Source organism: Pseudomonas sp. TR47 (assembly GCF_044143025.1).
Classification (GTDB): domain Bacteria; phylum Pseudomonadota; class Gammaproteobacteria; order Pseudomonadales; family Pseudomonadaceae; genus Aquipseudomonas; species Aquipseudomonas putida_E.
The window spans coordinates 1-56,102 of sequence record NZ_JBHFCS010000028.1; the positions used below are offsets into that span (position 1 = coordinate 1).

The 56,102-nt window shown below is 61.2% G+C and carries 44 protein-coding genes, 6 tRNA genes and 1 pseudogene (1 of these 51 running past the window's edge); 25 read left to right on the forward strand and 26 right to left on the reverse strand.

What is annotated here, in order from left to right:
- The first annotated feature begins 116 nt into the window (after window positions 1-116).
- Window positions 117-353: a hypothetical protein gene (locus ACEWE8_RS22695; RefSeq protein ID WP_115272887.1), complete on the forward strand. Its 237-nt coding sequence runs from the start codon at window positions 117-119 to the stop codon at window positions 351-353.
- 175 nt (window positions 354-528) lie between these two features.
- The gene (locus ACEWE8_RS22700) at window positions 529-861 is read left to right on the forward strand and encodes a ribonuclease E inhibitor RraB (RefSeq protein ID WP_115272886.1); all 333 of its coding nucleotides are present in this window, start codon (window positions 529-531) and stop codon (window positions 859-861) included.
- Window positions 862-919: 58 nt separating this feature from the next.
- Here the strand turns inward: ACEWE8_RS22700 and ACEWE8_RS22705 are convergent, their stop codons facing one another.
- Window positions 920-1,720 carry a cytochrome c gene (locus ACEWE8_RS22705; RefSeq protein WP_046786702.1) on the reverse strand — a complete coding sequence of 267 codons (801 nt, stop codon included), beginning with the start codon at window positions 1,718-1,720 and terminating at the stop codon, window positions 920-922.
- Window positions 1,721-2,246: 526 nt separating this feature from the next.
- Between ACEWE8_RS22705 and ACEWE8_RS22710 the strand changes: the two genes are divergently transcribed.
- Complete coding sequence (locus ACEWE8_RS22710; RefSeq protein WP_012313363.1) at window positions 2,247-2,981, forward strand: amidotransferase; 735 nt, start codon at window positions 2,247-2,249, stop codon at window positions 2,979-2,981.
- A 32-nt stretch (window positions 2,982-3,013) separates the two neighbouring features.
- On the opposite strand, the gene ACEWE8_RS22715 is transcribed toward ACEWE8_RS22710, so the two are convergent.
- The 3 genes from ACEWE8_RS22715 to ACEWE8_RS22725 form a co-directional block, all read right to left on the reverse strand.
- On the reverse strand, window positions 3,014-3,985 hold the full coding sequence (locus tag ACEWE8_RS22715; RefSeq protein WP_046786610.1) for a magnesium and cobalt transport protein CorA: 972 nt from the start codon (window positions 3,983-3,985) through the stop codon (window positions 3,014-3,016).
- A gap of 63 nt (window positions 3,986-4,048) precedes the next feature.
- Window positions 4,049-4,768, reverse strand: a complete 720-nt coding sequence (locus ACEWE8_RS22720; RefSeq protein WP_046786609.1) for a 1-acyl-sn-glycerol-3-phosphate acyltransferase — start codon at window positions 4,766-4,768, stop codon at window positions 4,049-4,051.
- 117 nt (window positions 4,769-4,885) lie between these two features.
- The gene (locus tag ACEWE8_RS22725) at window positions 4,886-5,575 is read right to left on the reverse strand and encodes a crotonase/enoyl-CoA hydratase family protein (protein WP_395589370.1); all 690 of its coding nucleotides are present in this window, start codon (window positions 5,573-5,575) and stop codon (window positions 4,886-4,888) included.
- A 290-nt stretch (window positions 5,576-5,865) separates the two neighbouring features.
- Between ACEWE8_RS22725 and ACEWE8_RS22730 the strand changes: the two genes are divergently transcribed.
- A tRNA-Ser gene (locus tag ACEWE8_RS22730) sits at window positions 5,866-5,955 on the forward strand.
- 128 nt (window positions 5,956-6,083) lie between these two features.
- On the opposite strand, the gene ACEWE8_RS22735 is transcribed toward ACEWE8_RS22730, so the two are convergent.
- The 4 genes from ACEWE8_RS22735 to ACEWE8_RS22750 all read right to left on the reverse strand — a co-directional run bounded on the left by ACEWE8_RS22735 (window position 6,084) and on the right by ACEWE8_RS22750 (window position 10,845).
- Entirely contained in the window at window positions 6,084-8,222 is a 2,139-nt protein-coding gene (locus tag ACEWE8_RS22735; protein ID WP_046786607.1) for a TonB-dependent siderophore receptor, read from the reverse strand.
- Between the two features lie 123 nt (window positions 8,223-8,345).
- On the reverse strand, window positions 8,346-8,726 hold the full coding sequence (locus ACEWE8_RS22740; RefSeq protein ID WP_046786606.1) for a hypothetical protein: 381 nt from the start codon (window positions 8,724-8,726) through the stop codon (window positions 8,346-8,348).
- Between the two features lie 95 nt (window positions 8,727-8,821).
- Window positions 8,822-10,015: an MFS transporter gene (locus ACEWE8_RS22745; protein ID WP_046786605.1), complete on the reverse strand. Its 1,194-nt coding sequence runs from the start codon at window positions 10,013-10,015 to the stop codon at window positions 8,822-8,824.
- Window positions 10,016-10,095: 80 nt separating this feature from the next.
- A complete protein-coding gene (locus tag ACEWE8_RS22750) occupies window positions 10,096-10,845 on the reverse strand; it encodes a 3-oxoacyl-ACP reductase family protein (protein ID WP_046786604.1) in 750 nt (249 codons plus the stop codon).
- Between the two features lie 117 nt (window positions 10,846-10,962).
- Here ACEWE8_RS22750 and ACEWE8_RS22755 point away from each other — a divergent pair, with 117 nt between their 5' ends.
- Window positions 10,963-11,898: a LysR family transcriptional regulator gene (locus tag ACEWE8_RS22755; RefSeq protein WP_046786603.1), complete on the forward strand. Its 936-nt coding sequence runs from the start codon at window positions 10,963-10,965 to the stop codon at window positions 11,896-11,898.
- A 112-nt stretch (window positions 11,899-12,010) separates the two neighbouring features.
- Here ACEWE8_RS22755 and ACEWE8_RS22760 read toward each other — a convergent pair whose 3' ends face one another.
- Both ACEWE8_RS22760 and ACEWE8_RS22765 read right to left on the reverse strand, forming a co-directional pair.
- Window positions 12,011-12,481, reverse strand: coding sequence for a GreA/GreB family elongation factor (locus ACEWE8_RS22760; RefSeq protein WP_046786602.1), 471 nt, complete (start codon window positions 12,479-12,481; stop codon window positions 12,011-12,013).
- A 2-nt stretch (window positions 12,482-12,483) separates the two neighbouring features.
- On the reverse strand, window positions 12,484-12,876 hold the full coding sequence (locus ACEWE8_RS22765) for a hypothetical protein (protein WP_046786601.1): 393 nt from the start codon (window positions 12,874-12,876) through the stop codon (window positions 12,484-12,486).
- Window positions 12,877-13,006: 130 nt separating this feature from the next.
- Between ACEWE8_RS22765 and earP the strand changes: the two genes are divergently transcribed.
- Complete coding sequence (gene earP, locus ACEWE8_RS22770; RefSeq protein WP_046786600.1) at window positions 13,007-14,140, forward strand: elongation factor P maturation arginine rhamnosyltransferase EarP; 1,134 nt, start codon at window positions 13,007-13,009, stop codon at window positions 14,138-14,140.
- Between the two features lie 48 nt (window positions 14,141-14,188).
- Window positions 14,189-14,758, forward strand: coding sequence for an elongation factor P (gene efp, locus ACEWE8_RS22775; protein ID WP_012271109.1), 570 nt, complete (start codon window positions 14,189-14,191; stop codon window positions 14,756-14,758).
- Between the two features lie 58 nt (window positions 14,759-14,816).
- On the opposite strand, the gene ACEWE8_RS22780 is transcribed toward efp, so the two are convergent.
- The 3 genes from ACEWE8_RS22780 to ACEWE8_RS22790 form a co-directional block, all read right to left on the reverse strand.
- Window positions 14,817-15,245, reverse strand: coding sequence for an organic hydroperoxide resistance protein (locus ACEWE8_RS22780; RefSeq protein WP_039605055.1), 429 nt, complete (start codon window positions 15,243-15,245; stop codon window positions 14,817-14,819).
- Window positions 15,246-15,388: 143 nt separating this feature from the next.
- Window positions 15,389-15,844: a MarR family winged helix-turn-helix transcriptional regulator gene (locus ACEWE8_RS22785; RefSeq protein ID WP_046786599.1), complete on the reverse strand. Its 456-nt coding sequence runs from the start codon at window positions 15,842-15,844 to the stop codon at window positions 15,389-15,391.
- A 55-nt stretch (window positions 15,845-15,899) separates the two neighbouring features.
- On the reverse strand, window positions 15,900-16,856 hold the full coding sequence (locus ACEWE8_RS22790; RefSeq protein WP_046786598.1) for a LysR family transcriptional regulator: 957 nt from the start codon (window positions 16,854-16,856) through the stop codon (window positions 15,900-15,902).
- 113 nt (window positions 16,857-16,969) lie between these two features.
- Between ACEWE8_RS22790 and ACEWE8_RS22795 the strand changes: the two genes are divergently transcribed.
- Window positions 16,970-17,719, forward strand: coding sequence for a sulfite exporter TauE/SafE family protein (locus ACEWE8_RS22795; protein WP_046786597.1), 750 nt, complete (start codon window positions 16,970-16,972; stop codon window positions 17,717-17,719).
- Window positions 17,720-17,741: 22 nt separating this feature from the next.
- Here the strand turns inward: ACEWE8_RS22795 and ACEWE8_RS22800 are convergent, their stop codons facing one another.
- Window positions 17,742-18,593 (reverse strand): LysR substrate-binding domain-containing protein, encoded by an 852-nt coding sequence (locus tag ACEWE8_RS22800; protein WP_046786596.1) that lies wholly within the window; start codon window positions 18,591-18,593, stop codon window positions 17,742-17,744.
- Window positions 18,594-18,689: 96 nt separating this feature from the next.
- Here ACEWE8_RS22800 and ACEWE8_RS22805 point away from each other — a divergent pair, with 96 nt between their 5' ends.
- Window positions 18,690-18,908 carry a DUF1127 domain-containing protein gene (locus tag ACEWE8_RS22805; RefSeq protein ID WP_012313385.1) on the forward strand — a complete coding sequence of 73 codons (219 nt, stop codon included), beginning with the start codon at window positions 18,690-18,692 and terminating at the stop codon, window positions 18,906-18,908.
- A 73-nt stretch (window positions 18,909-18,981) separates the two neighbouring features.
- Here ACEWE8_RS22805 and ACEWE8_RS22810 read toward each other — a convergent pair whose 3' ends face one another.
- Window positions 18,982-20,328 (reverse strand): class II 3-deoxy-7-phosphoheptulonate synthase, encoded by a 1,347-nt coding sequence (locus ACEWE8_RS22810; protein WP_039603334.1) that lies wholly within the window; start codon window positions 20,326-20,328, stop codon window positions 18,982-18,984.
- A 118-nt stretch (window positions 20,329-20,446) separates the two neighbouring features.
- Here ACEWE8_RS22810 and ACEWE8_RS22815 point away from each other — a divergent pair, with 118 nt between their 5' ends.
- Window positions 20,447-21,202 (forward strand): spermidine synthase, encoded by a 756-nt coding sequence (locus ACEWE8_RS22815; protein WP_046786595.1) that lies wholly within the window; start codon window positions 20,447-20,449, stop codon window positions 21,200-21,202.
- Between the two features lie 434 nt (window positions 21,203-21,636).
- Window positions 21,637-23,350: pseudogene (locus ACEWE8_RS22820) on the forward strand (DEAD/DEAH box helicase).
- Window positions 23,351-23,460: 110 nt separating this feature from the next.
- Here ACEWE8_RS22820 and ACEWE8_RS22825 read toward each other — a convergent pair.
- Window positions 23,461-24,228, reverse strand: a complete 768-nt coding sequence (locus ACEWE8_RS22825; RefSeq protein ID WP_046786594.1) for a class III extradiol ring-cleavage dioxygenase — start codon at window positions 24,226-24,228, stop codon at window positions 23,461-23,463.
- A 101-nt stretch (window positions 24,229-24,329) separates the two neighbouring features.
- Between ACEWE8_RS22825 and ACEWE8_RS22830 the strand changes: the two genes are divergently transcribed.
- Window positions 24,330-24,977, forward strand: coding sequence for a thiopurine S-methyltransferase (locus ACEWE8_RS22830; RefSeq protein WP_046786593.1), 648 nt, complete (start codon window positions 24,330-24,332; stop codon window positions 24,975-24,977).
- A gap of 140 nt (window positions 24,978-25,117) precedes the next feature.
- Here the strand turns inward: ACEWE8_RS22830 and htpX are convergent, their stop codons facing one another.
- On the reverse strand, window positions 25,118-26,005 hold the full coding sequence (gene htpX, locus ACEWE8_RS22835) for a protease HtpX (RefSeq protein WP_115275592.1): 888 nt from the start codon (window positions 26,003-26,005) through the stop codon (window positions 25,118-25,120).
- A 291-nt stretch (window positions 26,006-26,296) separates the two neighbouring features.
- Window positions 26,297-27,508, reverse strand: a complete 1,212-nt coding sequence (locus ACEWE8_RS22840; protein ID WP_046786591.1) for a pyridoxal phosphate-dependent aminotransferase — start codon at window positions 27,506-27,508, stop codon at window positions 26,297-26,299.
- Between the two features lie 168 nt (window positions 27,509-27,676).
- Between ACEWE8_RS22840 and msrB the strand changes: the two genes are divergently transcribed.
- Both msrB and ACEWE8_RS22850 read left to right on the forward strand, forming a co-directional pair.
- On the forward strand, window positions 27,677-28,078 hold the full coding sequence (gene msrB, locus ACEWE8_RS22845) for a peptide-methionine (R)-S-oxide reductase MsrB (protein WP_046786590.1): 402 nt from the start codon (window positions 27,677-27,679) through the stop codon (window positions 28,076-28,078).
- Window positions 28,079-28,080: 2 nt separating this feature from the next.
- Window positions 28,081-28,569, forward strand: a complete 489-nt coding sequence (locus tag ACEWE8_RS22850; RefSeq protein ID WP_046786589.1) for a glutathione peroxidase — start codon at window positions 28,081-28,083, stop codon at window positions 28,567-28,569.
- Here ACEWE8_RS22850 and ACEWE8_RS22855 read toward each other — a convergent pair.
- Complete coding sequence (locus tag ACEWE8_RS22855; protein ID WP_046786588.1) at window positions 28,559-30,916, reverse strand: response regulator; 2,358 nt, start codon at window positions 30,914-30,916, stop codon at window positions 28,559-28,561. The two genes, ACEWE8_RS22850 and ACEWE8_RS22855, sit on opposite strands and share 11 nt — an antisense overlap.
- Before the next feature lie 76 nt (window positions 30,917-30,992).
- On the opposite strand from ACEWE8_RS22855, the gene ACEWE8_RS22860 reads away from it, so the two are divergent.
- Window positions 30,993-31,880 (forward strand): ATP-binding protein, encoded by an 888-nt coding sequence (locus tag ACEWE8_RS22860; protein ID WP_046786587.1) that lies wholly within the window; start codon window positions 30,993-30,995, stop codon window positions 31,878-31,880.
- Window positions 31,881-32,363: a GAF domain-containing protein gene (locus ACEWE8_RS22865; RefSeq protein ID WP_046786586.1), complete on the forward strand. Its 483-nt coding sequence runs from the start codon at window positions 31,881-31,883 to the stop codon at window positions 32,361-32,363. It abuts the gene before it with no gap.
- A gap of 93 nt (window positions 32,364-32,456) precedes the next feature.
- Here the strand turns inward: ACEWE8_RS22865 and ACEWE8_RS22870 are convergent, their stop codons facing one another.
- Window positions 32,457-33,224 (reverse strand): hypothetical protein, encoded by a 768-nt coding sequence (locus tag ACEWE8_RS22870; RefSeq protein WP_046786585.1) that lies wholly within the window; start codon window positions 33,222-33,224, stop codon window positions 32,457-32,459.
- A gap of 318 nt (window positions 33,225-33,542) precedes the next feature.
- On the opposite strand from ACEWE8_RS22870, the gene ACEWE8_RS22875 reads away from it, so the two are divergent.
- The 5 genes from ACEWE8_RS22875 to ACEWE8_RS22895 all read left to right on the forward strand — a co-directional run bounded on the left by ACEWE8_RS22875 (window position 33,543) and on the right by ACEWE8_RS22895 (window position 34,073).
- Window positions 33,543-33,618: transfer RNA gene (locus ACEWE8_RS22875), tRNA-Glu, on the forward strand.
- Between the two features lie 3 nt (window positions 33,619-33,621).
- A tRNA-Gly gene (locus ACEWE8_RS22880) sits at window positions 33,622-33,697 on the forward strand.
- 91 nt (window positions 33,698-33,788) lie between these two features.
- Window positions 33,789-33,864, forward strand: a tRNA-Glu gene (locus tag ACEWE8_RS22885).
- A gap of 3 nt (window positions 33,865-33,867) precedes the next feature.
- A tRNA-Gly gene (locus ACEWE8_RS22890) sits at window positions 33,868-33,943 on the forward strand.
- A 54-nt stretch (window positions 33,944-33,997) separates the two neighbouring features.
- A tRNA-Gly gene (locus ACEWE8_RS22895) sits at window positions 33,998-34,073 on the forward strand.
- 95 nt (window positions 34,074-34,168) lie between these two features.
- Here ACEWE8_RS22895 and ACEWE8_RS22900 read toward each other — a convergent pair.
- The 4 genes from ACEWE8_RS22900 to ACEWE8_RS22915 form a co-directional block, all read right to left on the reverse strand.
- The gene (locus ACEWE8_RS22900; protein WP_046786584.1) at window positions 34,169-35,248 is read right to left on the reverse strand and encodes a fimbrial protein; all 1,080 of its coding nucleotides are present in this window, start codon (window positions 35,246-35,248) and stop codon (window positions 34,169-34,171) included.
- A 45-nt stretch (window positions 35,249-35,293) separates the two neighbouring features.
- Window positions 35,294-37,810: a fimbria/pilus outer membrane usher protein gene (locus tag ACEWE8_RS22905; RefSeq protein ID WP_046786583.1), complete on the reverse strand. Its 2,517-nt coding sequence runs from the start codon at window positions 37,808-37,810 to the stop codon at window positions 35,294-35,296.
- A gap of 207 nt (window positions 37,811-38,017) precedes the next feature.
- The gene (locus ACEWE8_RS22910; protein WP_046786582.1) at window positions 38,018-43,102 is read right to left on the reverse strand and encodes an RHS repeat domain-containing protein; all 5,085 of its coding nucleotides are present in this window, start codon (window positions 43,100-43,102) and stop codon (window positions 38,018-38,020) included.
- 2 nt (window positions 43,103-43,104) lie between these two features.
- On the reverse strand, window positions 43,105-43,668 hold the full coding sequence (locus tag ACEWE8_RS22915) for a hypothetical protein (protein WP_144415475.1): 564 nt from the start codon (window positions 43,666-43,668) through the stop codon (window positions 43,105-43,107).
- Window positions 43,669-43,912: 244 nt separating this feature from the next.
- Here ACEWE8_RS22915 and ACEWE8_RS22920 point away from each other — a divergent pair, with 244 nt between their 5' ends.
- From ACEWE8_RS22920 to ACEWE8_RS22935, 4 genes are all read left to right on the forward strand, one after another.
- On the forward strand, window positions 43,913-45,739 hold the full coding sequence (locus tag ACEWE8_RS22920; RefSeq protein ID WP_046786580.1) for a hypothetical protein: 1,827 nt from the start codon (window positions 43,913-43,915) through the stop codon (window positions 45,737-45,739).
- An 87-nt stretch (window positions 45,740-45,826) separates the two neighbouring features.
- Window positions 45,827-48,292 carry a hypothetical protein gene (locus tag ACEWE8_RS22925; RefSeq protein ID WP_046786579.1) on the forward strand — a complete coding sequence of 822 codons (2,466 nt, stop codon included), beginning with the start codon at window positions 45,827-45,829 and terminating at the stop codon, window positions 48,290-48,292.
- A gap of 1 nt (window position 48,293) precedes the next feature.
- Complete coding sequence (locus ACEWE8_RS22930; protein ID WP_395589371.1) at window positions 48,294-51,182, forward strand: hypothetical protein; 2,889 nt, start codon at window positions 48,294-48,296, stop codon at window positions 51,180-51,182.
- Window positions 51,183-51,253: 71 nt separating this feature from the next.
- The gene (locus ACEWE8_RS22935; RefSeq protein ID WP_395589372.1) at window positions 51,254-55,120 is read left to right on the forward strand and encodes a sugar-binding protein; all 3,867 of its coding nucleotides are present in this window, start codon (window positions 51,254-51,256) and stop codon (window positions 55,118-55,120) included.
- A gap of 48 nt (window positions 55,121-55,168) precedes the next feature.
- On the opposite strand, the gene ACEWE8_RS22940 is transcribed toward ACEWE8_RS22935, so the two are convergent.
- Together ACEWE8_RS22940 and ACEWE8_RS22945 are read right to left on the reverse strand one after the other, a co-directional pair.
- The gene (locus tag ACEWE8_RS22940) at window positions 55,169-55,708 is read right to left on the reverse strand and encodes a fimbrial protein (protein WP_046786576.1); all 540 of its coding nucleotides are present in this window, start codon (window positions 55,706-55,708) and stop codon (window positions 55,169-55,171) included.
- A 77-nt stretch (window positions 55,709-55,785) separates the two neighbouring features.
- Window positions 55,786-56,102, reverse strand: the end of a protein-coding gene (locus ACEWE8_RS22945; protein WP_046786575.1) for a molecular chaperone. The gene runs 409 nt beyond the window's last position; 317 of the gene's 726 nt are visible here — the last part of the coding sequence; the start codon falls outside the window, past its right edge; it ends in the stop codon at window positions 55,786-55,788.

Sequence of the window (56,102 nt, forward strand, 5' to 3'; positions counted from 1 at the left end):
AGATGGCGCCGGCCTGCGGTCACCAGTGGCTGCAACTGACTGAACAAATCGCCCCGCCCACGGTCAAGCATTAACAGGCATCACCCCCGGTGTTCTCTGCTTGAGAGGGCTATTCAATGAAAGAGTGGGAAGTCATCTTTGCCGACCAGAAAGGCGAGCCAACCACGCTGCTGATGCACGGTGAACTGTGCCCCAGCGAGGAAGAGGCGGCCAAGGCCATTCGTTCGCATCTTTTCCCGGTCATGGATGAGCTGGACCTCAACGACTTCCAGGACCGTGCCCTATCCCCCACGGCACGTTGGCTCAAGGAGCAGAACGGCGTAGTCATCACCCGTATCCAGGAATCTTCCTGACCCGCACGGTTGGCGTGGTGCCGCGCAAGGCACTACGCTAGTGGGAGGTGTTGGCCTGTTCTGCGGGGCTGCACCTGTCAATTCGCGTCTTGCATCAGCTCGAACTGCACGGCAATGCCGGCAGGTGCGTAGTGCACGGAAAGTCTATCCATTGCTTTATTCAGGAGGACGATTCATGAGCAGCCAGAACGACGATATCAGCAGCAATGTCCTGCGTCAGATGAAAGCTGGCGGTTTCGACTTCACCCGTATCCACCCCATCGAGTTCTACGCGGTATTTCCAGATGAAGCCGGCGCGCGACGCGCGGCCGGGCAGTTTCGCGGTGAGTCTCTCAATGCTCAGGTGCGAGAACGGGATGATGGTGTGTGGCACCTGGAACTGAGCAAGATCATGTATGCCACCTATGGTGGTATCGGGGACTTCGAAGAGGCCTTCGAGCAGGTCGTGTCACCCTATGGCGGCGAGGTAGAGGGGTGGGGCGTCAAGCAGGAACGGCCGACAGCCTGAAACCCGCTGGGGCTGCCTTGCGGCCCGATCCAATCGCCGGCCAGCCGGCGATTGGCCTTCAAGGCCTACGCTTGGCCATATGCCCTAGGTAAGCCAGCAAGGCATCCAGTTCCTCTTCATTCAAAACACTTTCGGCAAACCCCGGCATCCGCGCCTGTGGCCACTGCCTCAGGCTTTGCGGGTCACGAATGTACTGGCGCAAGAACCCCGGCTGGAAATACTCGGTGGGGTTATGCGGCACATTCAGGTCCGGGCCTAACTGGGCATCCCCCGCACCGTTGAGCCGGTGACAGGCCAGGCAGTTTTGCTGGAACAGGGCAAAGCCCTGGCGCACCGGGCCTTCGGCCGGCAGCTTCGGGTCAGGGAGCAGCGCCGGGAAGCGTTGCTCCACCGTCGCCAGGCGGCGGATGGTGGCAATCTGGAACGGCCATTGCTCGGGGCGGATGCCGCTTGCCTGCGGGGCGGTCCACACCAGGTAGAACGGCCCGGCGCTAGGCTTGCCGTTGCCCAGTGCCGGCCACGGTGCGGCGGGGTCCTCGATGGCCAGCCAGGCGCGCGCCGGGCCCTCCTGCAGCAACGGCGCAGCCGGCATTTCGGCAGCGAAACCGTCCAGCGCCACGGCCTGCAGGTGGTCATCTGCCTTTATGCCTTGCAACAGCGTGGCCAGCGGCACCGCGCGGTAACGCATGGGCCGTTTATAGGACACGTCCTGCTCGATGTTTATTTCGCGTGCTTGCGGCATGCGCAGCAAATCGGCGCTGTCCAGAGTGCGCGACGAGCCGTCGAGTTCCAGGTGCAGTTGGGCCGCCGAAAGGGGCAGGCTCAGAAGAAGGGCTAGCAGGGCAAAACCTAGGCGCATGAGCATTCTCCGACCGTCATGGCCGGCAGGTTACCTGTGCGTTGCCCCTTGAGGCCACTGCCATCGTCATCCGAACAAACGCGTCAGGTTCGGCAAGATCAACAGCAACGTCGTGGCGAATAAAATGAGCCCAGCTTGGCGAAGTTTCGATTGTCTGAACATGGCGGACCGCCTTCTTGTTGTTATTCCTGAATACCCGTTGGCTTCCCTGTCGCACTTCGGGTCGATCACCGCAGCGTGCCTGCACGCCCTACCACTTACCTCTTTGTATCGATATACAACCAACAGTAGGGTGAACGTCATCCATGTTTAAGAACCCTTTGTTCTATTAAAGCTGAGAATCGGTGGCTTGATGATATGAGGCAAAAAGCCAGCCATCTGGCACGCTCTGGCTAGACAGTGGCGCAACACCCAGCGCCTACCCGACAAAATGTGACCGTTCGTCAGTGCAGCCTACTTGCTTGTACGTGCCTTTCACGGCAGTCTCTACAGCTGATTCCCACCCACGTCGTTCAGGACTATCCCTATGTCGTTACGCATCTGCATCCTTGAGACCGATGTCCTGCGACCGGAGTTGACCGCGCAGTACCAGGGCTACGGCAGGATGTTCGAGCAGCTCTTCTCGCGGCAGCCGATCGCCGCCGAATTTCGTGTGTACAACGTGATGAATGGCGATTACCCCGCCGACGACGAACGTTTCGATGCCTACCTTGTGACAGGCAGCAAGGCGGACTCGTTCGGTACCGATCCATGGATCCAGACCCTCAAGGCGTATCTGCTCAAGCTTTACCAGCGCGGCGAAAAGCTGCTGGGTGTGTGCTTCGGCCACCAGTTGCTGGCGTTGACCCTGGGTGGCAAGGCCGAGCGGGCCGACAAGGGGTGGGGCGTGGGCATCCATCGCTACTCGCTGGCGGCGCATGCGCCGTGGATGGACCCTGAGGTTTCCGAACTGACCCTGCTGATCAGCCACCAGGACCAGGTGACCGAGCTGCCTGAAGGTGCCACGGTGATCGCCTCGAGCGATTTCTGCCCGAATGCGGCGTATCACATTCGCGATCAGGTGCTGTGCTTCCAGGGGCATCCGGAGTTTGTCCACGACTACTCGCGGGCCTTGCTCGATGCACGCCAGGAATACCTGGGGGATGAGGTTTACCACAAGGCGGTGGCGAGCCTGGCCACTGAACACCAGGGCGACCTGGTCGGTGAGTGGATGATGCGCTTCATCCAGCAGCCAGCCAAGGCCAGCGACAGCGCTGCCTGAGCCATAGGGGCTGCAACAGCAGCCCCGACACGCTAAAGCCAGCCAGAGCGCTTGAAGCTGGCGAACAGCCCGGTGCATCCCAGCCCGATCACCCCCAGCACCCCGAAATACCCGTAGTGCCAGCCAAGCTCCGGCATGTTCTGGAAGTTCATCCCGTAGATCCCGGCAATCGCCGTGGGGAAGGCCAGAATCGCCGCCCACGCTGCGAACTTGCGCTGCACGATGCTTTGCCGCCGTGACTCCAGCAGCATGCCGATCTCGATGGTCTGGCTGGCGATGTCGCGGATCCCGACCAAGTCTTCCATCTGCCGCGTCACGTGGATCTGCACGTCGCGAAAGTAGGGGCGCATGTTCTTGTCGATGAACGGGAAACTCAGGCGCTGCAGTTCCTCGCTTATCTCCACCATCGGTGCCACATAGCGGCGCAGGCGCAGTATGTCGCGGCGCAGGCTGTGCAGGCGGCGAATGTCGTCTTCGAGCAACGAGCCGGTAAGCACGCTTTGCTCCAGCTCTTCGATCTCGCCATGGATGGCTTCGCTGACCGGTTGGTAGTTTTCGGTGACGAAGTCCAGCAGTGCGTAAAGCACGAAATCTTCGCCGTGCTCCAACAGCAAGGGGCGCGCCTCGCAGCGTTGGCGCACCAGGGCATAGGATTTGGAGTGGCCATTGCGGCAGGTGATGATGTAGCCGTTGCCGGCGAAGATGTGGGTTTCGATGAACTCCAGCTTGCCCTCATGGCGCACCGGTGAATAGGTGACGATGAACAGGGCGTCGCCGAAGGTTTCGAGCTTGGGGCGGCTGTGTTTCTCCAGGGCGTCTTCAATGGCCAGTTCGTGCAGGTTGAACTGGCACTGCAGGTTGGCCAGTTCTTCGGCATTGGGCTCTTCCAGGCCGATCCAGACGAAATGCCCAGGCTTGCGCGCCCACTCGCTGCCCTCGTCGATGCTGATGTTGGTGACTTTTCTGCCGGCGCTGTATACCGCCGATGCCACGACTCGACCCATGGTTATCCACTTGTCCGGTTGCACACGGGTTACAGCTTGGGCTGTATGGGCCTTGAGGGCAACCTAGCGTTTGGCCAGCTCGCCTTCCATGTGGTCGATGCACTGCTGCATCTGCCCGCGGCACTGCTCGATCAAGGCCGGGATGTCCTGCTGGGTCAGCCCTTCAGTAGCGATCGGCGGCAGTGAGCGCACGATCACTGTGCGGCGTCGCCAGCTGTTCAGGCCCAGGCGCCGCGCATAACGGCTGACGCACACCGGCACGATCGGTACGCCCGCCTCGAGGGCCATGTGGAAGGCGCCTTTCTTGAACGCCAGCAACTGGTCTGCGGGGTTGCGCGTGCCTTCCGGGAAAATCCAGATAGAAGTGTCGTCACGCAGGATGCGCGTGGTCACCTGCATGGCCTTGCGCGCCTGGTAAGCGTTCTTGCGGTCCACCAGTACATTGCCGCCCAGCCAGAACAACTGCCCGAACAGCGGGATCCAGCCGAGGCTTTTCTTGCCGATGGCGACCGTGCGCCGGGGCACCACGTGGCCGAGGATGAACAGGTCGAAGTTGGACTGGTGGTTGGCGATGATCACGCAGCCGGGTGGCTGGTCCCACAGCGGGCCGACTTCGGCCTTGACCTTGATGCGCAGCAGCCAGGTGGCCGGCAGGCTGTAAAGGCGGGCGAAGATGCGGCTGTTGTCGCGGTTGAAGGGGCGCAGCAGGCCGATCAGCAGGCCTAAAACCCCGACCAGCAGGAAGTGCAGCGCCAGCAGGAGCATGCGAAGGCAGTAAAGCATGGTACGACTCACACCAGACAGTCGCGGTGCAGTGTACGGCTGTGCACTGGGTTGGGCAAACCTTGGGTTCGCCCTGATGGCCCTCCGGGCGGCGTACCGGCCAGAGGGCCTGCAGGGTCAACCGATCGGGTTCTGGTCCAGCGCGATTGCCTCATCCAGGGCATCGAGCAGGCCCTTGCGCACCTTCAGCTTGGTGTTCTTGTGCGCCAGCATGTTCAGCTTCTTCAATTCACGCGCAGCGGCCAGCGCGGTGTCGAGCAACTGCTCGGTCGGCACCACCTTGTCGAGGAAACCCGCTTGCATCGCGCCATGTGGGTCGAAGATTTCGGCATTGTTCACCGAACGCTGGAATGCTGCGCGGCTCAGGCGGTCGCGGGCCAGTTCGATGCCGGCGTGGTGCATGGTCATGCCGATCTGCACTTCGTTCAGGCAGATCTTGTAAGGCCCCTCGACACCGATGCGGTAGTCGGCGGACAACAACAGGAAGGCGCCCTTGGCCACGGCGTTGCCGGGGCAGGCGACAATCACCGGGAACGGGTGAGAGAGCAGGCGCCGGGCCAGGGTGGAGCCGGCGGTGACCAGGCTGATGGCTTCCTTGGGGCCTGCGGTCATCACTTTAAGGTCATAGCCGCCGGACAGGATGCCCGGCTGGCCGGTGATGATGACCACGGCGCGGTCTTCCTTGGCGCGGTCCAGGGCGGCGTTGAAGGCAGTGATGACATCCGGCGAGATGGCGTTGACCTTGCCGTTGTTCAGGGTCAGGGTGGCGATGCCGTCTTCGGCGTGGTAGGTAATCAGCTCGCTCATGACAGAGTCCTTTAGGTGGCGTGGCGATGACGTTACCCAGCGCCGCGGGCCAGGTAAAGCAGCAAGGTTGACCAGCCAGTCAGCGACTGGCCCTCATGCCTTGCGCAATCAGGGCAGGGCGGCCGGGTGCGGTAAAAGCGCTGGCGAGATTGGCGGCTTTGCCTTGGCAGCCTCGGCTTTTCGGTGGCCTGGCTTAAATGCATGAAAAAACTGAAAAAAATGCTTGCCAAAGAAAAGGTCTTCTACTAAATTAGCGCGCCTCGACAGGCTGAATGGCTTGAAGAGAAAACGGTGAAGTGTCCGAGTGGTCGAAGGAGCACGCCTGGAAAGTGTGTATACGAGAAATCGTATCAAGGGTTCAAATCCCTTCTTCACCGCCACATTCTACGAAGAGCCCCCAAGCTGAAAAGTTTGGGGGTTTTTTGTTTTTGGGGTTTTTAGTCCTGCGTGGGGGGCGTAGGGGCATGTCCGCCCCTACCCACATCTACCCCAGTGATACCAAGCTACCCTAGAAACTCACCGAAGCCGACACCCGTGCCGTCCGCGGCGCGCCCTGGAACAGGTAGTTGTCCCCCAGGTAATCCCCCACATCCCGCCAGTAGCGTTTGTCGAACACGTTATCCACGGTCAGGCGCAGCACCGTGTCATAGCCGCCGATGCGCGTGCGATAGCGGCTACCCACGTCAAACACGGTATAGCCGCCCACCTGCACATTCCCCGCCTGGCTCGCATACTTGCTGGCGCTGTAACGTGCCCCGCCCAGCAGGGCCAGGCCCGGCACCGGCAGGCTGTAGTCGGCTTGCAGGGCTGCGCGCAGGCGCGGCACGTTGATCGCCTGATGGTCTTCGTAGGCATCGGTACCGCTGTTCTTCACGCGCGCGCGAATCGCTGCGGCGCTGGCCTGGATTTGCAGGTTCGAGGTCACCCAGCCGCTGGCGCCCAGTTCCAGGCCGATGTTCTTCTGCTGGCCCTGCTGCACGTAGGTGAAGGTGGCGTCGCCTTCAGGGCGGGCGTATTGATAGGCCTGGCGGATCTGGAACAGCGCGGCGCTGAAACTCATGCCCTGCCAGTCGCGTTTGATGCCCAGCTCAAGCTGATGCGACAGGGTAGGGGCGAGGATTTCTGCCGCGTTGCTGGCGTACCAGGGCGCGGTACCCCCTGCGGACAGGCCCTTGGAGTAGCTGGCATACACGGTGGTGTCCTGGCGCGGCTTGTAGATCAGCGCGGCATTGGGCAGCAACTGGTATTGCCGGGTATGGCGCCCGGCCAGGCCGGTTTCGTCCCAGGTCTTTTCGTCCAGGCGTACTTCGCGGGCGCCGAGCACGGCCTGCCACTGCTCGCTGAAGGTGATGCGGTCGTTGACGAACAGGCCGTACTGGCGGCTGTCCAGGCGCCGCTCGCTGGCACCGACCGGCAGGTCCGAGGGCGCCACGGCGGGTGCGCCGGTGTAGATGTTGCCGCTGCCGACCAGTTGGTTGTAGTAGGGGCGCTGATCCAGCGTGCGGCGTTGTGCGCTGGCACCCACCGTCAGCTCATGGCTCACGCCGAGCGCGTCGAAGTGGCCGTCGAGCATCGCTTGCGCTTCATCGGTGCGGCGGGTGTCGTCAGGGCTGCGGAAGTCGTAGATGTCGTAGTCGCCCTCCGGGCTGAAGTGCGACTGCCAGCCGGCTTCGCTGCCCCAGGCGAACGAGCTGTAGTCATCGATCACCACTTTGCTGCGCGAGGCGCTGAGGGTGCCGCTCCAGGTATCGTTGAAGCGGTACTGGAAACGCCCGCCCAGGTTCAGTGAATCGGTCTGTACCGGCTTGGCCCAGTGCTGGTAGGCCAGGCGGTCATCCGGGTCGATGCCGTGCGGTACTTCGCTGCCGCCAAGCAGTTGATAGCCCGGTACCGAGCGCTGTTCGCGGTGCTGGTACTCGGCATCGAGCTGCAAGGTGGCATCGGGGTTTATCTGCCAGTCGAACGCCAGCGAGGCAAAGTCGCGCTTGCCATCGGCATGGTCGACGTACGAGCGGATATCTTCGTGGGCGAGGTTGGCGCGCAGGCCGAACTGCCGTTCACTGCCAAACCAGCCGCCCAGGTCGGTGGCCAGGTAGCGCTCGCCTTGTTCGTTGGTCGATACCGTTACGCTGCGCACATCCTCGGCGCGCTTGGTCACGTAATTGATCAGCCCGCCAGGCGCCGACACGCCACTGTGCAGGCCCGACAGGCCCTTGAGCAGTTCGACTTGCTGCTTGTTCTCCAGCGCCACGTTCTGCTCGCCGGCGATGGTCTGGCCATTGATGCGGTAGCTGCTGGCGGCATTGAGTTCGAAGCCGCGCACGTTGAAGTTTTCGTAATAGCCGATCGGGGCGTAGCTTTCGCCGACCGAGGCATCGCTTTGCAGCACTTCGCTGAGCTTGCGTACCTGGCGGTCTTCGATCAGTTGCTGGTTGAAAACACTGACTGATGCCGGGGTGTCGAGCAGGGGGGCTGCCTGAAACCCGCCTACCGCAGCTTCGGTTACCTGATAGCCGTCGTTGCCGTAGGTGTCGGAAACCTCTACCGGGGCGAGGGTGACACTGTCTTGAGCCAAACCGTGGGGGCTGTGCAGGGCCAGGCCCAGGCTGAGCAGGCTCAGGGGCAGGCGGGGGTGTGGCAGGGGCATGCTGGGGTCCTTGAGCGGTGAGCACACGCGGGCCCATTCGCGGGTAAGCCCGCGAATGGGCCCGTGCAGTCAAAAAAACGCTCATGTTATCAGGCGCGTATCACCCCGTACGCCTGAAGTTGTTCAATCCCCTGCAGGCGGGTGCCGATGCTGGCGCCAGCTGTCGTCGATCTTGGACCAGGTCTTGCCATCGGTACTGGCCATCAGCTTGCGGCCGTCCTTGAACGTCGCAAGGAAGGTGGCTTCTTCCTCCTTGCCGCCGAGCCATAGCCCGGCCAGCAAGCCCACCGGGCCGGCCACCAGGGCGCCGGCCATGCCCCAGCCGAGCGCGGTACCCAGGCTGCGATTGGATTCCAGGCTGGCCAGGCGCAGGTCGCTGATGCGGGCAAGGGAAATCCGCTCGCCAGGCGAGGGGCTGCGCGGGGTCTTGAGTGTGAGCGATCCATTGCGATACTCGCCTTCACCTTGCAAGAAATCGCCGGATTGCACCGTGAGCCTTGTCATTGAGTCGTCCTGTCAGTAAAGGGGCTTTGATCAATCCCTACTGAAGCGCTGGCGCGACGGGCAAGTCAACGAGCAGGCGACGGAGGGTTGCGGTGTCATGCCGCACAGGCCTTCACGGCGCGCTTGCGCTTGTGCTCGGCCCAACCCCACACCAGCAGCGCCAGCGCCCCGATCAACAGGCCGGCCGTCACGATGCCCATCCAGCCCTGGTACTGGAACAACTGTGTGCCCAGCAAGGAGCCTAGTGCCCCGCCGATGAAATAACAGGTGATGTAACCGGCATTGAGGCGGGTACGGGCTTCGGGCCGCAAGGCGATGACCGCATTCTGGTTGCTCACGTGCACCAGTTGCACGGCCAGGTCCAGCACCAGCACCCCGAGCAGCAAGGCCGGCAGGGAGCTTTCGGCGAAACCTAGCGGTACCCACGACAGCAACAGCGCAACAAGGCCCACTGTGGTGCCCAGCGAGCCTCTGCCGCGGTCAGCCAGGCGGCCGGCCCAGTTGGCCGAAAGTGCACCTGCCGCGCCGGCAAGGCCGAACAGGCCGATAACCGCGTCGGAATAGTGGTAGGGCTCACGCGCCAGCAGAAACGCCAGCGGTGTCCAGAACAGCCCGAACAGGCTGAACGCCAGCAACCCCAGCAGCGAGCGCAGGCGCAGCACTGGCTCCTCGATGAACAGGCGGAATACAGAGCCGATCAGTGCCGGGTATTTCAGCCCGGCATGGCTGTGGTGTTGTGGCAGGCTGCGGTACAGGGCAAAGGCGGTGACAGCCATCAGCACCGCGGCCAACACATAGATGCTGCGCCAGCCACCCAGCTCGGCCATGAAGCCGGCAGCGGTGCGCGCCAGCAGTATGCCCAGCAGCAAGCCGCTCATCAGCGTACCCACCGCGCGCCCGCGCTGATGCGGCTCGCTCAGGGTGGCGGCCATGGGCACGAGGATCTGCGCCACCACCGAGAACAGCCCGGTGAGCGCGGTCCCCAGGATCAGCCAGGGCAAGCTGGGGGCGCAGGCGCTGATCACCAGGCCCAAGGTGGAAATGACCGACATGATCACGATCAGGCGGCGCTGCTCGAACAGGTCGCCCAAAGGCGCCAGCAGCAGAAGGCCCGCGCCATAGCTGAGTTGCGCGGCAATGACGATGCTGCCAGCGCTGGCGGTACTCAGGCCGAACTGTTCGGCGATGCTGTGCAGCAGTGGCTGCGCGTAGTAGTTGCTGGCCACGGCCAGGCCGGTGGCGGTGGCCATCAGCAGGATCAGGGCGCGGCTCAAGGTTGGGGTGTTCATCAATATCTCGGTGCGGGCAAGGTCAGTGGCGTTCAGTATCTGGGCGGCTCAGGCTGGACGCCAGCGTGCAAACATTTCGATCAGGCTGCAAAGCCGCCGTCGGCGGTAAGGCTTGCTCCGGTGATGTAACCCGCCTCCGGCCCCGCCAGGTACGCCACGAAGCTGGCAATTTCATCTACCTGCCCATAGCGCCCGATTGCCATCAAGGGGATCAGGCTTTCGGCAAACTCGCCGCTGGCCGGGTTCATGTCGGTATCCACCGGCCCTGGCTGCACGTTGTTCACGGTGATGCCCTGTGGCCCCAAGTCGCGTGCCATGCCTTTGGTAAGGCCGACCAATGCCGACTTGCTCATGGCATACGGTGCGCCGCCTGCAAACGGCATGCGCTCGGCATTGGTGCTGCCGATGTTGATGATGCGCCCGCCCTGGCCCATGTAGCGGGCGGCGGCCTGGCTGGCGACGAACACGCTGCGCACGTTGATGGCCAAGGTGCGGTCGAAGTCTGCCAGGTCGAATTCGGTTAGCGGCGCTACCGCCAGTACGCCTGCATTGTTGACCAGGATATCGAGGCGGCCGAAGGCTTTTACGGTGTCGTCCACTGCCAGTTGCACCGCGGCGGCGTCGGCACTGTCTGCGCGCAGGGCCAATGCCTGGCCGCCGGCGGCTATGACCTGTGCCACCAGGTCGTTGGCCGGGCCTTCGGAGTTTGCGTAGGTGAAGGCAACCTGGGCGCCATCACGGGCCAGGCGGCGGACGATGGCGGCACCGATGCCGCGTGAACCGCCCTGGACCATGGCCACTTTGCCTTCGAGGGTAAGTTGCTGGGACATGCTGATCTCCTGCTGCAAGCAAGGCCGAATGCCTTGGATGGGCGTAGTATCGACCGATGATTACCTGCTGATAAGATGGCAATCACTATTAGCAGAGTAAACCTTTGGTTGGTAATCATGGCCATGGAGTCGTTCAACGCCCTTGAATGTTTTATCCGCAGCGCCGAAGTGGGCAGCTTCGCCGAAGCGGCCCGCCGTTTGAGCATTACCCCTGCGGCGGTGGGCAAGCATGTCGCCCAGCTTGAAGCGCGCCTGGGCGTGCGGCTGTTCCAGCGTAGTACTCGCAAGCTGACCTTGACCGAAGCCGGGCAGCGTTTTTTAGGCGAAGTCAGTGACAGCTTTCGTACCATCCAGTACGCCGTGGCCAACCTGGCCAGCGCCGAAGGCCAGCCGGCCGGGCTGTTGCGGGTGAGCATGGGGACGGTATTCGGCAGGCTGTACGTATTGCCGCTGCTGGGTGAATTCTTGCGGCGCTACCCGGCGATCACCCCGGACTGGCATTTCGACAACCGTCAGGTAGACCTGATCGGCCAAGGTTTCGATGCGGCGATCGGCGGCGGGTTCGAGCTACCGCTGGGGGTGGTGGCGCGCCAGCTGACCCCAGCGCATCGGGTGTTGGTGGCAGCCCCTGGGTACTTGAGCCAGCATTCGGTCATTGAAGACCCGCAGGTGCTGGGCCGCCATGCCGGCATCTTGATTCGCTCACCGCAGACCGGCCGTGTGCGGTCGTGGCCGTTGACCAGCCGTTGGCAGGCGCAGCAGCCACTGCTATTGCGCCAGGCGATGACCATGAGCGACTCCGATGCAGCGTGCGCCGTAGCCCAGCAGGGGTTGGGCATTGCATTGGTCAGCCTGCCGTTTGCCGTGCCTTACCTGCAGGCGGGCCAACTGCAAAGGGTGTTGCCGGACTGGTATGTGGATGATGGGCACATCAGCCTGTATTACGCCGAGCACAAGCTTCTGCCGGGCAAGACCCGGGCGTTCATCGAGTTCGTGCAGGAGCAGTTCGCTCATGGCGGGTTGGCGCGCAAATTCGATGCGCTTGCCGGTTAGTCGGTCGCTGGCAGGGCCGGCCTCATCGCCGGCAAGCCGGCTCCCACTGGTTTGCGCTGAGCTTGAGAGCAGCGGGGTACCTGTGGGCCGGCTTGCCGGCGATGGGGCCGGTTCAGGCAACCCCGATAATGAAGAACAGCTGAGCCCCAAGGCTAACCTCGTCATCGACCTTTTTACCGATCAGTTGCTGGCCTAGCGGTGAGCGCGGGGTAATGACCGTCACCAGTGCGTCTGCCTCGCCAATCTTCAACCCGGCCGCTTCCGGCCCCAGGAACACCTGCCGCTGAGCCCCCGCTTCATCTTCCAGAATCACCAGGCTGCCGATCTGTATCCCCCGCGCCGGGTCGTAGTCGCGCAGCACCAGTTGCTGGTAGATCAGCAGTGCCTGGCGAATCTCGGCCGTGCGCCGCGCTTGGCCGGTGGCCAGGTACGAGGCCTCCAGGCCAAGGGTGTCGTACTTGTTTTCGGCGATGTTTTCTTCGGCGGTGGCGGTTTCGTAGGCGGTTTGCGCGGCGCGGCGCAATACTTCCATGTCGGTTTCCAGGGCTTCAACGATACGCGTGAGCAGGGCGGCCTTGTTCATGATCAGTAACAGAACTCCAGCACGTTGGCCTGGCTCTTTTCGGTCGGCGCAGTGCGGTTCTGCGACAGCCAGAACTGGCACTTGGGGCTGTTGAGGTTGCGTGGGTTGCCTTGCGCGGCCTCGGCCGCCTGCTGCAGCTCCTGCTTGTGCAGGATGGCCTTGTAGCGCTCGAACATCTCGTTTTGCGCATCCGCCGGTTGCGCCGGCGGGGCCGCGGGCCGGGCAAGGGCGGGGGCGACGGCCTGGGCCACCGGCTGTACCTGCTCGGGCCACAGGTGTACGGCCAGCCACAGGCTCAGCGCGATGGCCACGGCACCGAGCCACAGGCCCAATGCCACACACAGGGTCAGTTGCACAGGCTTGAGGGTTATTTGCAGTTCACGGTGGCGGGGCATGGCGGCCTCCTGGCAGGCGTTATGACGGCCATTGTCGCATGGCATCGGGCGGTTTTTCAGCGTTGGTGCTTTTGTCGGCGACAATTTAACCGCAGAATTCGTGATTTTGCGCAGGGCGAGGGCAGGGCACATGAACGTCACCTGGGACATTTTCTGCAGTGTCGTCGACAACTACGGTGATATCGGCGTGACCTGGCGCCTGGCCCGGCAGTTGGTGGCCGAGCACGGGCTGGCGGTGCGCCTGTGGGTGGACGACCTGGAGGCTTTCGTGCCCCTGTGCCCAGGCGCCGACGCCGGCGCCGCGCGGCAATGGCAGCAGGGCGTCGAAGTGCGCGCCTGGCCTGGCCAGTGGCAGCCGGTCGAGCCTGCCGATGTGGTGATTGGTGCCTTTGCCTGCCAGTTGCCCGCACAGTACGTCGAAGCGATGCGTGCCCGTTCCACGCCGGTCCTCTGGCTTAACCTCGACTACCTCAGTGCCGAAGACTGGGTGGAGGGCTGCCACGGCTTGCCGTCGCCGCAGCCCAATGGCCTGCGCAAGGTGTTTTTCTTCCCGGGCTTTACCGAGAAGACAGGCGGGTTGCTGCGCGAGGCTTCGTTGCTGGCGCAGCGGCAGGCTTTCGAGCAATCTGCACAGGCGCGAGCCGCCTTCCTGCAAGGGCTGGGTGTAGACGTGCAGGCCGAGGCGCAACTGGTCTCGCTGTTCGCCTATGAAAACCCGCAACTGGGCAGCTGGCTCGACGCATTGGCCACCGACACCTGCGCCACCCATCTGTTGGTACCGCAAGGCCGTATTCTCCCGGACCTGGCCAATTGGCTGGGCGAGCCGGGGCTCAAGGTCGGTGACGTGTTCCAGCGGGGGGCGCTGAGGGTGCAGATCTTGCCGTTCGTCAGCCAGGACGACTATGACCGCCTGCTGTGGAGCTGCGATTTCAATGCCGTGCGCGGCGAAGACTCGTTCGTGCGTGCGCAGTGGGCCGGCCGGCCGATGCTCTGGCACATCTACGTGCAAGAGGAAAACGCCCACTGGGAAAAGCTCGACGCGTTCCTGCGCCTTTATCGACAGGGCCTGTCGGACGCTGCCGGCGAGGCGATGGTGGCATTGTGGCGCGCCTGGAACATGAACCACGATATGCACCAGGCCTGGCGAGGGGCCCGTAAACACTGGCCGGAACTGCAGCAGCATGCCCGTGAGTGGGCGGCGCGCCAAGCCGCTCGGCCGGACCTCGCCAAGGCGCTGGTACAGTTTTACCGAAATTGGCTATGATATGCGGCCTCGATTTTTATAAATCCATCCAGATTCGGATACTTCGTAATGAAAACTGGTAAAGAACTGAAACCCGGTACCGTACTGCGGATCGACAACGACCCGTGGCTGGTTCAGAAAGCCGAGTTCACCAAATCGGGTCGCAACAGCGCGATCATGAAGACCAAGCTGAAAAACCTGCTGACCGGCTACAAGACCGAAACCGTTTACGGTGCGGACGACAAGCTGGACGACGTGATCCTGGATCGCAAAGAAGCGACCCTGTCGTTCATCAGCGGTGACTCGTACACCTTCATGGACACCACCGACTACACCATGTACGAACTGAACGCCGAAGACATCGACGCCGTTCTGCCGTACATCGAAGAAGGCATGGAAGACATCTGCGAAGCCGTCTTCTTCGAAGGCCGTCTGGTATCGGTCGAGCTGCCGACCACCATCAGCCGTCAGGTTGTCTACACCGAGAACGCTGCGCGTGGCGACACCTCGGGCAAGGTCATGAAGCCTGCCAAGCTGAAGAACGGTACCGAGATCCAGGTTGCCGACTTCATCCAGATCGACGAGTGGATCGACATCGACACTCGCGACAACAGCTTCAAGGGCCGTTCCAAGAAGTAATTCTTCTTGTGATGTGCACAAAAAACCCGGCCTCGGCCGGGTTTTTTTGTGCCTGTGTTCAGACCGTTACATGCAGCCTTACATCCACATTGCCGCGGGTAGCGTTGGAATAAGGGCACACCTGGTGCGCCTTCTCCACCAGCCCTTCGGCTTCGGCCTGGGCCAGGCCCGGCAGGTTGATGTGCAGGTCGATATCCAGGCCGAAGCCACCGGGGATCTGGCCAATGCCCACCTTGGCGGTGATCGAAGCGTCGCCAGGCAGTTGCTTTTTCTCCTGGCCGGCGACGAATTTCAGTGCGCCGATGAAGCAGGCCGAATAGCCGGCCGCGAACATTTGCTCAGGGTTGGTGCCGTCACCGCCCGCGCCGCCCAGTTCCTTGGGGGTGCTCAGCTTGACTTCCAGCTTGCCGTCGCTGGAGCGGGATTTACCGTCGCGACCGCCAGTGGAGGTGGCTTCTGCGATGTACAGCGGAGTGACCTTGTGCATATTGAGCCTCGCTAGTGTGCTGTGCGCCCCGTGTGTATGCCGGGTGCATCGGGTGGGTACGGGATTTAAATTAGCGCGCAATTAGTTAGTGCGCAAGATAAATCTTCACCGCTCGTCCGAACGGGCATTGCACAGCATAGCCGTCAGAGGTTCTTTTGCAGGCTGTCGCGCAATTCCAGCAGGTCTGCCTGTAGTTGTTGCAGGCGCTCCAGGCTGCGGCCGCTGGCCTTGAGAATGCACGGCGGCACCTCTTTGGCCTGCTGCTGAAGGGCGCGCCCCTTGTCGGTCAGTTGCACCAGCACCACCCGTTCATCCTCGCGGCTACGGGTTCGCTTGAGCAGGCCTTCGCTTTCCAGGCGCTTGAGCAATGGCGTGAGTGAGCCGGGGTCGGTGAGCAGGTGCTGGCTGATCTCGCCCACGGTCAGGCCGTCCTGTTCCCACAGCACGAGCATGGCCAGGTACTGCGGGTAAGTCAGGCCCAGCGCCTGCAGCAGTGGCTTGTAGACTTTGGTCATCAGCAACGAGGTGGAGTGCAGGGCGAAGCAGACCTGGTTGTCCAGCAGCAGCTCGTCGCAAGAAGCTTGGGTGTCGGCGTTCATGCAGGTCCTTGAATGTGATCAATGGGGAAATCTAGCACGCTGAAGGTTTGCGCGCTCATTGCCATCGCAGCTCACTTCGCAGTGCCAGGTCCCACGGGGGGATCGGGCTGAAGCGGCTCTTGAGGAATTCGAGCAGCAAGCGGCTGCGAGAGTTCGTTTCATGTGCCAGGCGCAGCGCATAAATACCGCTGGTCTCTGCCGCGGGCAGGCCGTTGTCGCAAAAAAGCGGCACCAGTTCGCCACGCAGCAGGTACTCGCTGACCAGCCAGGTCGGCAGGTGGGCAATGCCCAGGCCGGCAAGCGCGCCGAACAGCAGCGTTTCAGCATTGTTGGCGGCCATGCGCATCCGCGAGGGCCGGTACAGCCGTGATTGCCCATCGACGTTGAAGCGCCAGGCGAACGGCGGTGCCAGGCCGTCCCAGTCCAGCCCGTCGTGGTCGGGCAATTCGCTGGGGCAGGCGGGTATGCCGCGGCTGGCCAGGTAGGCGGGGCTGGCGCAGGCGACGCGGACCATGTAGGCCAGCGGTGTGGCGACCAGGCGGGTATCGGCCAGAGGGCCTGCACGCAGCACCAGGTCGACTTCGCCCAGGTGGCTGCCGTGCAGGTCGACGAAGCTGTCGATCAGGCGCAGGTGCACATCAAGGCCAGGGTAGGCCACCAGGAAGTCGGCAATGGCCGGCGCCAGGTGGCGGCGGCCGAAGGCGGCAGGGGCGTCGATACGGATCAAGCCCTCCGGTGCACTGCTCAGGGACACGGCCTCGGCGCGGGCCAGGCGCAGTTCCTCGATGATGCGCCGGGCGCGCTCGGCGAAAGCGTTGCCTGCAGGCGTGGCGCGCACCGCATGGGTGCTGCGGGTGAACAGGCGGCTGCCCACGGCGCTCTCGAGGTTGTCGATGCGCCGGGCGACGGCGGAAGGGGTGAGTGGATGGCGCCGGGCGGCAGCGGAAAAACTGCCGGTCTCCAGCACATCGAGGAACAGGCTCAGTTGATCGGTCAGGGTGTCAGGGCTCATGGCTGCCTTGCTTTTGCATGAATCGCACAGCCATTGTGCGTTGCTGTGCGTTTCCCCGCCAGAGGGTAATCGTTAGCATGCTCGCATTGTTAACGCAGGCGGATGAGGCCCTGATGATCGAGTGGTTGTTGTATATCGTGCTGGGCGCAGCCTTGGGCACCATGGGTGGGTTGTTCGGCATTGGCGGCGGGTTGATCGCCATCCCGGCGCTGGGTGTGCTGTTCGGGCTCGATCAGCAATTGGCCCAAGGCACGGCCTTGGTGATGGTGGTGCCGAACGTGTTGCTGGCGCTGTGGCGTTATCACCAGCGCAACCGCATCGAGTTGCGCCATGCCTTGCCGTTGTCGGTGTGCAGCTTGGTGTTCGCCTGGTTGGGCTCGATCTGGGCAGTGGGTATCGATGCGCAGGCCATGCGCCTGGGCTTCGTCGGCTTTCTGGTGGCGCTGGCCCTGTGGAACGTGGCGCGTCTGTTTATCAAGGCTGCTCCGGCAAGCCCGGAGCTGCGCCATCCCTGGCCCTGGCTGGGAGTGCTGGGTTGCTTCAGTGGAACCATGGGCGGTTTGTTCGGGGTGGGCGGCGCGGTGGTGGCCACGCCGATCCTGACCAGCGTGTTCGGCGCCACGCAGGTGGTGGCGCAAGGGCTGTCGCTGGCGCTGGCGGCGCCGAGCACCATGGTGACCTTGCTGACCTATGGCGTGCACCACAGTGTCGACTGGGGTGTGGGGATACCGTTGGCGGTAGGCGGCCTGCTGAGTATCAGCTGGGGAGTGCGGCTGGCCCATGCGCTGCCGGAGAAGGTGTTGCGGGCGATGTTTTGTGTGTTTTTGGTGGTGTGCGCGGTGATGCTGGGCTTTGAGCTTTAGGGTGTGGCGTATGGCACAGCCATTACTGGAAGCCTTCGAGGATGTAGTCGGCCATGCAATCGGTGATCGGTGACTGGCTTTGTGCATTGCGCAGCAGCATCACATTGGCCACCGGCAGCTCTGGCAAGCCGTCCTGCTCGCCCAGGATGCGGATATTGCCGCCAATCAGGCTCTGCAACTGCGCCGTCACTGCCAGCCCTGCCGTGACGATGGCGAAGATCGCCGCTAGGCTCGGGCTGGTGTAGGCGATGCGGTAGTCGATGCCTTGGGCCTCCAGGGCATTGCAGGTCCAGGCGCGGCAGAAGCAGTCGGTGTTGAACAGTGCGAGCGGCATGGGCCGTTGCTCCTGTGGGCAAAAGCTTTCGGCGGCGGCCCACACCAGGCGTTCCTGGCGCAGCAACTGGCCAACCTCGTTGCCGGGCTCGCGGGTGACGATGGTCAGGTCCAGGTCCTGGCGCAGCATCAGGTGTTTCGACGAATCACAGTGCACCTCCACCTGCACCAGCGGGTAGGCCTGGGCGAAACTCGACAGGATGGTCGGCAAGAACCGCATGGCGTAGTCGTCCGGTGTGCCGATGCGCACCAGGCCGACCATGTGCGGCATGCGCAAGGTGTTGAACACTTCGCCATGCAGCTTGAGGATGCGCCGTGCGTAGCCCAGCAGTACCTGGCCCTCGGCGGTCAGGCGCACCTGGCGGCCGTCGCGCTCGAACAGTTGGCGCTGCAGGACGTCTTCCTCCAGGCGTTTCATCTGCATGCTGACGGCCGACTGGGTGCGGTTGACCACTTCGCCGGCGCGGGTGAAGCCACCTTGCTCGGCAATGGCGACAAAGGTGCGCAGCACGTCGGCATCGAGGCTTTGGTAGTGGGACATTGCATCAATCTCCTAGATGCATGGCATAAGAAACATTCGTTGGATTGATCTTAAGCCCGGCGCGAGACTGAAGCCATCAACACGGAGGGCTTCACGATGAAAGGTCATGTCAGCAGCATTCAGCACCCAGCCTTTTCCCTTAACCACCTGTGGCATGCGGCCTTGCAGCGCCCGGCTCGCTGGTTGGAGCTGTACCGCCAGCGTCGGGAGCTGGCCAGTCTCAGCGATGCGACGTTGCAGGATCTGGGGTTGAGCCGGGCAGATATCCAGCAGGAGGCAGAGCGGCCATTCTGGGATGATCCGCTGCGTAAATGAGGGTGGGCCGTGATGCGCCGCAGGGGCGGCGCTCGGTCTTGAGAACGCTGAAGGGCTGCGACAGGCAGTTACCTCAACGGCGTACCTGCTTGAGCGTTTCGGCAATCAAAAACGCCAGCTCCAGCGACTGGTCGGCGTTCATGCGGGGGTCGCAGTGAGTATGGTAGCGATCCGACAGCCCATCTTCGGTAATCGGCCGTGCGCCACCGATGCACTCGGTAACGTTCTGCCCGGTCATCTCGATGTGAATGCCGCCCGCATGGCTGCCTTCGGCCTGGTGCACCTGGAAGAACTGCTTCACCTCATCGAGAATCTGCGCGAAGTCACGGGTCTTGTAGCCGCTGCTGGCCTTGATGGTATTGCCGTGCATCGGGTCCGAGCTCCACAGCACCTTGCGCCCCTCGCGCTCGACGGTGCGGATCAGCCCTGGCAGGTGCTCACCGACCTTGCCGGCGCCCATGCGCACGATGAGGTTGAGGCGCCCAGGGTCGTTGGCCGGGTTGAGCGTATCGATCAGGCGGATCAGCTCTTCAGGGTTCATGCTCGGGCCGACCTTGACCCCGATCGGGTTGTGCACCCCGCGCAGGAACTCCACATGTGCGCCATCGAGCTGGCGGGTGCGGTCGCCGATCCACAGCATGTGTGCCGAGCAGTCGTAGTAGTCGCCGGTCAGGCTGTCCTGGCGCACGAAGGCTTCTTCGTAGTTCAGCAGCAGTGCCTCGTGGGCGGTGAAAAAGCTGGTTTCGCGCAATTGCGGGGCGCTGTCCAGGCCGCAGGCGCGCATGAAGGCCAGGGTCTCGTCGATGCGGTTGGCCAACTGGTGGTATTTGTCGGCCAGCGCCGAATTGGCGATGAAGTCCAGGTTCCACTTGTGCACCTGGTGCAGGTCGGCGAAACCGCCTTGGGCGAAGGCGCGCAGCAGGTTGAGGCTGGCGGTGGCCTGGTGGTAGGCCTGCAGCAGGCGGTCGGGGTCCGGTACGCGGCTTTTTTCGTCGAAGCCGATACCGTTGACGATGTCGCCGCGGTAGGCCGGCAACGTGACGTTGCCGATGGTTTCGTCACCCGATGAGCGTGGCTTGGCGAACTGGCCGGCCATGCGCCCGACCTTGACCACCGGGCAGCCGGCGGCGAAGGTCATGACGATGGCCATCTGCAGCAACACTTTGAAGGTGTCGCGGATCTTCGCCGCCGAGAACTCGGCGAAGCTTTCGGCGCAGTCGCCGCCCTGCAGCAGGAAGGCGCGGCCTTCGGTGACCTCGGCGAACTGCCTGCGCAGCTCGCGCGCTTCCCCGGCGAACACCAGCGGCGGGTAGCTGGCCAAGGTCTGCTCGACCTTGAGCAGATGCGCGGCATCGGGGTAGGTCGGTTGCTGCTGGATCGGCAGGGCACGCCAGCTGTCAGGGCTCCACGGTTGGTTCATCACAGGCTCGGTCTTGTCGGTTATAGGCTGTCTGCCATGGTAACAGTTGGCGCTGAGCTTGTTGCATCGGGGGCGTTGGCGGACAATGCGCGTTTTTGCGCGGGCGGGTGGCAGGTTCATGGCGACGGAGCGGGAAGAACGGCTGTTGGCTCGGGTCGAGGATGCCTTTGGGGTCATCAGCGTGTATGAAGTGGATGATTACCGCTTCCTCGAATTTGGCGATGCCATCGAGCAAAGCTGCGTGTTCACGGCCGACCCCAGCTGGCTGGAGTACGACTATACCCGCGCCATGCTGGTCGGTGCGCTGTGCCACGAACAGCCTGAAAGCGCACTGTTTCTTGGCTTGGGCGCCGGCACCCTGACCCAGGCCTGCATGAAGTTCCTGCCGCTGGAAGACATCGAGGCCATCGAGCTGCGCCCGGATGTACCGCGCCTGGCCATGGAGTACCTGGGCCTGGACGACGACCCGCGGCTGTATGTGCGGGTTGGCGATGCCCTTGAGCTGCTGCCCACGGCGGAGAAAACCGACCTGTTGTTCGTCGACCTGTATACCGACCACGGCCCGGGTGTCGGGCATCTGGCCTGGACCTTTCTGGAAAATTGCCAGAAGCAGCTCAACCCCGGTGGCTGGCTGGTGATCAACCAGTGGGCTGGTGATGACGGCAGGCCGCTGGGTGCGGCGCTGTTGCGCGGGTTGTACCACCGGCATTACTGGGAGCTGCCGGTGAAGGAGGGCAATGTGATCCTGCTGGTGCCGGCGGACCTGGAGCAAACGCTGGACCTGGATGGGCTCAAGGGCAGGGCTGAAGCCTTGGCGCCACAGCTGGGGTACAGCCTGGAGGGGTTGATCAAGGAAATCCGCCCCGCAACGTGAAGGCCTGGCGCGGGCCCCCGGTAGGAGCGGCCTTGCGTCGCGAAAGGGTGCGAAGCGCCCTCGGGATTTTAGCGTCGCCGCATACATTGCCGGGTCCGCTTTGCGGCCCTTTCGCGACACAAGGCCGCTCCTACCGGGGCCGTGCCAGGCTTTGAGAGATAATCGTTTCAGCTATCGGCCATTGATGGCCTCGTACTGGCCCCAGGCCCGTGAAAATTTTCCACACTTCCCGCTATTAATTCGGGTATAGTACGCGCCGGTCTTTTAGCGGACCTCAAAATCAGGTGGTGCAAATCCTCCGAGTCCAGCTTCGGCTGCACGTCCGCTAGGCGGACCTTCCCAAGTTTTTCTTTTTCAATCGTTTTCGCAAATCCCCGCCGCCAGAGCTGCCTGGGTGACCATTTGGTCTTTCAAGGCATGTGCAGCTTTGGAGCATGGGTCTTTGCGGATGCACATAGAGGCAGACCCATGACCCAGGAAACCGGCGGATTCGCCGCTCTCGATCTCAATCCGAATATCGTTGCCGCTGTTCTGGCCACCGGCTACGAAGAGCCTTCGGCTATTCAGCATCAATCGATCCCGATCATCCTCGCCGGTCACGACATGATCGGCCAGGCGCAGACTGGCACCGGCAAGACCGCTGCCTTCGCCCTGCCGATCCTCAACAAGATCGACGTGAGCAAGCGCGAACCGCAAGCCCTGATCCTGGCGCCAACCCGTGAGTTGGCGCTGCAAGTAGCCACCGCTTTCGAAACCTACGCCAAGCAGATGCCGGGCGTTAACGTGGTGGCTGTATACGGTGGTGCCCCGATGGGCCCACAGCTGCGTGCCATTCGCAACGGCGCGCAAATCGTCGTGGCCACCCCGGGCCGTCTGTGCGACCACCTGCGTCGCGACGAGAAAGTCCTGTCCACCGTGCAGTACCTGGTGCTGGACGAAGCCGACGAAATGCTCAAGCTGGGCTTCATGGATGACCTCGAAGTGATCTTCGATGCCATCCCGGCCAGCCGTCAGACCGTACTGTTCTCCGCTACCCTGCCGTCGTCGATCCGCTCGATCGCCGAACGTCACCTGCGTGAACCCAAGCACGTCAAGATCCAGAGCAAGACCCAGACCGTCACCGCGATCGACCAGGCTCACCTGATGGTGCACGCCGACCAGAAGATCCCGGCTGTTCTGCGTTTGCTGGAAGTGGAAGAGTTCGACGCGCTGATCGCCTTCGTGCGTACCAAGCAAGCCACCCTGGACCTGGCCGCCGCCCTGGAAGCTAAAGGCTACAAGGCTGCTGCGCTGAACGGCGACATCGCCCAGAACCAGCGTGAGCGCGTCATCGACTCGCTCAAGGATGGCCGCCTGGACATCGTCGTCGCCACTGACGTCGCTGCCCGTGGTCTGGACGTACCGCGCATCACCCACGTGTTCAACGTGGACATGCCGTACGACCCGGAGTCCTACGTGCACCGTATCGGCCGTACCGGCCGTGCCGGTCGCGAAGGCCGTGCACTGCTGCTGGTCACCCCGCGTGAGCGCCGCATGCTGCAGGTCATCGAGCGCGTTACCGGGCAGAAGGTTGCCGAAGCGCGCCTGCCGAACGCTCAGGCCGTGCTGGATGCGCGCATCAAGAAGCTGACCTCGAGCCTGGCGCCGCTGGTGGCCGAAGCAGAAGCCACCCACGGTGAACTGTTCGACCGCCTGACCGACGCCCTGGGTTGCAGCCCGCGTGCCCTGTCTGCAGCACTGCTGCGCAAGGCCACCAATGGCCAGGCGCTGGACCTGGCAGCGGTAGAGCGCGAGCAGCCGCTGGTACCAAGCTTCGCACCGCGCGGTGAGCGCCCGGAGCGTGGTGACCGTGCCGAGCGTAGCGACCGTGGTGAGCGCGAGCGTCGTGCGCCACTGCCGCTGGCCGAAGGCCGCGTGCGTTGCCGTACCGCGCTGGGTGCCCGTGACGGTATCGCCGCCAAGAACCTGCTGGGTGCGATCCTCAACGAAGGTGGCCTGGCCCGTGATGCGATCGGTCGCATCCAGGTGCGTGACAGCTTCAGCCTGGTCGAGCTGCCGGAAGACGGCCTCGAGCGCCTGCTGACCAAGCTCAAGGACACCCGCGTGGCTGGCAAGCAGCTGAAGCTGCGTCGCTACCGCGAAGATTGATCCTGGTGTAATGAAAAAATCCCCGGCTTAGGTCGGGGATTTTTTTTGCCTGCAGTTTTTTGGGGCTGCCATGCAGCCCTTCGCGACGCAAGGCCGCTACGGGCGATTCTTCAGTCGAAGCGATAGATGTCCATACCCAGCGCCCCCAGGGTAAACCCTTGGTGCACGATGCCAAATCTGCCCCCGGCCCCAAGGGCAAATAACAACGGCAAGAAATGCTCATCACTGGGATGGTTACGCAGCGCAAACGGCGCTTGTTGCTTGAAGTCCAGCAGCGCGGCCTGGTCGTCCTCGCTCAGCTTCTCCACCACCCAGTCACGAAACGCCAGTGCCCAAGGCGCGATCACGTCCGGCCCGGCATGCCAGTCCAGCTCGCCCAGGTTATGGGTGATGCTCCCGGACCCCACCAGCAACACACCCTCGCTGCGCAGCCCGGCCAATGCCTGGCCGACCTTGATTTGCAGCGCCGGCCCCATGTGGCTCGGTAGCGACACCTGAATCAGCGCAATGTTTGCGTCGGGATACATCAACGACATCGGCACCCAGGCCCCATGGTCGAATGGCCGCTGGGCATCCAGGCGAGCCGGCAGGCCGGCGGCGTTCAGCCGCTCGCTGACGTTCGCGGCCAGTAGCGCATGGCCAGGCGCAGGGTACTGGACGGCATACAGCGCTGCAGGAAAGCCGTAGAAGTCATGCCAGGTTTCTGGGTGCGGGTTGCCGGTCACCAGCAGCTCTTGGCTTTCCCAGTGCGCCGAAACCACCACGATCGCCTTCGGGCGTGGCAGGGCATTGGCCAGCCGGGCCAGCGCCGGCCCGCTGGCGCCGGGCTGCAGGGCGAGCATGGGGGAGCCGTGGGAAATGAACAGGCTGGGCAGCATGGTAGGGTCCTGAGGGGTAAGATGCAGTCATCTTCGATCAGTCACCGATCGATATCCAATATAAGATTTTTGCGCAACCGATCTAAAAACCAGGAGGAACTATGGAGCCGGCGTTCTGGCACCGAAAGTGGGCCGATAACCAGATCGGTTTTCACCAGGCTCAAGCCAACCCCTATCTGCAACGCTATTGGCCGGGGCTCGGCCTGGCTGCCGGTAGCCGGGTGCTGGTGCCGCTGTGTGGCAAGAGCCTGGACCTGGCCTGGCTGGCGGGGCAGGGCTATCGCGTGCGGGGTATCGAACTGTCGCGCCGGGCGGTGGAGGACTTTTTCCAGGAGCAGGGGCTGCAGGCGCAGGTCCGGCAACAGGGGGCGTTCGAGGTCTGGTGCAGTGGTGAGGTGGAGCTTTGGTGTGGCGATTTCTTCGCCTTGCGCGCCGAGGATGTGGCCGATTGCGTGGGGCTGTATGACCGGGCTGCCTTGATTGCCCTGCCACCGCAAATGCGTGAGCGTTACATGGGCTTGCTTTCGCGAATGCTGCCTGGGGGTAGTGGGCTTCTGGTGACCCTGGACTACGAGCAGAAACTGTTGGAGGGGCCGCCGTTTTCGGTCGCCGACGAGGAAGTGCGGCGTGGGTTTGCCGGGTGGCAGGTGGAGGAGGTGGAGGCGCGAGACGTGATAGGGGAAAGCCCTAAGTTCTTGCAGGCGGGGGTCAAACGCCTGGTGGAGCGGGTGTATCGCGTACGGTTCTGATTTGGGTTTGCCTGTGCCGGCCCTATCGCCGGCAAGCCGGCTCACAGATACCCCGCAGTTCTGAGGATTTGTGATTTACATGTGCGGGCCGGCTGCATGAGAAAGGGCGACCGAAGTCGCCCTTGCTTGTTGGCAGAGAATCAGCCGCGGCGGCGCAATGCCTCGATGCGCTCTTCCAGCGGCGGGTGGCTCATCAGCAGGCCGGCCAGGCCGTGCTTGAGGCCGCCATTGATGCCGAAGGCCTTCATGGTGTCGGGCATGTGCACCGGCAGACCTTGCTCGACGCGCAGGCGCTGCAGGGCGCCGATCATCGCGGCGGTGCCGGCCAGTTGCGCACCGGCTTCGTCGGCGCGGTATTCGCGGCGGCGCGAGAACCACATGACGATCATGCTGGCGAGGATGCCCAGGACCAGCTCGGCGACGATGGTCGCCACGTAGTAGGCAATGCCCTGGCCTTCTTCGTTCTTGAAGATCACCTTGTCGACGAAGTTGCCGATGATGCGGGCGAAGAACATCACGAAGGTGTTCACCACGCCCTGCACCAGCGCCAGGGTGACCATGTCACCGTTGGCCACGTGGCCGATCTCGTGGGCCAGCACGGCGCGCACTTCATCAGGCGAGAAGCGCTCCAGCAGGCCCTGGGACACGGCTACCAATGCGTCGTTGCGGTTCCAGCCGGTGGCGAAGGCGTTGGCCTCGTAGGCCGGGAAGATACCCACTTCGGGCATCTTGATGCCGGCTTCGCGGGACAGCTCTTCGACCGTCTGCAGCAGCCACTGCTCGTGGCGGGTACGCGGCTGGGAGATGATCTGGGTGCCGGTGCTCATCTTCGCCATCCACTTGGAGATGAACAGCGAAACGAGGGAGCCGGCGAAGCCGAACACGGCGCAGAAGACCAGCAGGCTGCTGAGGTTGAGGTCAACCCCGTTGGCGGCCATGAACCCGTCGAAGCCGAACAGGCTCAGGGTAATGCTTGCAACCAGCACCACCGCAAGGTTGGTGGCTACAAACAACAGAATGCGCATCATGGTTGTTACGTTCTCCTGACGGATGAGTGTGTTGCGTATGCGGGGTATATAAGGGGCCGGACGCGCTGATTCAATCGGGGGACTATTTCAAACTGTGTACGGCGGAGTATGGCAGAGGATCTGGCGGGGGCATTGAGCTAGAGCGTTGCAGGATGTAAGAAAGGTTATGTGGGGTTGCAGGGGGCTGCTTTGCAGCCCAATCGCCGGCAAGCCGGCTCCCACAGGTACACCACAGTTCTGAGGACCTGTGCTGTTCTGTGGTAGCCGGCTTGCCGGCGATGAGGCCGGTACTTACTGCGAATACGTGCGCAGGAAGTTGCCAATCCGGCCAATCGCAGCCTCCAGGTCATCCACCCGTGGCAAGGTCACCACGCGGAAGTGGTCCGGCCACGGCCAGTTGAACGCCGTGCCCTGGACGATCAGCAGCTTCTCAGACAGCAGCAGGTCCAGCGCGAACTTCTCGTCGTTGAGGATCGGGCAGACTTTAGGGTCGATCCGCGGGAAGGCATACAGCGCACCCATCGGCTTGACGCAGCTCACCCCTGGGATGTCATTGAGCAGCTCATAGGTGCGGTTGCGCTGCTCCAGCAGCCGGCCCGGCGGCAGCACCAGGTCATTGATGCTCTGATAGCCGCCCAGCGCAGTCTGGATGGCGTGCTGGGCCGGCACGTTGGCGCACAGGCGCATGTTGGCCAGCATGTCGATGCCTTCGATGTAGCTCTGGGCGTGGTGCTTGGGCCCGGAGATGATCAGCCAGCCGGAGCGGAAGCCCGCCACCCGGTACGACTTGGACAGGCCGTTGAAGGTCAGGCACAGCAGGTCCGGGGCCAGCGACGCGGTGCTGATGTGCACGGCCTCGTCATAGAGGATCTTGTCGTAGATCTCGTCGGAGAACACCACCAGGTTGTGCTGGCGTGCCAGCTCCTGCATGCCCAGCAGCAACTCTTTGGAATAGACGGCGCCGGTCGGGTTGTTCGGGTTGATGATGACCAGGGCCTTGGTATTCGGGGTGATTTTGGCCTTGATGTCTTCAAGGTCAGGGAACCAGTCGGCCTGCTCGTCGCACAGGTAATGCACCGGCTTGCCGCCAGCCAGGCTCACCGCGGCGGTCCACAGCGGGTAGTCGGGGGCCGGGATCAGCACTTCGTCGCCGTTGTTGAGCAGTGCCTGCATCGACATGACGATCAGCTCGGACACACCATTGCCCAGGTAGATGTCCTCGATGGTGACGCCTTCGATTTCCTTCTGCTGGCAGTACTGCATCACCGCCTTGCGCGCGCTGAACAGGCCTTTGGAGTCGCTGTAGCCTTGGGCGGTGGGCAGGTTGCGGATCACATCCTGGAGGATTTCGTCCGGCGCTTCGAAGCCAAACGGCGCCGGGTTGCCGATGTTCAGCTTGAGGATGCGGTGGCCTTCCTCTTCCAGGCGTTTGGCGTGCTTGAGCACCGGGCCGCGAATGTCGTAGCAGACATTGGCGAGCTTGTTCGATTTGCTGAACTGCATGATGTGATCCCGATTGAGAATACGCGGTGCGCCGCCGTCGAAAGGTTTGAAAGGGCGGGGCGCGGGTGCCAGACTTGAGGCCTTGCACACGAAGCCAACTAATATACGTGCCACCCGCGCTACGGAAAAGACGGCGCGAGGTGAAATTCAGCCTGCCGAGGTCCCTACATGCAAAAGATCGACAAAACCCTTGAACAATGGCGTGCGATGCTCGACCCGGAGCAGTACCAGGTGTGCCGCCTCAAAGGTACCGAGCGGCCGTTTACCGGCAAGTACAACAGCGAAAAGCGTGCGGGTACCTACCATTGCATCTGCTGCGACCTGCCGCTGTTCGATTCGAACACGAAATTCGACTCTGGCTGCGGCTGGCCGAGTTTTTACGCGCCGATCGAAGACAGCGCGATGATCGAGACGCGCGACACCTCCCACGGCATGATCCGCACCGAGGTGACCTGCGCGCAATGTGACGCCCACCTGGGCCATGTGTTCCCCGACGGCCCGCCACCGACCGGCCTGCGTTACTGCATCAACTCGGTGTGCCTGGACTTCAAACCGCGTGACGGAGCCTGACCATGGCTGAATCGATGCTGGACATCCCCTGCGTGACCTTGGCCGGTGAGCGCAAGGTGCTGGGCGACTTTGCAGGCAAGGCGCTGCTGGTGGTCAATACCGCCAGCCAGTGCGGCTTCACCCCGCAGTACAAGGGGCTGGAGCACCTGTGGCAGCTTTACCGCGAGCGTGGCCTGGTGGTGCTGGGTTTCCCGTGCAACCAGTTCGGCAAGCAGGAGCCGGGGGAGGCGCGGGAGATCGCGCAGTTCTGCGAGCGTAATTTCGGCGTGAGTTTCCCGCTGTTTCGCAAGGTCGAGGTCAACGGCCCGGGGGCCCACCCGCTGTTCGTCGAGCTCAAGCAGCGTGCGCCAGGCCTGCTCGGGTCGCAGAAGATCAAGTGGAATTTCACCAAGTTTTTGTTCGAACCGGCCAGCGGCAAGGTCACGCGCTATGCGCCAACCACCAAGCCGCAGGCACTCGAGGCCGATATCGAGCGCCTGCTCAGCCGCTGAGCGGCACCCAGTGGTCGATCAGCGCCAGTAGTTCTTCACGCCGGAACGGCTTGGCCAGGTAGTCGTTCATGCCCGCCGCCCGGCAGCGCTCGCGCTCTTCGGGCATGGCGTTGGCGGTCAGGGCAACGATCGGCAGTTCTGGCCAGCGGCCGCTCTGGCGGATGCGTCGGCTGGCCTCGTAGCCGTCCATCACCGGCATGTTGCAGTCCATCAACACCAGGTCGAAGTCTTCCTGCTCGAGCCATTCCAGCGCCTCGACGCCCTGGGTGGCCACCTGCACCAGGCAGCCGAGCTTGGCCAGCATGCCCTTGGCCACCAGTTGGTTCACCGGGTTGTCCTCCACCAGCAGAATGCGCGCCCGGCCGTCGGTGGCGGTGAGTGCGGGGATGGCCAGCGGGTGTTCGGGTGCATGGCCCTGCAGGGTGCGGCGCAGTGTCTGATACAAGGCATTGCGTGCCAGGGGGCGGGCCAGCTGATGCAGCGGGGCCAGTTGCGCCGCCTGTTCTGGCGACAGGAAATTGCCGTAGGCCGTCACCAGCAGGATCGGTGCTGTCAGCGCAGGGCGCAGCTGGAACAAGTGGTCCAGGTCGTCGGTGATCAACAGGTCGATGGTGGCGCCCGCCAGTGCCTGGGCACTGTCATGCCTTGAGTAGCTCAGGCCCCAGCGCGGCAGCACGTCCTGCAGCAGTTCGCCAAGGCCGCTGGCGGCGTTGCTCAGCGCCACCACGCGGCCCTCCAGCGGCGCAGGTGCAATGGCCTCGGTGTGGGTGGTCAGCGGTAATTCGGCGCTGAAGCAGCTGCCCAAACCTGGTTCGGAGCGGATGTGCAGGTGGCCCTGCATGGCTTTGCACAGGTTGCGGGTCAGTGCCAGGCCCAGGCCCGTGCCGCCGTATTGGCGGGTAATGCCGGCGCCGGCCTGTGTGAACGGCTGGAAGATGCGTGCCTGTGCATCTTCGGCAATGCCGATGCCGGTGTCGCGCACTGCCAGGCGCACGCCGCCGACGATGGTGGTCAGGCACACGTCGACGCGGCCGAACCGGGTGAACTTGAGGGCATTGGACAGCAAGTTGCTCACTACCTGGCGTACCCGGGTCGGGTCGCCCAGTACCGAACTTGGGAAGTCACTGGCGATCAGGCAAGTCAGCTCGACGCTTTGCGCGGCGTTCTGCGATAACAGGTTGGCGGTGTCCTCCACCATCGCGCCCAGGTCGAAGGGGATGCGTTCGAGTTCAAGCTGCCCGGCATCGAACTTGGACAGGTCGAGAATATCGTTGAGCAGTTCCACCAGCACCTTGCCCGAGTCGTGGGCAATCGACAGCTGCTGGCGCTGCTCACTCTCCAGCGGGCTGTCCAGGGCCAGGGCGATCATGCCGAGCATGCCGTTGAGCGGGGTGCGAATTTCATGGCTCATGTTGGCCAGGAACGCCGCTCGGGCCTGGGCCATGTCCAGGGCGCGCTGACGGGCTTGCTCCAGCTCCTGGTTGGACTGGCTGAGGCGGCTGTTGCTGGCCTTGAGCTCTTCGGTGCGGGCCGAAACGATGTCTTCCAGCTCGTTGAGGTACTGGGTCAGGCGGTTTTCGGCGGTGCGCCGTTGCTGGATTTCTGTAGCCATGCTGACCAGTTGCTGGTTGGCGACCTTTACCAGCACGCCGATTTCATCGAGTTCGTGGCCGGGAGGGCAGTCAAGGCGGGTTTGCCCGGGGTGGCGGGGGTCGCGGCCGCTGAGTGCGCCGATCACTTTCACCAAGGGTTTGGTCAGCATCATGTAGAACAGTGCCAGGAGGATGCCGGTGAGCACCAGGCTGCGGGCAAAGCCGTTGAGCAGCGTGACCCCGGCGCGGTCCAGGAAGCGGCTGCCGAAGGCGAAGGTGTCGACGTCCAGGTACAGCGTGCCGAGGTACTCTTCGGGCATATGGGTAAGGAACAGGCGCTCCTGGAACTGGCGCTGTTCGCCGAACAGAAAATCGCTCAAGGGCCGGTAGCTGTCCTGCAGCCGGACGCGTTCGACATCGGCCAGTACGGTTTCGTTGTTGTCGATCAAGCGCGCGCGGAACACGGCCGGTGACTGCAGCAGGCCCCGGGTCAGTTCCAGGGCCAGTTCCGAGTCGATGTTATAGGCGATGCGCGAGGCCGGGTTGTGGCTGATTTGCAGCAATGCTTGCACTTCACGGTTGATGGATGCGTCTTCGCTGGCATAATCGATGCCGATCTGGATGAGACTGAGCAATGTTCCCAGGATGAAGCCGACCAGGACTGTCAACCGGGCTTGCTTGTATGACAGGCGATTGGTGAACTTGATATCCATGAGCCCCGAGCCGGTTTCACGTCCCTTGCGCTGCGCAAGCATAGCCGATCAGCCACGGCTGCTGGTGGGCCTGTCGCACATTCAGCTTCAAATCTCACCTGTCTTGCTAGGAGTCGTCATGGACGCCCGCTTGAATGCTTTTCTGGAACGCGCAGAGTCCGTGCTGGCGCGCCTTGAGCCGCTGTTGCCGGCACCGCGTGCGGACATCGACTGGAACACTACGCTGGCCGCCCGCTGGCAGCGCGATGGCCGTACCGGCTACTTGATGCCGCTGCAAGTGAGCCTGGACATCCGCCTGACCGACCTGATCGGCGTCGACAAGCAACGTGACCAGCTGGGCCGCAATACCCATCAGTTCATCAATGGCCTGCCGGCCAACCATGCGCTGCTGTGGGGCTCGCGTGGTACGGGCAAATCGTCGCTGGTGCGCGCGCTGCTGGCCGAGCACGCCGCAGCCGGCCTGCGCCTGATCGAGATCGAGCGTGACCATCTGGCTGATTTGCCGCGTGTGGTCGAGCAACTGCAGAAGCTGCCGCAACGTTTTGTCCTGTTCTGCGACGACCTGTCGTTCGAAGCCGGGGAGGGCGACTACCGGGTGCTCAAGAGCGTGCTCGACGGCTCGCTGGAGCAGGCGCCGGACAACGTGTTGTTGTACGCCACCTCCAACCGCCGCCACCTGGTGCCGGAAAAAGAGAGTGACAACGAAAACTGGAAGCGCGTCGACGGCGAACTGCACCCCAGCGAGGCGGTGGAAGACAAGATCGCCTTGTCCGACCGTTTTGGCCTGTGGCTGTCGTTCTACCCCTTCACCCAGGAGCATTTCCTCGATGTGGTCGAGCACTGGATTGGCCAGCTGGCGCGCTCTGCCGGCCTGGCCTGGCAGCGTGACGAAGCACTCGACATCCTCGCCGTGCGCTGGGCTACCGGCCGCGGCAACCGTAATGGCCGTTGTGCCTACCAGTTCGCCCGTTATTGGGTGGGGCTGCAATTGTTGGAGCAGAAATAAATGATCGACCTCAATGCCAGTGGCGCCGGCCTCGACGGCTATGACCTGCTGGCTGCGCAAGTGCAGGCGCTGTTCGCCGACGAGCGTGACTTCATCGCCAATGCCGCGCAGTTTTCGGCGTTTTTGTACAACCAGGTGGACGACCTGAACTGGGCCGGGTTCTACCTCAACCGTAATGAAGAGCTGGTGCTGGGCCCGTTCCAGGGCCAGGTGGCTTGTGTGCGCATTCCGTTCAGCCGCGGCGTGTGCGGCGCAGCAGCGGCCACTCGGCAGACCCAGCGGGTGGAAGACGTGCACGCCTTCCCGGGGCATATTGCCTGTGACAGCGCATCCAATAGTGAGTTGGTGATTCCGCTGGTGAAGGAGGGCAGGCTGATTGGTGTGCTCGATTTGGACAGCCCGAAGCTGGCGCGCTTCAGTGAGGCGGACCAGCGGGGGCTGGAGCGGTTGGCGGCGGTCTTCCTGGAGTTGACCGACTGCTAGCCTGCGTTATCAGGGCTGCTGCGCAGCCCATCGCCGGCAAGCCGGCTCCTACAGGGGCTGCGCTGTATCTGTGGCTTGCCGGCGTTGTTCACATCAATCGTAGATGACCCGCTTTTTCCAGGTTTCTTCCTGGTCTGTCTTGAGCCCTTGGGTCAGTGCGTTTTCGTCATTCTCGGCCGGCTCCATCTGGTCCAGCACCTGGGCATTGGCCCGGGCCAGCAGTTTCTCCAGGTAGGTCAGCTGCTCTTCATACACCTTGGGTTCAGGCTGTTTGCGCAAATACTGCACACCGCGCTCGAACGCCAGGCGCGCCTGGCCTGGCTGCTCTTGCTGCAACGCCTGCTGGCCCAGGTTGTTGAAGAACTCGATGTGCAGCAGCACCAGCAGGTGGCGAATCTCCTTTACCCAATGCTTGCCCTCGGTCGTTTGCAGGACGTTCTCCTGGGTGGCCTTGACGATCTGCGTGTGCAAAGCCTCCAGCAAGAAGCGCACATCCTTGGCCTTGGCCTCGGTCAGGATCGGGGTGGGCGGGTTGTTCACCGGGATTCGCTCGCCTTGGGCAACCAGGCCTTCCAGTTCGGCGATGCGTGCTTTTAGTTCGGCATTGTTCTTGTCCAGCGCCAGTTGCCGCTGATCGAGGTTGAGCTCCAGGCGCGTGAGCAACAGCTTGAGCGCCGGGGTCATGAACTGGCCGGGGAAGGTCTCGGTGATTTCGCCACAGCGGCGTACGCGGTCGGCGAGTTCGATCTTCAGCCGCGCGCGCTCCAGTTTGCTGTTCTCGACCACGTTGTTGAGGTAGCCGATCACGATCAGCAACGCGATACCCGCAACGATGAGCAGTGTGATCAGAAGTGGTGTCACCGTTAACGCCTCATCAGGAAGTTTTACATTGAGAGTGTAGCGAACAGGCCAGCCAGGGCGCCACGTGACTCTGTGTCGGCTCGTCGCCGGATTTCTCCAGTGATGGCACTTTGCGTTCAGCCCGCCAGAAAATCAACGCCAATCCTTGGACGCACCTTTCGAGCAGCCTATATAGAGAGCGAAGTCATTGATTTAAATAAATTTCTAGAAAAGGGTTGACGACCTTTCAAGGCATCCATAGAATGCGCGCCACTTGCAGCGTAAAGCACACAGCGGAACGCGGCAGGGAGTGAAAGCAGGCAGTAATGCTTGTAGCGTGTCCCCTTCGTCTAGTGGCCTAGGACACCGCCCTTTCACGGCGGTAACAGGGGTTCGAGTCCCCTAGGGGACGCCATTTGCGGGAATAGCTCAGTTGGTAGAGCACGACCTTGCCAAGGTCGGGGTCGCGAGTTCGAGTCTCGTTTCCCGCTCCAGTTTCTCCGGCAGCGCCTCACGGCGGGGCAGGAAAAGAAAACCCAGGGTGAATCGTGAGGTTCAAATCTGGTGCACTGAAAAGTGTTGTGTGTCCCCTTCGTCTAGTGGCCTAGGACACCGCCCTTTCACGGCGGTAACAGGGGTTCGAGTCCCCTAGGGGACGCCATTTGCGGGAATAGCTCAGTTGGTAGAGCACGACCTTGCCAAGGTCGGGGTCGCGAGTTCGAGTCTCGTTTCCCGCTCCAGTTTTTAAAACTATGGCGTTCATGACGGTGTAGTAGGTTGTAAAAGTTTCAAATGCGGGAATAGCTCAGTTGGTAGAGCACGACCTTGCCAAGGTCGGGGTCGCGAGTTCGAGTCTCGTTTCCCGCTCCAATACAAAACGCACCAAGGAATTATAAATTTCCTTTGGTGCGTTTTTTTTTGCCTGCAAAATTGCGGGGCCATGGCTACCCGGCCAAGGCCGCCCCTTAGCGGTATTCGATGGTGAAGTTCAATGCGCCTTTGGCCTCGCCGGGAGTCACCGTTGCTTGGGTCTGATAATACCGGGCACGAAGATCGAGGCGCGTAATGCCGGGGCTAAGGGGCACCATATCCACGAACTCTTCGAGTTTCAGTGGGGTATTGTCGCTGCGCATCACCTGGATACCGATGCCGCTGGCGCTCGAGTCGGTGGTCAGGGTGAACAATCCCAGGTCACGGTCCACCGGCACCGAGCCGTCCACGCCGTCCAGGCGCATGAACGCACGGGCAACGCTGCCTGCCGGGTCGTCCTCGCAGTCGTTGAGGGTAATGTAGAAATCAACCGGATCGCTGGTGCTGCCCTGGCCTGTGAAGTCGGCAATGTCGTGGGTGCCAAGTGGTACCGGGTTGGCACTGACGGCATCGGCCCTGAGCGTGCACTGGGCCTGCTGGACTTGCCCGCCCAGGTTCAGTCTTACGGCATCCCCTACATCGCTGACGACACCCCTGACGACCTCCTGGTTGAATGAACTGACGCCAGGCGGTATGGGGCCGGTCTTGATCAAGGCCATGTACTTGATGGAGAGATTGGTCATTTCCATGAACGTGGGCCTCATGTCCCTCTGGTTTTCACCCACATAGGGAACGGCGCCGATACCACCGTCGTTTGCCTGGAACGAGTTGCTGGACGTTGCGTTGAGAAAGCCGCCCAGTTCCAGATAAAGGCCTACGCCCGGAATGGTGGTTTGTAACACTTTGCCCGTCACATCCTTCCCGTCGACGGGGGGGAAGGTACCGGGGGCGACAGGTAATGGCGTCCCCATAGTGGCGGTCAGGCTTAGTGTCCCGTCGTTGTCGCACTTCAAGGCAAAGCCGGGGCCTCGTACGCCAGTGTTAGTGGCTGAGTAGATTTTGCTACCCACGGGTGCATCGCGTGCCACCCATCTCACACCGGCGAGGTTGTGCGTGAACTGCAACGGGCCTGTGGTGGTTGGCCATTGGCATCCCAGGGCATGGGCCTGGCTTGACAGTGTCATCATCGTCGCCGCAGCAGCGAGGCCGATGAAATAACGCGAAAAGTGGGGCATGGTCGGTTCCTGTTGCAAGCCTGCGGCATCGTCGCACGGGCTGGGTCATGGGGTAGGGCAGCGCGAGGTCTGCAGGCGGTAGCCTTGCTCTTCTGGCATGGTTGCCGGGTCGATTTTCAACCGGCAACGCTGTTCGGCGCGGTCGCCCCAGCGCGCCTCCAGGGTTTGTGCCTGGGCATCTGTCGCAATCAGCGCCTGGCCAGCCTGGCCCACTACCGCCAGGTGCTTGCCCTGTTGGTCATTGACCTGGGTACCGAAGGGCAGCGGGCGGCCGTCGGTATGTTGCAAGGTCAGGATCAGGCGGCTGACCTGGCGTGCTTTGAAAGTTGCCAGAGCGACCGCGCCTCGGCGGGGGACAACCTGGGTGGCACCGTTTTCGATTTCCACATCCGGGCCGAGCTGGTCGGTTTGCAGGGTTACCTGGTTGACCCGGTAGGGGCGCATGTGTGGGGCGAGGATGTAGCCACTGCTGTCGGTGCTACCACCGGGCACGTTGTCGACACCAACGCCGGGCACATCGGGCACGTGCACCAGCGCAGTGGTCTCGCCCAGGTATTGCCCCAGCACGATGCCGCCGGCATGCGCCAACACCGCGCCACTGGCATTGACCGAAACGCTGCGGAACTCATCCGCTTCGGTGTAGCCGGCACCCACGTTTACCTTCTGCGTCTGGTAGCCCACTGACGCCGAGGCGGTCTTGTGCTGCTGTTCGTCGTTGGCCAGCGATGCCAGGTAGCTCAGGCGGTTGTCCTGCGAACCGCCGTTCAAGGTGGCGCGTTCGCTGAAGCGGCCATTGCTTTCCTGCACATCGAAACTTGCAGTCGTTGAGGTGCCCCAGCCCAGCGGGATGGTGACCCCCAAGCCAACGATACGGTCGCTGCCGCGGTCGTCACTCAACGACTGCGAGGCGTACAGGTTGATGCTGACCCGGCGGTACTGGGTATTGAACTGGAACTGGTACTGGCGCCGCTGGCGGTTGGTGCCCCAGTAATCGTCCTGGGAAAGGGTAAGGCTCATTGAGTTGCGGTTGCCGAACGTCTGGTAGATCGAGCTTTCCAGGCGGCTGCGGCGGTTGCCCTGATAGCGGCTGGAGGCATTGCGCTGCTGCACGGCTTCGTCAAACTCGCGATAGCCTTCGGTGGAGTAGCGGTAGCCGGCGAAGCGCAGGCTGGTGCCGGTCTGGAAGGCCTTGCCGTAGCGCACGGAATAACTTTGCCCTTGCACCTGGCCGCCTTGCTCGCCGAGGTCGGTACGCGCCTGGGTCACGTCCAGCGACACTGCACCAAGGGTGCCGAAGTCGCGAGCGATGCCAAGGTTGGCGGCATCGTAATACTCACTGCCCAACAGCCCGCCATACAGGGTGGTGCCCCACTGGCCGCCGCGGGCCAGGGTGGCTTGCCACAGTGCGGGGTTGTCGATGCCATCGGCGCCGTCATAGCGCCCGGCCACCAGGTTGTAGCGCCACACGCCTTCGCGCAGCAGGTTGCTGAGGGTGGAGTAGGGCTGGATGAAACGGCGCACTTGGCCATCGGCCTCGGTGAGGACGATTTCCAGGTCGCCGCTGCCGCCGCCGATGCCCAGGTCGTTGATTTCGTAAGGGCCGGCGGCAACGTAGGTGGAATAGATCGGGTAGCCGTTCTGCAGCACCTCCAGCTTGGCCCGGCTTTGAGCCACGCCGCGGATCACTGGCGCGTAACTTTGCATCACATCGGGCAGCATGCCCATGTCGGTGGCCAGCTGTACGCCTTTGATAGGCAGGCTGCGGAACACATCGCCGTTGCTGAAGGTTTCGCCCAGGGTCAGCGTGCCCCATTGGCCGGGTAGGTCGTGCTGGGCGTAGGTGTTGAAGTGCACCCAGTCCTGGCCTTCGCCGTCGTCGCGCCAGCTTTGGCTGCTGCGCAGTCGCCAGCCGCCCAGGTTGATTCCGCCGTTGAGGTACAGGTCCTGGTTGCTTCTGGATTTGCCGGTTTTGCCGCTGAAATGCTGCGCGGAGGCTTGGTAGCTGACGAAGGCGGCATTGATGCCGTTGTCCCAGCGCTCGGGTGCAACGCTGCCAGCCACATCGCGGCGCAGGGCGATCTGCGGGATGGACAGCGCCAGCTGGAGTTGGCCGGGGTCCAGGTCATAGGTGGCGTCGGGCACGAGTACGGGCAGGTCGACGCAGCGCTCGTCGCTGGGCAGTGGCTCGGCCAGGCCCTGTTCACGCAGGCCCAGCTCTCGCAGCAGGCTGGCGCTGAGGCAGGGCTCCAGGCCCTTGCCGTCGCTGCGTTCACGGAAATCTATTTCATGCTTGCCCGCTGGGGCCAGGTTGACCAGCACTTCAACCTGGTAGCGGCCGGGCGCCAGGGTAGCTTGGGTGGCCAGTGTGCTCAGGGCGGCAACGCTGGCGTCGCTGGAGTGGCCTGGAGTTTGGCGCATGAAGTTGGGGTTGAATTGAACTTTTCTTTCATCGGATGTAGCGGGAGCGACAAGTGCGAATAGCAGGCTAATACTCGCACCAGATAAAATTAGAACTGAGTAAGGGCGTACAGGCAACCGCCGGTTTCGAGTGGCGTTACGCATAAGAAGGAACCGTTGGTTTGCGCCGGCTGATAGGCTCTGCAGCGCTCGCTGTTCAATTTGGAATGCAGCTTAAGAAGCAAGCCAGTTAAGGTGGCTGAAGATAGCGAGAACGACGGCTCATATTCTGTAGGGAAATTCCGATTTATTCGGCCTTTTATCTGGCTTCTTGTATGCGGTGGCGGCCTTCGGCGAAGGCCGCCTATAAAGTTATGAACCTAAGACAAATTTACCATTTCTGAAATCACGAAGTGTAGAGATTGGCTGCCACTTTCCTTTCCCATTTTTCCTGAAGCCGTCTTTGATCGCGCCTGTTTCTATAGTGTCTTCAACAGTTGGTGCTTTGGGGGCTGGGCTTGTAGTGATAGTGAAGGTTTCGTTAATTTGAGACGTATCCTGCACGATATTTGCAGGAAGAGAGGTTGTCGAGGGTTGGAGTGTAGATGACGAAAAACTTTCATCGAAGATAGGGTTCTTCCTGTAGATGAAGTTTTCTGGAAGGTTTAGTGTGGCAGCCTTTCTCGGGGCGACTTTTGTAATCTTTTTAATATTATTGGTGGTTCTGTACACGTTGACTGTCTTGTTGGTGGTGTTAAAAACGTTGGTAACCGTGGAAGTAACAACGTCGCTAGAGGCATACAACTTGCCTGGCAAAGTGGCGTTGACAGTTGCATCTGCTGCTGCCCTCGCCCCCAGCCGGCTATACCCCATGAGCCCCAACGTACTCAGCGCACTGGCCGTCCCCAGCCAGAACGCCCAGTCGTTAGCCGAAGCGCTCCCTGTCACCAGTGCCCCCACAGAAACCGCCGTAGCGGCCACGTCAATGGCAAGGCTGGCTGCGCCAAAGGCGAATGCCATGGTCAGGCCTACCGGCGGTAGGAACATGAAACTGACCACAGCAAAGACAGCACCCATGGCCACGCCAAGCCAGGATCGCCAGTCGGCCTTGGCCTTCAGTGGTTTGGGCGGGACGTACGGCGCCTCCGCGCTGTGCCGCATGCCGTAGTGGCCGCTGGGGTCGTGCCAGTTGACCGGGTTGCCGCCGCAGTACACATACGGGTTGATACCGGCATATTCTGGCGCCGCCGTGTCCGGGCTGTGGAAACGCATCAGCCCAGGGTTGTAGGCACGGTAGCCGCGCCCCAGCAGCGACCAGCCCAAGGCTAGTTCGCGGGCTTCGCCGTTGAAGCCGAGCAGGCCCACCAGTTGGTCGTTGTCCGGTGAATCGCCATAGGCGGTGTACGCGTTATCGTGCAGTTCATCACGGCTGCATTCACCCACCACACTGTTTGCCGCGTCGGTCGCGTACAGCCGGTTGTCTGCGGTTTGGCCTGGGCGTTGCAACCCCAGAGGGCGGTCGCCTGCGTACAGGTACTCGGTGAGCAAGTCGGCATCGCGTGTACTGCTTATCCGGTAGCCTTGGTAACGGCGCGACACTTCCGCGGCTTGCTCATGACGTACGCCGATCAGGTCGTTATGGCCGTCATAGCGGAAGCGATACAGGGGTTGCCCATCGCTGGCCCGTTGTACTTCGCTCAGGCGGCCATGGTCGTCGTACACCAGCTTGTTGCCTTGTTCGTCGTTCAACAGGTTGCCTTCGGCATCGTGGTCGAACACCTGGCTGGCCGGATAATCAGGCTGCAGGGAGTGCTCCGCCAGTTTCAGGATGAAGCCGTCGTAGGTATAGAAGGCTTCGTCCGATGCGTTGTCGGCAAAATCGGTGTAGCACTCGATGAGGTTGTTCAGTTCGTCGTAGACGAAGTACTGGCTCTTGATAGCCCGGCCAGCAGCGTTGCGCGGCAGGGTGGAACCTTGGCATTGGTGTTGCTCCAGCCGGTCGAGTGCATCGTAGTCGAAAGTTTCCACCAACAATTGTTCGCCGTCACGTGTGAGGGTGCGGGTACGCAGTTGGTCATCTTCCTGCCACTCCAGCGCGATGCTTTGGGTGAGAGTGGAGCCATCGGGTCGGGTGAGCGTTTGTTCGCGGTTGTTCTCTCGGCCAAGTTCGTCGTAAGTCTGCTCGCATACCAGTACCTGTTCGTTGGCCAGGTCCTGTGTCGTGGTTTTCCTCAGTCGCCCGAGCGTGTCGTACTCGAACGTTGCGACCAGGTCACCTTGCCGGGTCTGTTGCAGTTGCCCCAGGTCGTTGTAGTCGTGGATCACCTCAGCGCCGTCACTTTCGGTGTAGCCCAATGGCAGGCCCTGCAGCGAATTGCGATAGTTGCAGTGGTGGCCTTTGGCGTCCTGGCCCTGCCATTGGGTTTTCAGCAGGTAGCCTTGATCGGTGTAGGTATAGATGTGCTCGCCTTGTGCGTCGCTGGCCGTACTGATGGCCGAGGTTTTGGTGTCGTAATCGAACGTCGAACTTTTTACGGCGTCAACGTCGATCAGGTTGGGTTGGGCCGAGCGCGTGGGGCGGTAGTGGTAGGTGAAGGTGCGCTGCGCAGTGGTGCGGGTTTCTACCAGCGAGGTGTTGCGCTTGTAGGTGTAGGTTTCCTGTTGCAAACCAGCCTTCAGCGACTTTAACCGATCAAGGCCATCGTAATCCCGTTGCCAGGCAAGGGTGGGTTCAACACCTTTGCGGCGCTCGACCAGCAGTTGTTCGGCCAATGGGGCAGCACTGTGCAGCGCGAACTGGCTGAGCACCGCAGACTGATCGGGCCTTTCGGTACGGGCCACGCGGCCTTCGGCGTCGTAGGTGTACGTGCTGATACGTTTGACCAGGCGGTCGTTTCGTTTGAAGGTGTGTTCTTCGCTGATGCAGCGGCCAAGGCCGTCGTAGCTTGAATCATGCCGGCCAATGGCCTGGCCTGCGTCGTCCAGCCGGTACTGACTCGACAGTTTGTCGAAGCGATTGCTCTCGGTAACCTGCTGCTGCTGGCGAACACCACGTTTGTCCGGTGTTTCCATCCAGTGGGTGACGATGTCACCTGTTTCGCCAAATGGCGAGTATTCACAGTGCTGCGTAGCGCCGTTCGGCAAGGTGGTCTTGCGCAGCCGGCTCCAGGCATCGTATTCGAAGGTAGAGGTCAGCGTCAGGCTCTTGCCGTCATAGTAGTCGAAGGTGGTTTCTTCGCTCAGTTGGCCCAGTTCATCGTACTTGCGCTGCGCAACCACATTACGCTGCCGCGAATTGTCAGTACCCGGTGCGGTATCCGTGGCGTCCGTTTCGCGCTCTTCGGTCACCACCCGGCTGCAGCCATCGAAGGTGAGGAAGGTGCTCACGCCCGTACTCCCAGTGACTGACTGCCAGGCCAGTCCGGCAGCGCCTTCTTCAGGGTGGGTGACCAGCCCGTAGGCATGGATTACCTTGGCCTCGTCCACGCCCTGGCCTGGCGCCACGGTTTCCTCCATCACGCGGCCGAGCGGGTCGTAGCGGCGGCGAATGCTGTTACCCGTGTCATCTTCTTCGTACACGCTCTGGCCATGCAGGCCAGACACGGCCATGCTCGTGGCCTTCTGCATCAGGTCGAAGCCGGACACGGTTTCATCGGTCCAGTATTCCAGGCCATGTTCCTTGTCGACGACCTTGCGGTACTCCCATTCGATACGTGAAGTGCGGCTTTCAATGGCCCGGCGTACCGGGTTGGTGCTGTCTTCACCGTAGCGGGTGGTCACCTGGTGGCCCGGGCGGCCGTGCAGGAAGGCATTGTCAGGCATGTTCAGGTAGGCCCGCTCTACCTTTATCAGCAGCTGTTCGCGCTCACCGGGCTGGCCGGCATCGAACACTTGCAGCACCTGTTCTGCACAAGGTGCAAGCCATTCGCTCGCTTGGCCAAGGCTGGACAGCGCCGGGTAGGCCTTGTAGGTCAGCCGGGTCCGTTGGACGGGGGCTTCGCCGGGCAAACCCTGCACGGGGTAAACCGTCTTGCATTTGACGTTGCGTACAAAGCCTTGCGGGTCTGGCGGGCAGGCCCAGGTATCGCCATCCTTCTCGCCGTCCTTGTCGTAGTACTCGTAGGTGACGCGTACACCCGTGGGGGCTTGCTCCTCGATGACGTTGCCGTAATCGTCATACACGGTGGTCGCGGTTTCCAGGTGCAGTTTGCTGGCGTCACCGCGCAGCTTCCAGCGTTTGGTGATGGTTTTGGGTAGCTGGAAGTAGCGCGGTTGATCGTCGAAACTGTTGCCAGGGCGTTCATGGAAGACGGTTTCGGTCTCTTCGATATGGCCATCTTCTTCAAGCGTTTGCTTGGTCAGCAGGTGGTAGCGGTTGAATGTCTGCGTCTGTTTGCGCGCGACCTTGCCCGCTTTCCAGTAATGAGCGGTGACGCTGTAGCGGTAGCTGGATTGCGCCCGGTACAGGTTGTCCTCGCCGTCGTCACGCCAGCTGACATCGCTGTTGCTGCCGACAAAACTGTGCGCCACCTCGATGTTGTTTTGCTCATCGAAGTGCGTGTAGGTGTAGGTTGTTTTCAGCGGCGGTTGGTCGGCGCGGGGTTTGACTTCATGGGTGGTGACCCGTGGCAGCACTCTTTGAGGTCGCGTGCCGGGCAGCAGGTGGCCCGGGTCGTCGTTCTCGCCATAGCGCACCTCCTCCACGGCGCCTGAAGGTGTGGACACTTTTGCAAGGCAGGTCAGGCCCCTGGCTGTGGTGTAGCCGAAACGCCAGTTGCCGCCCACTTCGGGGGGTAGTTTTACCTCCACCAATGCCCGGTTTCTCAGTTCCAGCAGGTAGCGCATGAATGGCAGGTTGTCGGCACCGGCGCCGGGGTGCGTATCGATGGTTACCCTGGCGTCGGTGTACTTCAACTCCAGCAGCAGCGTGCCATTGTCATCAATGATCTTTTCCAGCCGCCGGTTCTCAGGGACGTAGCTGAGCGTTAGCCCGTGGCCGGAGGGCGCCCTGACCTTGGCGGGCAGGGCGATGGGGTTGACCGCGTCTTGCAGAGTGAGTATCTCCACAAGGCCGGACTTGTGCTCTACACGGTACGGGCCATTGCCGTTTTCGCCGTCGTCGTAAAAGTTGAAACTGTGAATTTTCTTTTCGCGAATTGTGGGTTGCGGGCCGGTACCTGTCACTTTGAAGCTTTCCCCCGTGTGCAGGGTAAGCATTCGAGTGGCGGGCACGTACCGGGTCATCGCCAGTTGCCAACCGGTGCCGAAGCCTGAGTCACTGTTGTCGAACGGGCTGTACGACAGGCGCAAGGGCAGGCCGGGGCCGGTCAGGTCGTTGCCGGCAGGCACTTGCAAGTCAATGGCCAGGTTGTACTGGCCGGTACGCTGGTCGACATGGTTCTGCACGAAGCTCTGGAAGTTGGTGGCGTTGCTGTGTATCCCGGAAGAATTGACCATGATCAATTGCCTCCTGGGGCCATGGTAACCACGATGCAGGCAAGTTCCCCCTGCGCGACCGGGTTGCCTTTACCGATGATCCTGAAGCCGCGGCTGGGTGCATTGCTATCGAGGCCGCTGTTGGTCAGGTAACCGGGTTTCTCCGGGCTGCCCGCGTAGGTCCAGATCTTGTCAATGCCCAGTTTTTCCAGAGAAGCGTTGGCGCGGCTGGTGTCGAGTTCGACCCAGGCGCTGTTGGCCTTTTCGCAGCGCTCGTTATCAGTCAGCAGAAATGTCGATTTGATCGGCACGTTTCGAATGCGAATTGCGTGGGGCTCTCTGGCGTTGGCTGGGCAAGCTTTTTTGGGTAGCAGTTTCACGGTAGTGCCGCTGCCCGTTGCGGGCAGCTCCAGTCCGCAAGCAGGTTCGGTGTTGTTCTCCACTGTCTGGTATAGCGCGAGGATGGGCGTTGGGTCCGCCTGGGTTGCGGCATGGGCGACAACCCCACTTAAAAGCAAAGGTGCAGCCAGCATTGCTCGTTTGATGGCCGTTGTGACGGCGAGGCGACGGTAATGTAAGTGCTTCATTTTTTTGGGCTCCCTGTTCAGGTTATTTGAACAGACATAAGAAAGAATCGATGTGAATCGCTGGGGCCATGGTGGCGTGCTGCCTGTTTGGAGCTTATTCAACTTGCCGTGCTGTGACACCTGTCAGAATTAACAGGTGCCCGCGTGCCTGGCGGGCGAGTGCTACCTGTTATTTCTGCCAGTAGCCAGCCGCGGTGTTGAGCCGTACAACTAAGGGCATCTCGAATCCCCTTGGAGTATGTTCATGGCGCCCAAACGCACACTGGAAGAGCGGGCTGAACAGTCCCCGCACAATCCCGCCCCTGAAATCCCAACGCAAAATGCGTGGGGTGAAATTGATGTCAAAAACATGAACGGTGCAAACCTGGAATTTGTCATCACGGATGCGGATATCAGGTTTGGTCAATATATTTATCCGATCTGGCGCGGCGTCGCTGCAGACGGCACCCCTTTTGATGAACTTGACGCGATGCGTGAAGTGCCTTTCGACTACGACACGACAAAAACGATGGTGGCAAGCGTCAGCAATCGTTTTGTTGAAGCCTTCAACGGTGGGTGGGCATTTTTATCTTATAAGGTTGATGACGTAGCAGAGAGCACGCCGGATTCAATGCGGGTTTTTTGTTACCTGGGTTTGCGCGACCGTAGTGGTAGTGCCGAAACATTATCGGTGGCGCAGGCACGTGAGTCGCATGATCGCGTGATTGTTGTTTCGGATCTGGTCTCTGCGGGTGTGCGCCTGTTTGCGCCACGCTACCGGGCCTTGCAGGTTGGCGACAGCATCGAGCTCATGGCGCGCAAGTTTAATGCTGCGGGCGAGGAAGTAACGCCACCGGCGAGCGAAGTTTACGAGGTGACCGAGACCAACCTGGCTGAGCCTCTGCAATGGCAAGTCGCCAAGTCGCATTTCATGCGCGTGCAGAATGGACGGGTGGAGTTCCGGTACACCATCACGCTGGCCGGTAATGGAGAAACAATTGAATCGCCTGTGCAGGAAGTGGCGGTAGCAAGTGCGCCGAGCCCGGTCGACCTGTTGCCCGAACCCGAAGTCGATGGCTTTACGGGCACACCGCTCGACCCTGGCAAGTTCCCCAATGGAGTAACTGTTCGCATACCTTCATATCCGGGTATTCAAGCGGGCGACTACTTGCTGCTGCACTGGAAAAGCCCCGCCCAGATCGAGCCTGCGGTGCAGTTTGCGCGCATGGATGCGAGTAGCCTGGAAGGCGATGAAACCGTATTTCGGGTTGACGCAAGCCTGCTTGTAGCGGGTGACCATCAAGTGTTCTACCAGGTAGCACGTGCCGGGCATGCGTTGACTTCCGATAGCCTGGAGGTCGAGTTTGAAACGGCACGCAGCCTTGCCGCACCGGCCATTGAGCGTGCCGAAGCGGATACGCCGGGCAAGCAAAAGCTATTGGCGGACTACGCAATTCTCGGGGCTTATGTAACGGTGCCTGATATCCCTTTGCGCCCAGGCGAACACTTTGAGGTTCACTGGGACGGTTATGAGCAAAACGGCAAGCAGATTACCGACACACCGGTGGAAGAAGGCGGCCGACGATTCAAGATAGACCCCTCCGTTGTCGCCGCGAACATGCATCAACCCGGCGCGGATAACAGCAGGCGTTTCACCGTGTTCTACCACATTGTCGATGAAGATGGCGTGCGCTCGGCGCCCTCCACCGCTGTGGACTTGCGCGTCCAGCCGCTGGTTTTCGATATCAACATCACGTGCCCGCAAGCGGAAAACAACGGCGAACTTCGGCGCTCCAAACTCACCCAGAACGGTGCAATGCTCGAGGTATCCGGGGCGCTGCTCTGGCCTTTCGCTGCGCCAGGCCAGCCCTTCACGTTGGCCATTGAAAGCGGCGCGGTATTACGTAATGGGGTGCCTGTCACGGCTGGCGAACATGGCAATCGACGGATACAGCAGTGGTTGAGTGTTGCTGTTTATAACGGTTTGGAAGAGAACAGACAGTACACCGTTAGCGGGAATGTAAGTTTTGATAAAGGCGACAGTTGGCACTCGCTCAGGCCGCTACTGCTTACTCCGAAAAAGTCAATGTAAGCGAATTTGAAACAGGCCCGGCCGGGCAAGCTCGCCGGCGGCCTGACGTTGCATTAATGAAAACATGGAACATGGAGATCAACTCTGATGAACAGTAAAATTCCTGCACTGACTCAAGCCGTCAGCGCTCAATCGCTTGAGGAGTTTCTTGCCGAGATGGACGAGGGTGCAAAAACCCTGAAGTGGGATGCGCTGCTGGTGTTTGACCGGGGCGCTACCAATGCCCTGCTGACGCAGGAATACATTGACCGGGTCGATATCGAAGATGTGTTCTTCCCTGCGCTACCCGATGGCAGCGTTGATGTAGGTAATGGCATCGAGCATGTCTTGCTAGGCCTCATACTTGACAAGCCACGGCTGTCTTTCGAAAACGCAAGTATCCAGGACTCGAAAGGCAAGTTGCAGATGCGCTTGGTGGGCGGTAAGCACATCGAAGTGATCGAAAGGTTCCTCGATGGTAAACCTGTCAGGCGCGTTGGAGCCCTGACGGTCTATAACGCTGCCACGCGCGGTCTACTGGATATGAATATCCGGCTGGAGGCCGTGGCAGGCTCGGTCGACAGTAACGGCAAAGTCTTGCTTGATTTGAATGACGCATTCGACCATCAGTTCAGTGGAGGGGGCACTGAGTTTGAGAGGCAGCGCTTGGGGTTGTATTTCCAGGACGTGTTCGACGCCTGGAGTGAAAAAAATGAAAGAATCACCCAATTCCCGCTCAGCGAGATGGTCGTTGACGAGGGGTCGCCTATCAATCCTGGTGTCTTTGGTCTTCGCACCCATGCTGCCCCTGGGGCGACTGTGCTCGGCAGTGAGGGTTATGGTGACGGCGCAGTGGTTGTGTTCGTTGCCATGAAAGGCAGTGCAGCCGGCACTTACCCCCATGATGATGCGGCGATGCTGTACATGTTGCCTGAGGCCCCAGAGCCGTATACCAGTAACCTGGTTTTTTCGAATAAATTCTTGGCCAATCAAATTTTTAAGCTGGGTTTTGAACAGCTTGAAATGACGAAAGGACGATTTGATGTAGAAACATTGGCCGGCGAACGCTTTAAACTTGTAGCCAATTCAGAGGTTGTCGCCAATGAGACGGTTTCGTTGGCAAAAAAAAGAAGTGGGGGGCTGGGGTCGGAGTATTGGGAAAATCATTTGAACCTCGATAATCTTTCTCCTGTGCTTTTTTCCAGCGGCAATGAGTTGCTGTTCGAGCAGAGGTCGTTGAAGGGAACACTTGTTTCGAGCGCGCGTATTGGTTCGGTTGCTGCTACCTGGACGGCGAAGTGGGGGAGCGGGTCAGACTCGTTTGGTGTCTATGCGGATGTAAAGGCTGATGTAGGATTTAAGTTTGTAATCAAGAAGGTGGATGGGCAGGCGAAGTTGGTTTTTGAATTGGAGCAGTTCGATTTTTCTGCGGAGTTTACCATTGATATTGGTAGCGGCTCAGACAAAGATCGCTGGCGTGACATGGCAAGAGAAATAGAAGCTGAGTTGGAGGGCATACTGCACCCACGGTATCAAGCGCGATTCGACGACTTCAAGAATATCACGTTCGAAATCGACGCGTTGCGTCTTAACAACTTGCTTTTCCGTGGCGATAACGTCGTCGAACCGCGCGACGTGGCCATGCCGACCGACTTGACCCTGCTCGGCAACCTGGCGCCCAAGCGCACCACGCTGGTTATAAGCCCTCAGGAACCCATCGTTGCAAGCGGGCAGGTGATCGAGTTCACCGCCGACGGTACAACAGGTGGTGTCACCTGGAAAGTGGAAAACCTCCCGGGCGAAACCGGCGAAACTGGGGCGTTCAACGATCCATCGACGGGGCGATATACGGCGCCATCGGATGATGCGCTGCGTGCTGAAGGCTACCGCCGGTTGATCGTGACGGCCACCAGTGGCGAACTGGTGAGCAGGGCGTTGGTTAGCGTTGTACCAAGCCAGGTCACGGTGAACCCATGGGTAGCGGTGGTCAATGTGGGCCAAAGTTATTCACTGAGTGCGGGCACACCAGATTCTGCCGCGCTGATATGGGACGACCCCGAGCTGGGTAACGTCGGCCCCGATAACGATCCGTTGAACCCCGAGGGTTACAAGTATACCGCGCCGGTGAGACTGCCCACTCCTGCCCCATCAGACCCGCTACACGCCGGCGCGCTGCGCCTGGACCCGGTCACCGTCCGCCCGGCTGCCGGAGGTGCGGCAGCGACCATCGACATGCTGGTGGTTGGCGCCAAGAACTCCAATTACTGGCTGGAGCCAGAAGCCAGGAGCGATGGCAGCGTCGCGCTGCCGTTCTACAGGCTCAACCGTAATTATGAAAAGGTTGAGGTACCCGAGCCTGTCGAGTGGACAGTGCTGCGCGGTAGCGGAACCGTCGACCAGGATACCCGGGTCTACACGCCCGCGCCCGATGCGGACGAGCAGTACGTGATCATATCGGCATTTTACGACGACGGGGTTTCTCCCGATACCCTCGACTACGTCGTTTTGCCGCTGCCATTCGTTCCGGTGCGGCGTTACGCCGATATCCTCAATCCAGCCATCAAGGAGGTTTGAGATGGACCGTGATATGAAGAAGGCGACTTTGCAAACAAATCTGCAAGCTTCGGTGCGTCTCGGATGGGGGGGCGTGCTTGCCCTGGACCGCCGGCTCCTTGACCTTGTGCTTCGCGAACAGTACCTCGACGCTCTCGGTAATTTCGGCGCGATGGACCCTATCAATCTGGAGGCCTACCTCGACGAGGGAGAGCGAATCAGCGGTTCGTTGCAAGGGCTGGTACTGGGCGCGCCCCAGGTCAGCTTCGAAAATGCGACGCGGTTCAGCCAGGACCTGACGTTGCGGATGAACATTCTCGCAGGTGAATACATGCGAGTTGTGCACCTGCCAGGCAGCCCCAAACGCGTCGTGGAGAGCTTCACCATAACCGAGGCCATGGGTTTTCGCGTCGAAGCCCCGTTGTCATTACGGGTCGGCCGGCCGAAGGGGAGCCGGTTCACCTTGTTGGAACTGGATCTTGCCAGTGCGGTCAAGTTTTCCACCAACCTGGGGCCAAACGATTATGTCAACAACATGATCGGCCTTCGCCTGCAGGAAGCGATCAGCTATATGCAGGTTTACCAGCGCACCTATACCCTGGGCAGTTTCGTCATGGACGATTACTACCCGTTGAGCCCGGACCAGTTCATGGTGCGTACCATGCCGGCCCCGTGGGGGCAAAGCGAAGGTAGCCCTCGCCATGGAGACGGTGCGGTGCTGGTCTTCATGAAGCTGGGGATTGACCTGCGCCCAGGGGGGCAGCCAGACCCAGGTATCGGTTTCCCTTATCCGATCGCCGAGGATACGGCCGGTCTGCCGGGTACCCTGATCCTCGTTCCTGATATCGCGGATCTGGGGGCGGGGCAGATCAAGGATGTACTGAAGACCTTCAGCCTGCCCAGTGGCCATGAGTTCGTTCCAGGGGCACCAAAAACCGGAGCCGATCTTGTCGTGCCCGGCGACTGGCAGAAAAAACAGCACGCCGTAACGGTCGAACCCGCCCTCGCGAAAGTCGTAGCCGGACAGACCATCGCGTTCACTGCCGATGGCGCAACTGGCCCGGTGCAGTGGTCGGCCATCAACCTGAAGCGCCCTGCGGCGATCGGCTCATTCAGGGGTGCCAGCTACAGCCCGAGCCCTGCAGCCAGTTTCGTCGAGGACCAGCAGATGGTGCTGGTAACCGCCACCTCGCCTGAAGCAGGCGGCGAGGGGCGCAGCCACGCCTTGGTGATGGAAAGTGCCCGTGCGGTGCAGGTTGCACCGCGTGTTGCCACCTGGGTGCAAGGTGAAGACCCGATCGAGCTCCGCGCCTCCAGTGTCGAGGCAGGCAGGCTGGAATGGACGCTGGTGGGCGCAGCGCTTCTTTCGGGGGGTGAACAACGCGTTCAGACGCTGGACGAGCCGATTGGTGACCTTGATGACAAGGGTGACGGTCGAGCCATTTTCACGCCCTATCCGCCTAGTGGCGCGGTCGATTTCAGGGTTCAGCGAATCCGTTGCACCAATCGGATGACCGGAGAAAGCGCTGAAGCTGCGGTGGTAGTGATCAGATGGCATGCAGGCCTGAATGTGGTTCCGTTCCACGTGGCCCAAGCGCTTTCGGTTCAACCCACGCAGTTCACCGTGATGTCCAAAGACTTGTCGCAAGACCTGGGCAGCGCTATGACCTGGACTGTGAATGGGGAGGGTGAGTTCGATGGCAACGTGTATATGCCTCCGGACAACCCACAATTACCTATTGCGGTGGTCACTGCTTTTGACGGCGTGGAGCGCACCGGCTACGCCATCGTGGAGTTCAGCGAAGGTCGGCAGGCAACAGCCGGGCTGTTGTCATGGGAGGCCATCGGCAACTTCGAACTTAGAGTCCTCGGTGCGCCCCAGTGCTTCGCCAACGGCTGGCAGCAGATTGAAGTCGAGGTGACCGTTGCAGCCGCGAATGATCACAATAGTCAACCGGTCGACATCTCCGACGCCGATATGGCAACTTTGAAGTTCTTGAATGCCGACAGCAATAACGATCTACCCTTCCTCGCGCCGATGGAAGAAGCCTTGGCCAGCGACGATCAAGGGGGTGGAGACTGGGCGGTAAACAGGTACGCAAACAACATCCGCAGGCAAGTTGCTGTAAACGGTGGGTCGAGCGCGCCCTTGCAGGCCAGAACCCGCCGGTTCTTTCTCCATTCCCGTAAGCCAGGGATTATCAGGGTTGTTGCCTCGATACAGAATACCTTGACGGGTAAGACAGTGACATCGTCGGGGTTTGGCGAGAAAGGCAGGCTGGAGTTGCGGGGGCAGGTCCTGCCTTCCTTCACACAGGAGCTCTATTCCTTCAAGCGTACCCGCGTGGCAGGGGATGAGTCTCCGTCCGAAGGGGATGAGTTCGCTTACGTTGACAAAAGTACTGACAACTGGTTGCTCGAGCACGTCCTGAGGGAGGGCCGGGTGACCAAATTCGCACGCTTGATCATCAGGGATGACGATAACAAATCGGGTGTACGTTGGTCGTGGAGGCCCGGGTCGTCGACGCCACCACTCAAAGACGACGATTTTGTCAGCTACACGGGTTTCTCGTTCCAGTCGCTTGATGGCGGGGTCCGCGACGAACTGTTGTTTGACGGGCTGCTCTACCGCATGGCGAAGCAGCGAGGGTATGTACTGCCGAGGCTGGTGCAAGGCGCGAAGCCGGGGGCTGGGCAACTGATGCTCATCCTGCAGCGGGACACGGGTTTCGTTCTGCAGAGCGGGATGGAAGCCCCGGCTTATCGCCAGGTACTTGAAAAGGACCTGGTATTCACCCTGCTGGATGAGGAGGGCAACGAGCATCCGCTGACGTTTGCTTTTGCCGTTACGGCGGAAGAAGAAAGGCAAGGAATAACCCATCGGGACGTCCTGAAACTTTCCATTCGCTAAGCATGGGCTCACCTCGGCACACGTGGGCGCTGAGGTGAGCACTCCACTACGCCTTTCGGATAATCAATCACATGGGTATTGAAACCGTACTCCACTCCAATGCATTCAATGCTTCTGGCTTTGTGCAAAACAATGTCGACCCGCGCACCGGCCAGTATGCGTTAAGTATCAACCTGCCACCCCTGGTCGGTAATGACCAGATGGGGCCAGAACTGCCGATCCGGCTTGTGTTCAACCCGTTCAGCGACCAGGACGTCGGCTTTGGGCGCGGTTGGTACATCGACCTGACTCAGTACGTGCCCGGTACGCGCATGCTGCGGCTTCACACAGGAGAAAGCTTCAAGGTGACGGGCAGTGGCACAGAGCCGGGGATCAAGGAAAGAAAGCTCGAAAGTTTCCGTTTTCTTGATGACAGTGTCGGCAACAAGCAACAGTTTCGGGTGGTTCACAAGTCGTACATGGAAGAAGTCCTCAGTGTATATGGGGTCGGTGAGCATGCCGTTGCGTTGCCTTCCGAGGTGCGCGCAGCTTCCGGCCATCGTATTCTGCTGAGCTATACGCCCGATAACCAAAGGCTGGAACGTATTGTCGATGGCACAGGGCTGGAACTACTGAACATCAGTTATGGCAGCACGGTGACCCTCGACCTGCACCCCAATGCCAATGGTGCCAACAAACCTTTGGCGCAATACAAGCTCATCTTGCGCAATGGGGCGTTGAGCCAAATTGACTTGCCGGCAGAAGCGGGGGGCAACTGGCGTTTTGAATACACCACTGCCTTTGGCCTGACCTGCCTGGCCAAGGTGTCCACACCCTACGGTAGCGTGGAAGACATCGGCTACGGCGAGGGCGGCGATACAGGCCATCTGCTACCAGGCGGCGGATCGCGTACAGCCATACCACGGGTGACTTCCCATGTGGTCAACCCTGGTGCTGACCAGCCACCGATGAAAACCACCTACACCTACACCATTTTGCAAGACAGTATTCAGGCGCCGAACAACTTTGTCGGTAACGGCAGCGGTGTCACTTGGCGTGACGATGGTGAAGATAACCTGTATCGCGCTCGCCCCACGTACCTTTATGGAAGCACGGCGCACCAGTGGGGCAAGGGTGGGGATGGCAAGGATCAGGTGTTGCGTACTACGCAGCGCACGTACAACCGTTTTCACCTGCAGGTGAGCGAGGTTGTGTTGCAAGGCAACAACCAGCTTGCCAGCAGTACGACGTACCACGGCAATGTGGCAACGGAGTTCGACAATCAGCCGAGCAACTTCCAGCTGCCGCTGGAACAAGACCGCACTTGGTCGCTGCAAGGGGATGCCTCCAAAGTTCGTCACGAGCCTGCCACCAGGACCGAGTATGACCTGCATGGCAATTTGACTGCTCAGACCCTGCCCTCAGGCCAGCGTACTGTCATCGAGTATTACCCTGCCCAAGGTGGTGACGGCTGCCCGCCCGACCCGGACGGTTTCGTGCGAAATCAGAAGAGTGTGACGGAGTATCCGGCATCAGGTGGCGACATGTCCGCACCGGTCTTGCGCAGGCGTTTTGAGTATGAAGCGCTCGCCCGGGTCAGCTATCCAGGTGCTTCGACCACACTGCCTGTGTCCAATTGGCTGGTCGCGACCCAGGAAAGCCTGTGTGAAGTGGTAGGGGAGGAGGAGCAGGCTGCGCTGCAAGTAACCACCATGAGTTCGATCGATGAACCCGCCGACTTGCTGCGCCATGGTCGTCCGCTGCTGCAAACGTTGCTCATGGGCGGTAAAGCTACCACGACCGGTTTTACCTACAACAAGGAAGCCCTCGATGGGCACCCTGCGCTGGTGACCGAGCAGCAGGTGACTGGCTTTGATCATGGCGAGCTCGACGCCGAGACCGGCCAGCCGCGCCATGTCTGCCAGGTGATCACGTTGAAGGATTCGGTGCTCATTGGCCAACCGCTGCTCAATCGTGACGACAACGATGTCGAAATCGAGTACGAGTACGATGCTCTGCGCCGGGTCGTTCGCGAAACGGTATCGCCCAATGAAGCGGCGTACACGGCAACGCGCGTGTATGAGTATGGCCTTGTGAGCGCACCTGGCGGCAAGGCGTTGCAAAGCCGGGTGGACGTCAAGGGGGTTGCCATTCGCTCGTACATCGATGGCCTGGGGCGAGTGGTCAGTGAGGAACGTCATGACGCCGACGCCGAAGACATCCAGCTGCATCAGGTTTTCCGCCCGCGCAATGCGTTTACCTACGATGAGCTTGGCCAGCTGACCGAGGCAATCGAATACGATTGGAAAGGGCAGCAGCAAATGCCGCTGGCGATCCAGTATGAATACGACGACTGGGGCCAGCAGCGCTGCGAGACCGGCCCGGATGGGGTCAAGCAGTTTGAGGAACATGACCCGATCGGGTCCAACCCTGACGGTCAAGACTCCGAGGGCAATCTGCCCACCCTGACCAGCTGGAGCGAATCTGCCGATGGCACGTCGAGCGTGGGCAAGGCTATCACTTGGTTGAACCTGTTCGAGCAGCCTGCCCAGCTGCAGCGTTTCGACCTGGCGGGCAAGCTGTATGCCAAGCATGAGTACTTCTATGACGGCCTGGGGCGTAATGTGCGAGAAGTCGATGCACGCAAAGCGGTTACCCGCTCCAGCTATGACGCTTTCGGGCGCCCGGTCGACCAGACGCTGGCGGACGGGGCCGTGGTGCACCGCGATTATGCCGTGCACAGCAGCGACGACCTGCCGACCAGTATCAGTGTCGAGGGTGCCGTGCTCGGGGAGCAGGTTTTCGACGGCCTGAACCGCATGATCACCTCCATCACCGGAGGGCGGGCAAGTAACATGCACTATGAACCTGGCCAGTCCAAGCCGAGCAGGGTGATGACGGCTGCAGGCAATGTCATCGAATACCAGTACATTCCGCAGTTGGGCGAGGACCCGGAAGTGCGGCGCATTCCGGGTAAACAGGCGGACTACCAATTCGACCCGCAAAACGCGCGGCTCACCTGGTGCAAGGAGGAGGGGGAGGAGCTGACCCGGGCCTATTTCAGCACAGGCCAGATCAAGGAAGAAACCCGCACGATCGGGAATGAGACCTGGGCCATGGAGTATGGCACCAGTCTGTTGGGGCGCCAGTTGTTCTACAAGGATGTTCTCGGCCAGACGCAGACCTACGATTACTACGCCAGTGGCCTGCTACAGCAGACTGCGCTGGGGACCACCAGCAGCCGGTTCTTCTATGATGGGTTGAGCAATACCCAATGCATACTCACCCTGGATGGCACGCAGGGGCTGGCCACGGAACTGGAGTATGACCACCAGGGGCGGGAATGTCTGCGCAGGTTCGTGTTCCTGAGCACCCAGGTCGAGGCACCGATCGAAGGCTTTGCGTTCGCCAACGAAGCTGTGCAGGCGCTGGTGGAAGAGGCCGGGCTGCGGGTGCAGGGTGTACAGGAGCTGGTGCAGGAATACAGCGTGCTTGACCAGATCACCTTCAAAAAGCTGAGCGAGAATGGCAGTGCCTTGCGTGAGGAAACGTACAAGTACGACGTGCGCGGCCGCCTGGAGGAATACTTCTGTGAAGGGCTGCTTTCCCATAGCCCGAGAGACCCGGCCGGAAAGACTATTCGTTACCAGTTTTTCGAGTTCGATGCACTCGATAACATCACCTGGGTACTGACTGAATTTGAGGAAGAAGACGGTAGCAAGGGCGCAAACGAGGCCACTTACCTATTCGAAAATGAAGACCCTGCGCAACTGACCGGCGTGACTAACAACCACGCTGACTATGCCGACTTCACGTTGGAATATGACGATGACGGCAACATGAAGCTCGATGACAAAGGCAAGACGTTGAGCTATGACGCCCTGGGTCGCTTGAGCAGCTACGATGGCAACGGCTATAGCTACGATCCTTTGGACAGGCTGGCCGGCCAAGGGGCATGAGGTAGGGGGAGTGAGATCGGGCCGTAGGCCCGATCTTTTTTGCGGGGCTTACGGCATGTCCACCCTGAACTGAACATCACTGTTGGCGAAACCGGCGGTTACCTGGGTAGCGGTCGCCTTGTAAGCTGCAGAGAACAACATGTCGGTAGGTTTGCTGTCATGCAGGGGGTACTGCTTGGAGGCGATACCGTTATCTACCGGTGTGCCTGCGTTGTCCTTGATGATCAAAGCCAAACCTTTGGCGCCACCAGGCTCAAGGGCATACAGTGTGCCGCTGGCGCCAGCGCCGCCGTAACTTCCGGTAAAGGTTACGCTGGCACTGGCACCGGGCAGCAGTATGCAGCCTCTGCCGGGTGTAAGGCGCAAGCCGAAGGCGCGGTTCGCGGCCTCATCATCTGCCTGCTTGAACTGGGCAGCGTTCACGTTGCCCATGTAGATTCTGCTGGCGGGCAGGCCGGTCGAAGGGTCGATGATTTCAATCGCACAGGTCCCACTGCTGACCTGGCCGAAGAAGTTGATCGAGCCGGTGTTTGCCAGCGTCTGTTGACTGGCCATGGCGAGTCCGAAGGCAATGACTAGGGGCTTCATGGAAGGCTCCTCGATTTTTGTGAAGTACGATAGCGAACGAGCCCGGAGGGCTCGTTCGTATGTATTGGCAGGCAAACTCAGGAACCGCTCGACAGTGCCTTGTGCATCGCCGGGGTGGCGACCCCGTAGTCATTGATGGTGGTAAAGGTCAACTGCAAAGCATTTACCGATTTGATACGGGCAAGGTCATAAACCTGCTGCCCGAACGGCGGCGCCATTGCCATGGCCTGTATAGCTTCCGTCGTACCTGCAGTACTGACCTCCAGGCGGCCGAACGTATAGTGGTAGGGCGTCGGGTTGTCTACCACTAGCTGGACACGCCCAAGGCCTTGGCGCACGGACCATTTCAGCTCACCGATGCGGTCGAAGGGCCGATCTTTCAATTCGCTGGGGC

What these genes read in the sequence shown, in the direction of transcription:
- ACEWE8_RS22695 (WP_115272887.1), top strand. Translation starts at nt 117, where the DNA reads ATGAAAGAGTGGGAAGTCATCTTTGCCGACCAGAAAGGCGAGCCAACC.
- ACEWE8_RS22700 (WP_115272886.1), top strand. Translation starts at nt 529, where the DNA reads ATGAGCAGCCAGAACGACGATATCAGCAGCAATGTCCTGCGTCAGATG.
- ACEWE8_RS22705 (WP_046786702.1), bottom strand. Translation starts at nt 1,720, where the DNA reads ATGCGCCTAGGTTTTGCCCTGCTAGCCCTTCTTCTGAGCCTGCCCCTT.
- ACEWE8_RS22710 (WP_012313363.1), top strand. Translation starts at nt 2,247, where the DNA reads ATGTCGTTACGCATCTGCATCCTTGAGACCGATGTCCTGCGACCGGAG.
- ACEWE8_RS22715 (WP_046786610.1), bottom strand. Translation starts at nt 3,985, where the DNA reads ATGGGTCGAGTCGTGGCATCGGCGGTATACAGCGCCGGCAGAAAAGTC.
- ACEWE8_RS22720 (WP_046786609.1), bottom strand. Translation starts at nt 4,768, where the DNA reads ATGCTTTACTGCCTTCGCATGCTCCTGCTGGCGCTGCACTTCCTGCTG.
- ACEWE8_RS22725 (WP_395589370.1), bottom strand. Translation starts at nt 5,575, where the DNA reads ATGAGCGAGCTGATTACCTACCACGCCGAAGACGGCATCGCCACCCTG.
- ACEWE8_RS22735 (WP_046786607.1), bottom strand. Translation starts at nt 8,222, where the DNA reads ATGCCCCTGCCACACCCCCGCCTGCCCCTGAGCCTGCTCAGCCTGGGC.
- ACEWE8_RS22740 (WP_046786606.1), bottom strand. Translation starts at nt 8,726, where the DNA reads ATGACAAGGCTCACGGTGCAATCCGGCGATTTCTTGCAAGGTGAAGGC.
- ACEWE8_RS22745 (WP_046786605.1), bottom strand. Translation starts at nt 10,015, where the DNA reads ATGAACACCCCAACCTTGAGCCGCGCCCTGATCCTGCTGATGGCCACC.
- ACEWE8_RS22750 (WP_046786604.1), bottom strand. Translation starts at nt 10,845, where the DNA reads ATGTCCCAGCAACTTACCCTCGAAGGCAAAGTGGCCATGGTCCAGGGC.
- ACEWE8_RS22755 (WP_046786603.1), top strand. Translation starts at nt 10,963, where the DNA reads ATGGCCATGGAGTCGTTCAACGCCCTTGAATGTTTTATCCGCAGCGCC.
- ACEWE8_RS22760 (WP_046786602.1), bottom strand. Translation starts at nt 12,481, where the DNA reads ATGAACAAGGCCGCCCTGCTCACGCGTATCGTTGAAGCCCTGGAAACC.
- ACEWE8_RS22765 (WP_046786601.1), bottom strand. Translation starts at nt 12,876, where the DNA reads ATGCCCCGCCACCGTGAACTGCAAATAACCCTCAAGCCTGTGCAACTG.
- earP (WP_046786600.1), top strand. Translation starts at nt 13,007, where the DNA reads ATGAACGTCACCTGGGACATTTTCTGCAGTGTCGTCGACAACTACGGT.
- efp (WP_012271109.1), top strand. Translation starts at nt 14,189, where the DNA reads ATGAAAACTGGTAAAGAACTGAAACCCGGTACCGTACTGCGGATCGAC.
- ACEWE8_RS22780 (WP_039605055.1), bottom strand. Translation starts at nt 15,245, where the DNA reads ATGCACAAGGTCACTCCGCTGTACATCGCAGAAGCCACCTCCACTGGC.
- ACEWE8_RS22785 (WP_046786599.1), bottom strand. Translation starts at nt 15,844, where the DNA reads ATGAACGCCGACACCCAAGCTTCTTGCGACGAGCTGCTGCTGGACAAC.
- ACEWE8_RS22790 (WP_046786598.1), bottom strand. Translation starts at nt 16,856, where the DNA reads ATGAGCCCTGACACCCTGACCGATCAACTGAGCCTGTTCCTCGATGTG.
- ACEWE8_RS22795 (WP_046786597.1), top strand. Translation starts at nt 16,970, where the DNA reads ATGATCGAGTGGTTGTTGTATATCGTGCTGGGCGCAGCCTTGGGCACC.
- ACEWE8_RS22800 (WP_046786596.1), bottom strand. Translation starts at nt 18,593, where the DNA reads ATGTCCCACTACCAAAGCCTCGATGCCGACGTGCTGCGCACCTTTGTC.
- ACEWE8_RS22805 (WP_012313385.1), top strand. Translation starts at nt 18,690, where the DNA reads ATGAAAGGTCATGTCAGCAGCATTCAGCACCCAGCCTTTTCCCTTAAC.
- ACEWE8_RS22810 (WP_039603334.1), bottom strand. Translation starts at nt 20,328, where the DNA reads ATGAACCAACCGTGGAGCCCTGACAGCTGGCGTGCCCTGCCGATCCAG.
- ACEWE8_RS22815 (WP_046786595.1), top strand. Translation starts at nt 20,447, where the DNA reads ATGGCGACGGAGCGGGAAGAACGGCTGTTGGCTCGGGTCGAGGATGCC.
- ACEWE8_RS22825 (WP_046786594.1), bottom strand. Translation starts at nt 24,228, where the DNA reads ATGCTGCCCAGCCTGTTCATTTCCCACGGCTCCCCCATGCTCGCCCTG.
- ACEWE8_RS22830 (WP_046786593.1), top strand. Translation starts at nt 24,330, where the DNA reads ATGGAGCCGGCGTTCTGGCACCGAAAGTGGGCCGATAACCAGATCGGT.
- htpX (WP_115275592.1), bottom strand. Translation starts at nt 26,005, where the DNA reads ATGATGCGCATTCTGTTGTTTGTAGCCACCAACCTTGCGGTGGTGCTG.
- ACEWE8_RS22840 (WP_046786591.1), bottom strand. Translation starts at nt 27,508, where the DNA reads ATGCAGTTCAGCAAATCGAACAAGCTCGCCAATGTCTGCTACGACATT.
- msrB (WP_046786590.1), top strand. Translation starts at nt 27,677, where the DNA reads ATGCAAAAGATCGACAAAACCCTTGAACAATGGCGTGCGATGCTCGAC.
- ACEWE8_RS22850 (WP_046786589.1), top strand. Translation starts at nt 28,081, where the DNA reads ATGGCTGAATCGATGCTGGACATCCCCTGCGTGACCTTGGCCGGTGAG.
- ACEWE8_RS22855 (WP_046786588.1), bottom strand. Translation starts at nt 30,916, where the DNA reads ATGCTTGCGCAGCGCAAGGGACGTGAAACCGGCTCGGGGCTCATGGAT.
- ACEWE8_RS22860 (WP_046786587.1), top strand. Translation starts at nt 30,993, where the DNA reads ATGGACGCCCGCTTGAATGCTTTTCTGGAACGCGCAGAGTCCGTGCTG.
- ACEWE8_RS22865 (WP_046786586.1), top strand. Translation starts at nt 31,881, where the DNA reads ATGATCGACCTCAATGCCAGTGGCGCCGGCCTCGACGGCTATGACCTG.
- ACEWE8_RS22900 (WP_046786584.1), bottom strand. Translation starts at nt 35,248, where the DNA reads ATGCCCCACTTTTCGCGTTATTTCATCGGCCTCGCTGCTGCGGCGACG.
- ACEWE8_RS22905 (WP_046786583.1), bottom strand. Translation starts at nt 37,810, where the DNA reads ATGCGTAACGCCACTCGAAACCGGCGGTTGCCTGTACGCCCTTACTCA.
- ACEWE8_RS22910 (WP_046786582.1), bottom strand. Translation starts at nt 43,102, where the DNA reads ATGGTCAATTCTTCCGGGATACACAGCAACGCCACCAACTTCCAGAGC.
- ACEWE8_RS22915 (WP_144415475.1), bottom strand. Translation starts at nt 43,668, where the DNA reads ATGAAGCACTTACATTACCGTCGCCTCGCCGTCACAACGGCCATCAAA.
- ACEWE8_RS22920 (WP_046786580.1), top strand. Translation starts at nt 43,913, where the DNA reads ATGGCGCCCAAACGCACACTGGAAGAGCGGGCTGAACAGTCCCCGCAC.
- ACEWE8_RS22925 (WP_046786579.1), top strand. Translation starts at nt 45,827, where the DNA reads ATGAACAGTAAAATTCCTGCACTGACTCAAGCCGTCAGCGCTCAATCG.
- ACEWE8_RS22930 (WP_395589371.1), top strand. Translation starts at nt 48,294, where the DNA reads ATGGACCGTGATATGAAGAAGGCGACTTTGCAAACAAATCTGCAAGCT.
- ACEWE8_RS22935 (WP_395589372.1), top strand. Translation starts at nt 51,254, where the DNA reads ATGGGTATTGAAACCGTACTCCACTCCAATGCATTCAATGCTTCTGGC.
- ACEWE8_RS22940 (WP_046786576.1), bottom strand. Translation starts at nt 55,708, where the DNA reads ATGAAGCCCCTAGTCATTGCCTTCGGACTCGCCATGGCCAGTCAACAG.